The sequence below is a fragment of the Halomonas sp. YLGW01 genome, assembly GCF_014840935.1.
Taxonomy (GTDB): domain Bacteria; phylum Pseudomonadota; class Gammaproteobacteria; order Pseudomonadales; family Halomonadaceae; genus Onishia.
Map to the genome: position 1 here is coordinate 2,318,599 of NZ_CP062005.1, position 56,591 is coordinate 2,375,189.

Annotated in this window: 53 protein-coding genes (2 of these 53 only partly in view); 11 read left to right on the forward strand and 42 right to left on the reverse strand. The window is 66.7% G+C overall.

The window, feature by feature from the left end; all coding sequences use genetic code 11:
- The 12 genes from IEJ03_RS10705 to nrdR all read right to left on the reverse strand — a co-directional run.
- On the reverse strand, positions 1-670 hold the 5' portion of the coding sequence (locus tag IEJ03_RS10705; protein ID WP_192034847.1) for an ATP-binding cassette domain-containing protein. It extends 17 nt beyond the left edge of the window; only the first 670 of its 687 coding nucleotides appear in the window; the start codon lies at positions 668-670; the stop codon falls past the left edge of the window.
- Positions 670-2,388: a thiamine/thiamine pyrophosphate ABC transporter permease gene (gene thiP / locus IEJ03_RS10710; protein WP_192034848.1), complete on the reverse strand. Its 1,719-nt coding sequence runs from the start codon at positions 2,386-2,388 to the stop codon at positions 670-672. Before thiP ends, IEJ03_RS10705 begins: the two co-directional genes overlap by 1 nt.
- 42 nt (positions 2,389-2,430) lie before the next feature.
- The gene (thiB, locus tag IEJ03_RS10715) at positions 2,431-3,456 is read right to left on the reverse strand and encodes a thiamine ABC transporter substrate binding subunit (RefSeq protein WP_192034849.1); all 1,026 of its coding nucleotides are present in this window, start codon (positions 3,454-3,456) and stop codon (positions 2,431-2,433) included.
- 101 nt (positions 3,457-3,557) lie between these two features.
- The gene (gene lon, locus IEJ03_RS10720; protein WP_192034850.1) at positions 3,558-5,990 is read right to left on the reverse strand and encodes an endopeptidase La; all 2,433 of its coding nucleotides are present in this window, start codon (positions 5,988-5,990) and stop codon (positions 3,558-3,560) included.
- A 184-nt stretch (positions 5,991-6,174) separates the two neighbouring features.
- Positions 6,175-7,440 carry a DUF945 family protein gene (locus tag IEJ03_RS10725; protein ID WP_192034851.1) on the reverse strand — a complete coding sequence of 422 codons (1,266 nt, stop codon included), beginning with the start codon at positions 7,438-7,440 and terminating at the stop codon, positions 6,175-6,177.
- A gap of 106 nt (positions 7,441-7,546) precedes the next feature.
- Positions 7,547-8,020 (reverse strand): phosphatidylglycerophosphatase A, encoded by a 474-nt coding sequence (locus IEJ03_RS10730; RefSeq protein ID WP_192034852.1) that lies wholly within the window; start codon positions 8,018-8,020, stop codon positions 7,547-7,549.
- On the reverse strand, positions 8,017-8,946 hold the full coding sequence (thiL, locus tag IEJ03_RS10735; RefSeq protein WP_242458114.1) for a thiamine-phosphate kinase: 930 nt from the start codon (positions 8,944-8,946) through the stop codon (positions 8,017-8,019). Before thiL ends, IEJ03_RS10730 begins: the two co-directional genes overlap by 4 nt.
- Before the next feature lie 67 nt (positions 8,947-9,013).
- Entirely contained in the window at positions 9,014-9,523 is a 510-nt protein-coding gene (nusB, locus tag IEJ03_RS10740; protein WP_192034854.1) for a transcription antitermination factor NusB, read from the reverse strand.
- The gene (gene ribE, locus IEJ03_RS10745) at positions 9,520-10,002 is read right to left on the reverse strand and encodes a 6,7-dimethyl-8-ribityllumazine synthase (protein WP_192034855.1); all 483 of its coding nucleotides are present in this window, start codon (positions 10,000-10,002) and stop codon (positions 9,520-9,522) included. The genes nusB and ribE overlap by 4 nt, the downstream gene beginning before the upstream one ends.
- Positions 10,003-10,112: 110 nt before the next feature.
- Complete coding sequence (gene ribBA / locus IEJ03_RS10750; RefSeq protein WP_192034856.1) at positions 10,113-11,318, reverse strand: bifunctional 3,4-dihydroxy-2-butanone-4-phosphate synthase/GTP cyclohydrolase II; 1,206 nt, start codon at positions 11,316-11,318, stop codon at positions 10,113-10,115.
- Positions 11,319-11,530: 212 nt separating this feature from the next.
- Positions 11,531-12,664 carry a bifunctional diaminohydroxyphosphoribosylaminopyrimidine deaminase/5-amino-6-(5-phosphoribosylamino)uracil reductase RibD gene (ribD, locus tag IEJ03_RS10755; RefSeq protein WP_192034857.1) on the reverse strand — a complete coding sequence of 378 codons (1,134 nt, stop codon included), beginning with the start codon at positions 12,662-12,664 and terminating at the stop codon, positions 11,531-11,533.
- A 29-nt stretch (positions 12,665-12,693) separates the two neighbouring features.
- A complete protein-coding gene (nrdR, locus tag IEJ03_RS10760; RefSeq protein ID WP_192034858.1) occupies positions 12,694-13,173 on the reverse strand; it encodes a transcriptional regulator NrdR in 480 nt (159 codons plus the stop codon).
- A 162-nt stretch (positions 13,174-13,335) separates the two neighbouring features.
- Between nrdR and IEJ03_RS10765 the strand changes: the two genes are divergently transcribed.
- Positions 13,336-15,135 carry a sugar phosphorylase gene (locus IEJ03_RS10765; protein ID WP_192034859.1) on the forward strand — a complete coding sequence of 600 codons (1,800 nt, stop codon included), beginning with the start codon at positions 13,336-13,338 and terminating at the stop codon, positions 15,133-15,135.
- A gap of 66 nt (positions 15,136-15,201) precedes the next feature.
- On the opposite strand, the gene IEJ03_RS10770 is transcribed toward IEJ03_RS10765, so the two are convergent.
- From IEJ03_RS10770 to IEJ03_RS10795, 6 genes are all read right to left on the reverse strand, one after another.
- Positions 15,202-15,621, reverse strand: a complete 420-nt coding sequence (locus IEJ03_RS10770; protein ID WP_192034860.1) for a DUF6691 family protein — start codon at positions 15,619-15,621, stop codon at positions 15,202-15,204.
- Positions 15,618-16,076: a YeeE/YedE family protein gene (locus tag IEJ03_RS10775; protein WP_192034861.1), complete on the reverse strand. Its 459-nt coding sequence runs from the start codon at positions 16,074-16,076 to the stop codon at positions 15,618-15,620. Before IEJ03_RS10775 ends, IEJ03_RS10770 begins: the two co-directional genes overlap by 4 nt.
- A gap of 53 nt (positions 16,077-16,129) precedes the next feature.
- The gene (locus IEJ03_RS10780) at positions 16,130-16,996 is read right to left on the reverse strand and encodes an MBL fold metallo-hydrolase (protein ID WP_192034862.1); all 867 of its coding nucleotides are present in this window, start codon (positions 16,994-16,996) and stop codon (positions 16,130-16,132) included.
- Positions 16,997-17,156: 160 nt separating this feature from the next.
- Positions 17,157-18,599: an MBL fold metallo-hydrolase gene (locus IEJ03_RS10785; RefSeq protein ID WP_192034863.1), complete on the reverse strand. Its 1,443-nt coding sequence runs from the start codon at positions 18,597-18,599 to the stop codon at positions 17,157-17,159.
- A gap of 54 nt (positions 18,600-18,653) precedes the next feature.
- Complete coding sequence (locus IEJ03_RS10790) at positions 18,654-19,874, reverse strand: glycosyl transferase (RefSeq protein WP_192034864.1); 1,221 nt, start codon at positions 19,872-19,874, stop codon at positions 18,654-18,656.
- Positions 19,871-20,743, reverse strand: a complete 873-nt coding sequence (locus tag IEJ03_RS10795) for an HAD-IIB family hydrolase (RefSeq protein WP_192034865.1) — start codon at positions 20,741-20,743, stop codon at positions 19,871-19,873. The genes IEJ03_RS10790 and IEJ03_RS10795 overlap by 4 nt, the downstream gene beginning before the upstream one ends.
- A 385-nt stretch (positions 20,744-21,128) precedes the next feature.
- Between IEJ03_RS10795 and IEJ03_RS10800 the strand changes: the two genes are divergently transcribed.
- Entirely contained in the window at positions 21,129-21,656 is a 528-nt protein-coding gene (locus IEJ03_RS10800; RefSeq protein WP_192034866.1) for a gluconokinase, read from the forward strand.
- A 308-nt stretch (positions 21,657-21,964) separates the two neighbouring features.
- On the opposite strand, the gene IEJ03_RS10805 is transcribed toward IEJ03_RS10800, so the two are convergent.
- From IEJ03_RS10805 to IEJ03_RS10840, 8 genes are all read right to left on the reverse strand, one after another.
- Positions 21,965-23,266, reverse strand: coding sequence for a TRAP transporter large permease subunit (locus IEJ03_RS10805; protein WP_192034867.1), 1,302 nt, complete (start codon positions 23,264-23,266; stop codon positions 21,965-21,967).
- Positions 23,266-23,871 carry a TRAP transporter small permease subunit gene (locus tag IEJ03_RS10810; protein ID WP_192034868.1) on the reverse strand — a complete coding sequence of 202 codons (606 nt, stop codon included), beginning with the start codon at positions 23,869-23,871 and terminating at the stop codon, positions 23,266-23,268. Before IEJ03_RS10810 ends, IEJ03_RS10805 begins: the two co-directional genes overlap by 1 nt.
- Before the next feature lie 100 nt (positions 23,872-23,971).
- A complete protein-coding gene (locus IEJ03_RS10815; protein ID WP_192034869.1) occupies positions 23,972-25,021 on the reverse strand; it encodes a TRAP transporter substrate-binding protein in 1,050 nt (349 codons plus the stop codon).
- A gap of 80 nt (positions 25,022-25,101) precedes the next feature.
- Complete coding sequence (locus tag IEJ03_RS10820; protein WP_192034870.1) at positions 25,102-25,890, reverse strand: FadR/GntR family transcriptional regulator; 789 nt, start codon at positions 25,888-25,890, stop codon at positions 25,102-25,104.
- A gap of 265 nt (positions 25,891-26,155) precedes the next feature.
- Positions 26,156-27,421, reverse strand: a complete 1,266-nt coding sequence (gene glyA / locus IEJ03_RS10825; RefSeq protein WP_192034871.1) for a serine hydroxymethyltransferase — start codon at positions 27,419-27,421, stop codon at positions 26,156-26,158.
- Between the two features lie 190 nt (positions 27,422-27,611).
- A complete protein-coding gene (locus tag IEJ03_RS10830; protein ID WP_192034872.1) occupies positions 27,612-29,051 on the reverse strand; it encodes a polyphosphate:AMP phosphotransferase in 1,440 nt (479 codons plus the stop codon).
- 79 nt (positions 29,052-29,130) lie between these two features.
- On the reverse strand, positions 29,131-31,722 hold the full coding sequence (locus IEJ03_RS10835; protein WP_242457941.1) for an FtsX-like permease family protein: 2,592 nt from the start codon (positions 31,720-31,722) through the stop codon (positions 29,131-29,133).
- Positions 31,719-32,447 (reverse strand): ATP-binding cassette domain-containing protein, encoded by a 729-nt coding sequence (locus tag IEJ03_RS10840; protein WP_192034873.1) that lies wholly within the window; start codon positions 32,445-32,447, stop codon positions 31,719-31,721. The genes IEJ03_RS10835 and IEJ03_RS10840 overlap by 4 nt, the downstream gene beginning before the upstream one ends.
- 100 nt (positions 32,448-32,547) lie before the next feature.
- On the opposite strand from IEJ03_RS10840, the gene IEJ03_RS10845 reads away from it, so the two are divergent.
- Entirely contained in the window at positions 32,548-33,246 is a 699-nt protein-coding gene (locus tag IEJ03_RS10845) for an arylesterase (RefSeq protein ID WP_242458115.1), read from the forward strand.
- On the opposite strand, the gene IEJ03_RS10850 is transcribed toward IEJ03_RS10845, so the two are convergent.
- Together IEJ03_RS10850 and IEJ03_RS10855 are read right to left on the reverse strand one after the other, a co-directional pair.
- Positions 33,237-34,127: a DMT family transporter gene (locus tag IEJ03_RS10850; RefSeq protein WP_192034875.1), complete on the reverse strand. Its 891-nt coding sequence runs from the start codon at positions 34,125-34,127 to the stop codon at positions 33,237-33,239. The two genes, IEJ03_RS10845 and IEJ03_RS10850, sit on opposite strands and share 10 nt — an antisense overlap.
- Positions 34,128-34,270: 143 nt before the next feature.
- A complete protein-coding gene (locus IEJ03_RS10855; protein WP_192034876.1) occupies positions 34,271-34,540 on the reverse strand; it encodes a SelT/SelW/SelH family protein in 270 nt (89 codons plus the stop codon).
- An 83-nt stretch (positions 34,541-34,623) separates the two neighbouring features.
- On the opposite strand from IEJ03_RS10855, the gene IEJ03_RS10860 reads away from it, so the two are divergent.
- From IEJ03_RS10860 to IEJ03_RS10880, 5 genes are all read left to right on the forward strand, one after another.
- Positions 34,624-35,940 (forward strand): MFS transporter, encoded by a 1,317-nt coding sequence (locus tag IEJ03_RS10860; RefSeq protein WP_192034877.1) that lies wholly within the window; start codon positions 34,624-34,626, stop codon positions 35,938-35,940.
- A gap of 106 nt (positions 35,941-36,046) precedes the next feature.
- Positions 36,047-36,478: a PAS domain S-box protein gene (locus IEJ03_RS10865; RefSeq protein WP_192034878.1), complete on the forward strand. Its 432-nt coding sequence runs from the start codon at positions 36,047-36,049 to the stop codon at positions 36,476-36,478.
- A gap of 135 nt (positions 36,479-36,613) precedes the next feature.
- Positions 36,614-36,856, forward strand: a complete 243-nt coding sequence (locus IEJ03_RS10870) for a hypothetical protein (RefSeq protein WP_192034879.1) — start codon at positions 36,614-36,616, stop codon at positions 36,854-36,856.
- A gap of 157 nt (positions 36,857-37,013) precedes the next feature.
- Positions 37,014-38,675: an energy-dependent translational throttle protein EttA gene (gene ettA, locus IEJ03_RS10875; RefSeq protein ID WP_192034880.1), complete on the forward strand. Its 1,662-nt coding sequence runs from the start codon at positions 37,014-37,016 to the stop codon at positions 38,673-38,675.
- Between the two features lie 234 nt (positions 38,676-38,909).
- Positions 38,910-40,301, forward strand: a complete 1,392-nt coding sequence (locus IEJ03_RS10880) for a DUF2254 domain-containing protein (RefSeq protein WP_192034881.1) — start codon at positions 38,910-38,912, stop codon at positions 40,299-40,301.
- Here the strand turns inward: IEJ03_RS10880 and lpxL are convergent.
- The 14 genes from lpxL to gap form a co-directional block, all read right to left on the reverse strand.
- Positions 40,295-41,209, reverse strand: a complete 915-nt coding sequence (lpxL, locus tag IEJ03_RS10885) for an LpxL/LpxP family Kdo(2)-lipid IV(A) lauroyl/palmitoleoyl acyltransferase (protein WP_192034882.1) — start codon at positions 41,207-41,209, stop codon at positions 40,295-40,297. The two genes, IEJ03_RS10880 and lpxL, sit on opposite strands and share 7 nt — an antisense overlap.
- A 24-nt stretch (positions 41,210-41,233) precedes the next feature.
- The gene (gene alr, locus IEJ03_RS10890) at positions 41,234-42,334 is read right to left on the reverse strand and encodes an alanine racemase (protein WP_192034883.1); all 1,101 of its coding nucleotides are present in this window, start codon (positions 42,332-42,334) and stop codon (positions 41,234-41,236) included.
- A gap of 325 nt (positions 42,335-42,659) precedes the next feature.
- Positions 42,660-43,631, reverse strand: a complete 972-nt coding sequence (gene rpoS / locus IEJ03_RS10895) for an RNA polymerase sigma factor RpoS (RefSeq protein WP_192034884.1) — start codon at positions 43,629-43,631, stop codon at positions 42,660-42,662.
- 121 nt (positions 43,632-43,752) lie between these two features.
- Positions 43,753-44,886: a peptidoglycan DD-metalloendopeptidase family protein gene (locus IEJ03_RS10900; protein ID WP_192034885.1), complete on the reverse strand. Its 1,134-nt coding sequence runs from the start codon at positions 44,884-44,886 to the stop codon at positions 43,753-43,755.
- A 41-nt stretch (positions 44,887-44,927) separates the two neighbouring features.
- Positions 44,928-45,836 (reverse strand): DUF368 domain-containing protein, encoded by a 909-nt coding sequence (locus IEJ03_RS10905; protein ID WP_192034886.1) that lies wholly within the window; start codon positions 45,834-45,836, stop codon positions 44,928-44,930.
- Positions 45,833-46,513 carry a protein-L-isoaspartate(D-aspartate) O-methyltransferase gene (locus IEJ03_RS10910; protein WP_192034887.1) on the reverse strand — a complete coding sequence of 227 codons (681 nt, stop codon included), beginning with the start codon at positions 46,511-46,513 and terminating at the stop codon, positions 45,833-45,835. Before IEJ03_RS10910 ends, IEJ03_RS10905 begins: the two co-directional genes overlap by 4 nt.
- Entirely contained in the window at positions 46,500-47,246 is a 747-nt protein-coding gene (gene surE, locus IEJ03_RS10915; protein WP_192034888.1) for a 5'/3'-nucleotidase SurE, read from the reverse strand. Before surE ends, IEJ03_RS10910 begins: the two co-directional genes overlap by 14 nt.
- A gap of 86 nt (positions 47,247-47,332) precedes the next feature.
- Positions 47,333-48,400 (reverse strand): tRNA pseudouridine(13) synthase TruD, encoded by a 1,068-nt coding sequence (locus IEJ03_RS10920; protein WP_192034889.1) that lies wholly within the window; start codon positions 48,398-48,400, stop codon positions 47,333-47,335.
- Positions 48,390-48,890, reverse strand: coding sequence for a 2-C-methyl-D-erythritol 2,4-cyclodiphosphate synthase (gene ispF / locus IEJ03_RS10925; RefSeq protein WP_277950353.1), 501 nt, complete (start codon positions 48,888-48,890; stop codon positions 48,390-48,392). The genes IEJ03_RS10920 and ispF overlap by 11 nt, the downstream gene beginning before the upstream one ends.
- A 12-nt stretch (positions 48,891-48,902) precedes the next feature.
- Positions 48,903-49,616 carry a 2-C-methyl-D-erythritol 4-phosphate cytidylyltransferase gene (ispD, locus tag IEJ03_RS10930; protein WP_192034891.1) on the reverse strand — a complete coding sequence of 238 codons (714 nt, stop codon included), beginning with the start codon at positions 49,614-49,616 and terminating at the stop codon, positions 48,903-48,905.
- Positions 49,613-49,909, reverse strand: coding sequence for a cell division protein FtsB (ftsB, locus tag IEJ03_RS10935; RefSeq protein ID WP_192034892.1), 297 nt, complete (start codon positions 49,907-49,909; stop codon positions 49,613-49,615). The genes ispD and ftsB overlap by 4 nt, the downstream gene beginning before the upstream one ends.
- 85 nt (positions 49,910-49,994) lie before the next feature.
- On the reverse strand, positions 49,995-51,152 hold the full coding sequence (locus IEJ03_RS10940) for a GNAT family N-acetyltransferase (protein WP_192034893.1): 1,158 nt from the start codon (positions 51,150-51,152) through the stop codon (positions 49,995-49,997).
- Positions 51,153-51,227: 75 nt separating this feature from the next.
- On the reverse strand, positions 51,228-51,677 hold the full coding sequence (locus IEJ03_RS10945; protein WP_192034894.1) for a hypothetical protein: 450 nt from the start codon (positions 51,675-51,677) through the stop codon (positions 51,228-51,230).
- Positions 51,678-51,911: 234 nt separating this feature from the next.
- On the reverse strand, positions 51,912-52,913 hold the full coding sequence (gene gap / locus IEJ03_RS10950) for a type I glyceraldehyde-3-phosphate dehydrogenase (RefSeq protein ID WP_192034895.1): 1,002 nt from the start codon (positions 52,911-52,913) through the stop codon (positions 51,912-51,914).
- A 224-nt stretch (positions 52,914-53,137) separates the two neighbouring features.
- On the opposite strand from gap, the gene edd reads away from it, so the two are divergent.
- The 3 genes from edd to IEJ03_RS10965 form a co-directional block, all read left to right on the forward strand.
- The gene (gene edd / locus IEJ03_RS10955; protein WP_192034896.1) at positions 53,138-55,024 is read left to right on the forward strand and encodes a phosphogluconate dehydratase; all 1,887 of its coding nucleotides are present in this window, start codon (positions 53,138-53,140) and stop codon (positions 55,022-55,024) included.
- Positions 55,025-55,245: 221 nt separating this feature from the next.
- Positions 55,246-56,214: a glucokinase gene (glk, locus tag IEJ03_RS10960; protein ID WP_192034897.1), complete on the forward strand. Its 969-nt coding sequence runs from the start codon at positions 55,246-55,248 to the stop codon at positions 56,212-56,214.
- A protein-coding gene (locus IEJ03_RS10965) for a D-hexose-6-phosphate mutarotase (protein ID WP_192034898.1) crosses the window boundary here: on the forward strand, positions 56,211-56,591 show its 5' portion. Its footprint extends 609 nt past the window's final position; the window shows 381 of its 990 coding nt (coding positions 1-381); its start codon is at positions 56,211-56,213; the stop codon falls past the right edge of the window. The genes glk and IEJ03_RS10965 overlap by 4 nt, the downstream gene beginning before the upstream one ends.

Sequence of the window (56,591 nt, forward strand, 5' to 3'; positions counted from 1 at the left end):
GGCCATCCAATAGCTGCAGTCGGCGCTGAGCCAGGGCCTCGACATCCTCCGGGTCGTGGCTGACCAGCAGCACTGCCACGCCCGCGGCCTGCTGACGGCGCACCAGGGCCCAGAGTGCCTCGCGATTACCGCGGTCGAGCCCGCTGAAAGGCTCATCGAGCAACAGCACCCGGGTCTCGCGCAAGAGCGAGCGCAGCAGCGCCACCCGCTGCTGCTGGCCGCCTGACAGCTCGCCGGGCAGCCGGTCATGGAGACCGCCCAGGCCGACCTCGGCGAGGCCATCGAGAATCTGCGCGCGCTGCGCCCCGGAGAGCCTCAGGTCCGGTGCCAGTCCGAGGCCGACATTGATCCATACCGGCAGGTGCTCGAAGAGGTTGTGGTCCTGGAAGACCGTGGTCATGCCCCGGGCCCAGGGCGGCCGCTCGGCCAGGTCCTCGCCCCTCTCTTCACTCAGCCCCTTATCCAGTCCCTCGCCTCGCCAGATGAGCCGGCCGTCGCTGGGCGTCAGGAAGCCCGCCAGCAGATTCAGCAGGGTGCTCTTGCCCGCCCCGGAGGGCCCCGACACCGCCAGGCACTCCCCCGGCGCCAGGCGGAAGGTGAAGGCGAAGTCCGGGGTCTCGCCCGGGTCACAGCGCGTGTAGTGAAAGCTCAGGTGGTCGGCGACAAGCATCAGGGCTCCGGGCGGTCGGTCGCGTGGGGCTGAGGGCGCAGCGGATCATGCAGCGGATCGCGTAATGGATAGCGCGGCAGGCGCCGCGTCAGCCAGCCAAGCAGCATGAAGAGCGCGCCCACCGTGGCCAGCAGCACCAGGGCGGTAGCCGCGGCGGTCTGCCAGCGGTAGCTGCCGAGCTGCTGGTAGAGCAGCATCGGCAGCGTCGGGGCCGACGGGCTGCCGAACAGGGCGATGACGCTGAAGTCCCCCAGCGACAGGGTCATGGCATAGGCCAGGGCCAATGCCGCCGGGCGCCGAAGACGCGGCCACAACAGCCAGCGAAAGCGCGCCATGCCCTGGATATCGAGCTGGTCGGCGAGGCGCCGCTGAGCCAGTGGCAGGCCGAGCAGCGCTCCGCGCAGTACCTGCATGACGAACGGCAGGGCCATGAAGCCATTGACCAGCACCACCAGGCCATAGCCCTGCCAGCCGCCGCCGAGCCGCGGGCGCAGCAACAGAAAGAGCCCGGTGCCGAGTACCAGCGCCGGCAGCACCAGAATCAACTGGCCGCTGCCCTCCATCAGCCCCGCCGCCAGACGCCGCCCGCGAGCCGCCAACCAGCCCCGGCCCGCGAGTAGCGAAAGCCCCAGTGCCAGGGCCAGGCTGCCCGCCCCGGCGGCCATGACGAGGCTGCGCATGAGCGCCGGCCACAGGCTCGCCTGGCCGGCGAGATCGGCCACCCCACCAAGCCCCGCCACCACCACCGCCGCCAGGGGCGGCAGCAGCAGCAGCGCCAGGGCCACGAGCCAGAGGCCATCCGTGAGTCGCGAGGCGCCCAAGGCATCGCGCCGCTGCCAGCGCCCGTGAAGCGGCGCCGGACCGTCGCCTGCCACCAGCGACGGCGCCCCGCCCTGGCTCAGCGCCAGGGCCCAGAGCCCCAGGCAGATCGTCAGCTGGGTCAGCGCCAAGAGCGCTGCCAGCGCCAGGTCGTTGTCGAACTTGAGGGCCTGATAGAGGGCGACTTCGAGCGTCGTCGAGGAAGGCCCCCCACCGAGCGTCATGACGATGGCGAAGCTGGTGAAGCACAGGGTGAAGATCAGCGCGGCGAGTCGCGGCAAGAGCCGCCGGATGGCCGGCCATTCGAGGGTGCGCCAGATGGCTCGGGGCCCGAGGCCGAGCTGGGCCGCCAGCCGCCAGTGGGCGGCGGGGGCGCGCTCCAGCTCCTGCAGCAGCAGTCGCGCGGCCAGCGGCAGGTTGTAGAAGACATGGGCCAGCACGATACCGGAAAGCCCGTACAGGTAGCCTGCCGGCGTCCCGGTCAGCGCCTCCCACAGCGGCGCCGCCCAGCCCTGGCGGCCATGCACCGCCACCAGGCCGAACAGAGCGATCAGGCTGGGAATCACCAGCGACAGCTCCATGACCCGCAGCAGCAGGCGACGCCCGACAAAGCGTGGCCGCCGGGCCAGGGCCACGGCGACCGGTATCGCCAGGCCCAGCGAGGCCAGGGTAGAGAGACTCGCCTGCCAGAGGCTGAAGCGCAGCACGCCGGCCAGATACGGCTCCTGCCAGAGGCTCGACGGCGAGATGCCGGGCGCCTGGAGAAGCAGCGCACCGAGGCTGCCCAGCCCCAGCCCGACCAGCGCCGTCAGGGCCGCGAGCCCCGCCCACAGCGGCAGGCGGGTCAGCCGACGACGGCGCGGCGGCGCTTCGCTCGCCGTTACCGCCTCAGACGCCATGGCGCAGGGCCAAGACCTGAAGGTGCATTGACTTCACCCGCATCATCGGGTGCTGGCGTTGAGCCATTCGCGAATCCACTCGCGGCGATGCTCCTGCACCTCGTCGGGGGTGAAGGTGAAGCTCTCCGGCTCGATCAGCCGGTCGAAGACCGCGGGGCGCTCCTCGCCGAGATCGATGGCCGGGTACATGACGTTGCCCAGCGGAATGTGGCGCTGGAAATCCGGGGTCAGCACGAAATCGAGAAACTCCCTCGCGAGCGCAGGGTGCTCGCTTCCCTTCAGCATCGCCGCGGTCTCCACCTGCAGGTAGTGGCCCTCGGCGAACTCGGCGGCCTGATAGCGGTCGGTGCCCTCGACGGCCATGTGGTAGGCGGGTGAGGTGCTGTAGGAGAGCACCATCGGCGCCTCGCCGTTCATGAACAGCGAGAAGTAGGCCTGGCTCCAGCCGCCGGTGACGGTCAGCACGTGATCGTTGAGCTTCTCCCAGGCGGCAGGGGCCTCGTCGCCGTAGACCCGCTTCATCCACAGCAGGAGCCCGAGCCCGGTGACGCTGGTGCGCGGATCCTGGATGATCACCTTGAGATCCTCCGGTGCCTCGAGCAGCTCAGCGAAGCTCTTTGGCGGTTCGGGCAGGGCCTCGCTGTCATAGACGAAGGCGAAGCGCCCCCAGTCATAGGGCAGGAAGACGGGATCGTCCCAGGCGATGGGCAACTCGAGGCGCGACAGATCCGCCTGGTGCGGCGCCAACAGATCCAGATCGCGGGCCTCGGCCATCAGGTTCATGTCGAGGCCGAGCACCAGATCGGCGGCACTGCCCTCGCCTTCCAGGCGCAGCCGCTGCAGCAGGTCGACCCCACCCGAGAGCGCCACGAACTCGAGCCGGCAGTCGCCGCAGCGCGCCTCGAAGGCTTCCTTGATGCCGGGGCCCGGGCCCCATTCGGCGACGAAGGAATCGTAGGTGTAGACCGTCAGGGTGCGCGGCTCGTCGGCCACTGCGGAGGCAGCGGCCAGCCCTGCCATAAGGCCTGCCGTGACCCCCAGGGCCGCGCGTGTCGCCTTGGCGTTCATGATTGTGTTGTCCCCTCATGCGCAGGGCCCCGAGATCGGGGCCCTGCCGTGCTGAAAGCGTGACCGGCGCCTGACTCAGACACCGACAAGGAAGCCGATCTCTAGAAGACCACCTTGGCCACGTCCTTGTACTGCTTGGCGAAGTGCACCGTCATGCCCTCGCGCAGGTAGTCCGGCAGCTCGTCGTAGTCACGACGATTGGCCTCGGGCAGGATCACCTCGAAGAGGTCGCTGCGCCGGGCGGCGATGATCTTCTCGCGGATGCCGCCCACCGGCAACACCTGGCCGGTCAGGGTCAGCTCGCCGGTCATGGCCAGCGGGCGATCGATGGCCTGGTGACGGGCCAGCGAGAGCAGCGCCGTGGTCATGGTCACCCCCGCCGAGGGACCATCCTTGGGGGTCGCGCCCTCCGGCACGTGCAGATGGATGAAGGCGTCGTTGAAGAAGTCGGCATCGGCGCCGAATTCGCCCAGATGGCCCTGCACATAGCTGTAGGCGATGTTGGCGGACTCCTTCATCACGTCGCCGAGCTGGCCGGTGAGCTTGAAGCCGCGATCCAGGGCATGCACCTTGCCGGCCTCCACCGGCAGGGTCGCCCCGCCCATGGACGTCCAGGCGAGCCCGGTGACCACGCCCTCGCCCCTCAGCACCTGCTCCTTGCGGAAGGGCGGTGCTCCAAGGAACTCCTCGAGGTTGTTGACCGAGACCTTGACCGTCTGCTGGTCGTGCTCGAGCAGCTTGACCGCCGCCTTGCGCACGATGCGGTGCAACTGTTTCTCGAGCTGGCGCACCCCCGCTTCCCGGGCATAGCCCTCGATCACCTGGCGCAGCGCCGCATCGGTCAGGTTGATGCGCTTCTTGGGGATCTTGTCGCGCTTCAGAAGTTTGGGCCACAGGTGGTGCTTGGCGATGACCACCTTTTCCTCGGCGATGTAGCCGGACAGGCGAATCTGCTCCATGCGATCGAGCAGCGGCCCGGGAATCGAGTCGAGGGTGTTGGCGGTGCACACGAAGAGCACCTTCGACAGGTCCAGCCGTACGTCCAGGTAGTGGTCGAGGAAATCGACGTTCTGCTCCGGGTCGAGTACCTCGAGCAGCGCCGAGGCCGGGTCGCCCTGGAAGGACTGACCGAGCTTGTCGATCTCGTCGAGCATGATCACCGGGTTCTCGACTTCCACTTCCTTGAGGGCCTGGACCAGCTTGCCCGGCATGGCGCCGACATAGGTACGCCGGTGGCCCTTGATCTCGGCCTCATCGCGCATGCCACCCACCGAGAAGCGGTAGAACTCGCGCCCCAGGGCCTCGGCGATAGAGCGCCCCACCGAGGTCTTGCCGACCCCGGGCGGGCCCACCAGCAACAGGATCGAGCCGCCCACGTCACCCTTGAAGGTACCCTCGGCGAGGAACTCGATGATGCGCTCCTTCACGTCGGCGAGCCCGTCGTGGTCGCGATCCAGCACGGTGCGCGCGTGCTTGAGGTCGAGCTGATCCTGACTGGTGATACCCCAGGGCAGCGAGGTCAGCCAGTCGAGATAGTTGCGGGTGGTCCCGTACTCCGGCGAGCCGGTCTCGAGCACCGAGAGCTTGTCGAGCTCGTCATCGATACGGCTCATCACCCGCTCGGGCACCTCGAGCTCGGTCAGGCGTTTCCTGAAGGTATCGACATCATTCTCGCGATCGTCCTTGGAGATGCCCAGTTCACGCTGGATGACCTTCAACTGCTCGCGCAGGAAGAACTCCCGCTGGCGATCCTGCATCTGGGCGTTGACCTGATCGCTGATCTCGCTCTGCAGCTGGGCGACCTCGATCTCCTTGCGCAAGAGCGGCAGCACCTTCTGCATGCGCTCCATCACCGGCCAGGTCTCGAGAATGGCCTGAAGCTCCGGCCCCTTGGCGGAGGTCATGGCGGCGGCGAAGTCGGTCAGCGGACCCGGCTCATGGGGACTGAAGCGGTTGAGGTAGTGCTTGAGCTCCTCGCCGTAGAGCGGGTTGATCGGCAGCAGTTCCTTGATGCCGTTGATCATCGCCATGGCGTAGGCGCGGGTCTCGTCCTCGTCGGCGTCGACCGGCTCCTTGGGGTAGCTGACCTCGACCAGGTAGGGCGGCGTCTTCGACAGCCAGCGCTGGATGCGAAAGCGCCGCATGCCCTGGGCGATGAACTGAATCTGATCGTCCTCGCCCTGCACCTTGTGCATGCGCACGGCGGTGCCGGTGACCGGGAAGTGGCCATAATCCAGCTCATCGATCTCGGTATCGCCCACATAGGCCAGGCCGACCGTGTGATGCGGCGTGTTGCCGACCCGCTTGATGGTCTCTTCCCAGCGCGGGCGGTGAATCACCAGCGGCTGCACCTGAGCCGGGAAGAAGGGACGGTTATGAATCGGCAGCAGGTAGATGCGCTCGGGGAGATAGTCCCGCGTCGGCACCACCGCGCCACTCTCGATGTGCGCAGTTTCATCCGGCGCCTCCTCGTCGGAGGCGCGGTCATCGCGTTCGTAAAAGACTTGCTCGAGATCGTCGTCGCGCTCGCTCATGATCCATCCTGTGATCCAGTTGGTCTTCAGACCCTAGGCCTTGGAATGCGGGCGGCGGCGGCGAACTTCAAGTCACGCCCCATGGATGAAGTCCGGAGCGAGGGGCCTGGGCTCACTCTTAGCTCAGCCCTGGCTCACTCCTAGTTCAGCCTGTGGCTCAGCCCTCGCGCCAGGCCAGGGCCCATCAGAGCAGCGGCAACAGCGGCCGACCGTTGATGCTGGGTCGGCCCTTTTCGACGACGATAGCCAGCCGCTCGGTGGTCATCGGCAAGCCCAACTGCATCAGCACCAGCGGCGGCACGCCCTGCCAATCGAAGCGACCATCGAGGCGATTAAGCCAGTGCCGTTGCTGGTTGGGCCGATCGAGACGGGCAATCGACAGCGATTCGGCCCCTGCACCTTCGAAGGTCAGCTCGCCGCTGAGGCGGGTATCCATGGCGAACATCTCGCTGGTCAGAGCCAGGCGGTGAAGCGTCAGCCGGGGCGAGTCGGCGAGCAGCGCCAGTAGCTTGGGCTGGAGGCGTTCGAGAAGCGCGGCGAGCTCGGCGTCGTTGCGGGCGTCGAGAGCGGCGTCGACGGAATGGCCGCGCGCCGCCTCGGCATCCAGGGCGGCCTCGAGCGCGCGCACGGCCTCGGCATCGATGCGGGCCAGGGAGAAGTCGAGCTCCCCCGAGAGCAGCGGCTCGCCGCCGAGGCGGGCCTCGCCGAGGGCGAGGGTGCCGCCCAGCTGCAGCTCCTCGGCGCCAAGCGTCAGATCGCCCTGGTAGCTCAAGGCCTCGAGCTCGATGGCGGGGCTGGCCTTGCGCGCCAGCATCAGGCGATCCAGGGCGAGACGCCCCTGCTGATCACGCTGCCGACCCGCCTCGTCCTGGCGATAGCGGGCCGTGATGCTCAGGCGCCCCACCCGGAGACGCTCCTTGCCGTGGAGGACTTCCCAGGGGGCGAGCTCGCCTGCCAGGCGCAGGTCCCCGGGCTCGCCGTCGAGGGTCAGGTGACCGCCTCGCATGGAAAGCCTGGCGCCCGCGTGCTCCGCCTCGAAGGCGGCGAGATCGAGCCGGCCGGCGACCGCCCCGCTCAGGGTTTCAAACTCGGCACTCCAGCGCGGGGGCGCCGCCTCGAGGCGCTCGGCGAAGAGCCGCTGCCCCTGCTCGTCGAGCAGCAGCTCGAGCTCCCCGGAGAGCCGGGTGCTGGCGAGGCCGTGGCGTGCGGTATAGGGCAGGTGAAGGGTCCAGCCGTCATCGAGCCGAGGGCTGATGACGAGCTCGCCCTGGGAGGTGAACCAGCCCCGCTCGCTTGTCCGACGCTCGACCATGACCTCGCCGCGGGCCTCGATGGCCTCGAGGCCATCCGTCAGCTCGGCCTCGAATCGTTCGCTTGAGTAGGCCTGGGCGGCGAGATAGCCGCCCCCCAGCAGTGCGACCGCCATGGCGGCCATGAGTCCCTTGCGCATCGTGCTCCCTCACAGGCAGCGTCATCGCCTGGCGATGACGGTTGGACATGTCGGCGGCCTCAACGGTGACCCGCCCTGGTCACCGTCAACGCGGGCTGAGCTGAGTCTAGTGCAACCACAGCCAGAGGTGGATGGTACTCCAGGCATAGATGCCGGCCAGGACATCATCGATCATGATGCCGAAGCCGCCGGCCACCCGTCGGTCGGCCCAGCGAATCGGCCAGGGCTTGTAGATATCGAAGACGCGGAAAATGGCGAAGCCCCATAGCGCCGCCTCCCAGGAGAATGGCACCGCCGCCATGGTGATCCAGTAGCCGACGAACTCGTCCCAGACGATGCCCGAGTGGTCATGGACCCCGAGGTCCCGAGAGGTGCGGTCACACAGCCAGATCCCCAGGAAATAGGCCACCACCACCACGCCCAGGTACCAAGCCAGCGGCAGATCGGTCATCAGCCAATAAAAAGGAATGGCGGCCAGGGTCCCGAAGGTGCCGGGGGCGAAGGGGACCACGCCGCTCCCCAGGCCGAAAGCCAGGAAATGGCTGGGGCGTCGCCAGACGCTGCCCGGTGCACGATTCATGACGTTGCTCCTGAAAAGTGTTGCCAGCCGCCGGGGCCGGCCGCTTCCGCCCCGCGGATACCCGGGGTGGCACAGAAGCGCCCGATGACCGTCAGCGGCAGGCCGAGGGCATCCAGCGCCTCGCGGGCCGAGTCGAGTGCCGCCGCCGGCAGCCCGACCAGCAGTTCGTAGTCATCGCCCCCGGTGAGCGCCGCCTGACGGGCGCCCTCCTCGCCCAGCCGCGGGACCAGGCCCTCGGCCAGCGGCAGCGAGGCGAGATCCAGCTCCACACCGAGGCCCGAGGCATCACACAGATGCCCAAGGTCGGCGAGCAGACCGTCGGAGACATCGATCGCCGCGCTGGCGAGCCCGCGCAGCGCCTGACCGGCGGAGAGGCGCGGCTCGGGTAGGAGGTAGGCGGCCAGCAGAGGGTCGGCAAGCGAACGCTCGCCAGCCTGCCAGGCCGCCAGGCCGCCGGCGCCACCGCCCAGGCTGCCGGTGACGGCCAGCAGGTCGCCGTCGCGGGCGCCGTGGCGGGTCAGGGCCTCGCCGGGCGGTACCTCGCCGTGCACGGTAACGCTCACCGCCAGGCCGCCGCGGGTCACGTCGCCGCCCACCAGGTCGACCCTGGCCCGGGCACAGAGGGTATCAAAGCCCTCTGCGAAGGGCGCAAGCCAGGCCTCGTCGGCTTGATCGAGGGTCAGGGCCATCAGACACCAGCGGGGGGTGGCGCCCATCGCCGCCAGGTCGCTGAGGCTGACCGCCAGCGCCCGGTGACCGATGGCCGCGGCGGGCGCCTCGCGGGGGAAGTGGACGTCGGCCACCGAGGTATCAACGCTGACCGCCAGCTGATGCCCCGGCGTGGGGGTCAACAGGGTACAGTCGTCTCCCACGCCCAGCGCCACTCCGGCGCCCCGGGCGGGGCGGGTGAAGTGGCGGGCGATCATCTCGAACTCGCTCGGCGAGGCGCCCGTGCTCGGGCGTGGCGTCGGCTTGTGCATCGCGAGAGACATCTCAGCGGCGGGCGCTGACCTCGGCATAACGCAGACGCGCCGCGAGCTTGTCCAGCAGGCCGTTGATGTACTTGTGACCGTCGGTGGCGCCGAAGGACTTGGCGAGCTCCACGCCCTCGTTGATCACCGCGCGATACGGGACCTCGAGGCGGCGAGACAGCTCATAGGTGCCCAGGCGCAGGATGGCCAGCTCGATGCTGTCGAGATCCTCGAGACGGCGATCGAGCAGCGGTGCCAGCGACGCATCCAGGTCGCTCTGGAAGCGCACCACGTTGTGCACCAGCTCATGGAACAGCGCCAGGTCGGCGATCTCCATGACCTTGTGCCAGTTCTCGTGATCCTCCAGGTCGTCATCGGCGATCTGGCTGCGGAACTCGGCCTCGATGGTGCTGACCGGCTTGCCGGTCATCTGCCAGGTGTAGATGGCCTGCACCGCCAGCTCACGGGCGGCATGGCGAGCCAGCTGGCTCTTCGACGGCGCCCGACGCGCGCTGTCCGAGGAACGGCTCATGCCTCACCTCCGAACTGCTTGAGCAGGGAGACCATCTCCATGGCGGCCATGGCGGCCTCGGCGCCCTTGTTGCCGGCCTTGGTGCCGGCCCGTTCGATGGCCTGCTCGATGGAGTTGACCGTCAGCACGCCGTTGGCGATCGGGGTATCGAACTGCAGCTGCAGGGTGCCGAGCGCATTGTTGCAGCTGCCGGCGACATGCTCGAAGTGCGGTGTGCCGCCGCGGATCACCGCACCGAGGGCGATCACCGCATCCGGGCTCGCCACCTGAAGGGCACGCTTGACCGCCAGCGGCAGCTCCCAGGCCCCCGGCACATGGACGATATCGATATGTTCGGCGTCCACGCCATGGCGCACCAGGCTGTCCACGGCACCTTCGACCAGACTGTCGACCACATGGTGGTTGAAGCGGCCCACCACGATCACGTAGCGGCCATCGACGTCGGTGAAGCTACCTTCGACTTGGGAGATCGGTTGCATGCTTGTCATCCTGCTTGAATCTTCACGGCGCCCCGCGGGGCGTCTGGGTGTTGCGATCAACGCCCGGGCGCTCGTGATGAGCACTGGCCCGGGCGGTACGAAATCGGGGATCAGGGGCTCAAGCGCTCGACCACTTCCAGATCGAAGCCGGAGAGGGCCGAGAACTTCCAGGGCGAGCTCAGCAGCCGCATCTTACCCACGCCCAGGTGGCGCAGGATCTGCGAGCCGGTGCCGATGGTCAGGTAATTCCCGGCGCCATCGGAATCGCTGGAGCGCGGTGCGCGCTTGCGTTCGAGCAGCACATCGAGCTGATCCTTGAGGTCGGTGTCCTGGCGCGCATCGTCGAGCAGGACGAAGACGCCGCTATCGGCGTCGGCGATCTCGGCCAACGCCTTCTGGGCGGTCCAGCTCTGGCTGCCCGGGCGGGTCAGGGTCAGGATGTCGCGCAGGGTATCGGCCAGGTGCACACGCACCGTGGTCGGCTCCTCGGCGCGGGGCGTGCCCTTGACCAGTGCCAGGTGGTGGGCGCCCTGGATGCTGTCGCGGAAGACATGCAGGGTCAGCTCGCCGTATGCGGTCTCCACCGGCGAGGCCTCGAGATGATCCACGGTCTGCTCGGTATGAATGCGGTAGTGGATCAGATCGGCGATGGTGCCCATCTTCAGGCCATGCTCGGCGGCGAAGCGCTCGAGCTCCGGGCGACGCGCCATGCTGCCGTCGTCGTTCATTACCTCGCAGATCACGCCACTGGGATCGAACCCGGCCATCGCCGCGAGATCGCAGGCCGCCTCGGTGTGACCGGCGCGACGCAACACGCCGCCCGGTTCGGCCATCAGCGGGAAGATATGGCCCGGCTGGACGATATCGCTCGCCTTGGCATCGCGAGCCGAGGCGGCACGCACGGTGCGGGCGCGATCGGCGGCGGAGATGCCGGTGGAGACGCCTTCGGCGGCCTCGATGGACAGGGTGAACTTGGTGCCGAAGCCGGAGCCGTTGTCGTGCACCATCAGCGGCAACTTGAGTCGCTCGCAGCGCTCGCGGGTCATCGGCAGGCAGATCAGGCCGCGGGCATGGCGAGCCATGAAGTTGATATGCTCGGCCTCGACCTTCTCGGCGGCCATGATGATATCGCCTTCGTTCTCGCGATCCTCATCGTCCATGAGGATGACCATCTTGCCCTGTCGGATGTCCTCGACCAGGTCCTCGATACGCGCCAGGTCGCCGGCGCCAGGGGCCGGTGCACTTGCGTCGCTGGCGGCCTGGGAAGCTCCGGCCTGGGAAGAAGGGTCCTGAGACAGGTCCTTGGAAAGCGCCATGAGGTCTCCGAATTACTGTGCGTGCTGGCGTCAACGGAAGGCGCCGCAAACCGGGGCGCCGCTGGAAACAGCGGATGCAGCTGGCGCCGACGGGCTGCCGGCGGAATGCCGCCGACAGCGAAATCGGCGCTCAGGGTACCTTGGCAAGCCGCGCGGCGCCAGCATTCGACCGCCGCCGAATCGCCCTCACCGTCACGGTCTCATGCTCACGCTCAGGGCGACTGGCGCTGGGGGCGCGCAATGATCCGCCAGTCGCGGCCCACGGCGCGGATATCGAGAACATCCAGCGGCCGCTGCTGCGCCATGCGCTCGAGCCCGGGCAGGGCCACCAGGGGGCGAGCCTCGCCGCCGAGCAGGGTCGGTGCCACGTAAAGCTGCATCTCGTCGACCAGCTGGGCATCGAGCATGCCGCCGGCGAGCGTCGCCCCGGTCTCCAGCAGCACCTCGTTGGCCTGCTCTTCCCGGGCCAGGTGCTCGAGCAGCGCGGCCAGATCGACCCGGCCATCGGTCCCCGACGGCAGCTGTAGCACCTCGGCCCCGGCGGCCTCGAGCCGTGCCTGACGCTCGGCATCCCGAGTGCAGGTCGCGACCAGGGTGCGGCCGGGCTCGCTCAGGCAGGCCGCGGCCAGCGGCAGGCGCAGCCGGGAGTCGACGATCACCCTCAGCGGCTGGCGGCGGGCGATCGCCTCACCGTCCTCGAGGTCGAGCTGGGAGGCCCGCACGGTGAGCCGCGAGTTGTCGAAGATGATCGAATCCACGCCGCTGATCACCGCACTGGAGCGGGCACGCAGGCGCTGCACCTCGGTGCGCGCCCGGGGGCCGGTGATCCATTGAGACTCCCCGGAGCGCATCGCCGTGCGCCCGTCGAGGCTCATCGCCATCTTCATGCGCACGAAGGGGCGACCCCGGGTCATGCGGGAGATAAACCCCGGGTTCAGCGCCCGGGCCTCTTCCTCGAGCAGCCCGCATTCCACCTCGATGCCGGCCTCGCGCAGCATGGCGAAGCCCTGCCCCGCCACCGCCGCGTGGGGGTCCTGCATCGCGGCCACCACCTTCTTTACGCCGGCCTCGATCAGCGCCTGGGCGCAGGGGCCGGTGCGGCCGTGATGCGCACAGGGTTCCAGGGTCACATAGGCGGTGGCACCGCGGGCCTCGTCGCCGGCATCCCGCAGGGCATGGATCTCGGCATGGGGCTCGCCGGCACGCTCGTGATAGCCCTCGCCGACGATCTGGCGGCGCTTGACCAGCACGCAGCCGACCCGGGGGTTGGGGTCGGTGGTATAGAGGCCGCGGCGGGCCAGGGTCAGGGCACGGGCCATGAAGGCTTCCGGAGTCGCAGTGGCCATGGGCATCCTATGCAGGTGGAAGGACAGACTCAGTGATCGTCCTGGGGAGAGAAGCTCGGCTCCTGGGCCAGGCGGTCGATCTCGGCCCGGAACTCGTCGATGTCCTGGAAGCGCCGATAGACCGAGGCGAAGCGGATATAGGCGACCTGATCGAGACGCTTCAGGGCATCCATCACCTCCTGACCGACCTCGATGGCCTTGACCTCCCGCTCGCCCCGCGCGCGCAGGCGCTGGCGGATGCGCTCGACGGCGGCCTCGATCGACTCGGCGCTCACCGGACGTTTCTCCAGCGCCCGGAGCATGCCGGCGCGTAGCTTGGCCTCGTCGAACGTCTCCCGCGATCCGTCCGCCTTGACGACTCGCGGCATCACAAGCTCGGCGGTCTCGTAGGTCGTGAAGCGTTCACCGCAGGCGGCACACTGACGACGGCGACGCACCTGATCGCCCTCGACGACCAGGCGCGAGTCGGTGACCTTGGTGTCATGGGTACCGCAGAAAGGACAATGCATCGGCTGGATTCCGGCCTGTTCGACACAACAACTCTTGAACTATTGTAACGATTTGGCCGCATGGCGCCCAGTCAGCCGTCACCTTTGGCACGTCCCCTGCATGAGGCCAAGGATTCCCCTATTGCCCGCCAGGCGCGTGTTCCGGCCTTCAAGGAGTCGTCCATGAGCTCATCCCTGCCCCCTACGCCCCCCCGTCAGCTGGACGAAACCGGGTTCGTCGAGGCCGCCCGCGCGCGGCTGGAGGAGGTCTATGGCCCGCGTAGCGATGCGATCCTGCGCCGCCTGGTCACGCTGATCTCGCACCAGCGTGGTGCCATCGACGCTAGCCCCCGTCCATTGTGGAGCGAGCGGGATCAATGGCTGATCAGCTATGGCGACAGCCTGCTCGACGGCGATCGGGCACCCCTCGACGTGCTCAAGCGCTTCCTCGATGAACGCCTGGAGGACACCTTCAGCGGCGTGCATGTGCTGCCCTTCTTTCCGTGGAGCAGCGATGACGGCTTCTCGGTGGTGCACTACAAGGAGGTCAACCCGGAGCTCGGTGACTGGCCACAGGTTCGTGCACTGGCCGAGAACCGGGACCTGATGGTCGACCTGGTGATCAACCATGTGTCGCGAGACTCGCTGTGGTTCGTCGATTACCTGGCCGACAGCCAGCCCGGGCGCGACTACTTCATCGAGATGGACCCGGCCACCGACCTGTCCCAGGTCACGCGGCCGCGCAACTCGCCGCTGCTGGTGCCGGTCAGCACCCGCCGCGGGACGCGCCACCTGTGGGCGACCTTCTCCGACGACCAGATCGATCTCAACTTCGACAACCCGGACGTACTGATCGAGTTCGTCGGCATCCTGCTCTTCTACCTCCAGCAGGGCGCCCGCACCATTCGCCTGGATGCCATCGCCTACCTGTGGAAGGAGGTCGGCACCTCCTGCATCCATCTGCCCCAGACGCATGCCATCGTGCGCCTGCTGCGTGCAGTGGTCGATTACGTGGCACCGGGCACCCGGCTGATCACCGAGACCAACGTGCCGCATCGCGAGAACCTGAGCTACCTGGGACTCGAGCGCGCCACCAGGGAAGGCACGCCACCAGACGAGGCGCACCTGATCTATCAGTTCACCCTGCCCCCGCTATTGGTTCACACCCTGACCAGTGGCGATGCCTCGGCGCTGGCGCAATGGGCGAACAGCCTGCCGGCCCTGCCGTCGGGCTGCAGCTATTTCAACTTCACGGCCAGTCACGACGGCATCGGCGTGCGTGCCCTGGAAGGACTGCTGCCGCCGCATGAGGTCGAGACCCTGCTGGATCTCATGCACCGCTTCGGGGGCTTCGTCAGCATGAAGACCGACCCGGACGGCAAGGATACTCCCTACGAGATCAACATCGCCTACTTCGACGCCATGAAGGGCACCCGGCGCGGCGCCGATGCCTGGCAGGTCGAGCGCTTCCTGCTGAGCCAGAACCTGCTGCTGGCCCTGCAGGGCATTCCCGGTATCTACCTGCATTCCCTGACCGCGACCCTCAACGACCATGAGGGGGTCGAACGCCGGGGGCAGTTGCGTGCCATCAACCGCCGCCGCTGGCAGCTTTCCGAACTCAATGAGCTGATCGACAGCCGCAGCACTCCGACCCGCGAGGCCTTCGGCTCGCTCAAGCAGCGCCTCAGGCTTCGCGCCGCCGAGCCTTGCTTTCATCCCGAGGCACCCCAACGGGTGCTCGACACCGCGCCGGGCCTGTTCGCCATCGAGCGGGGCCCCCTGCCGGATGGCCGCCGGCTGCTGGCGATCTACAACATCAGCGACCAGCGCCAGCCCCTCGACCTGGCGGAGCTCGCCCAGGACCCCTGGCTCGACGTGCTCGCCGACTATGCCCCCTGGTCGCCGCAAGAGCGCGATGTGCTGCGGCCCTACCGCAGCCTATGGCTGGTGCAGCCGGGCCTCGACCAGGCGGAGCCGGCATGATCCAGAACGGACGGAACGTACCAAGACCAAACTGAGCCGGACCGAAGCGAGCCAGCCTGGCGCTCATCACCCCAGGCGCCGGGCCAGCCACCAACCCGCCACCATCGCGGCGAGCATCGCCACGAGCGGCAGGCTCACGCCCGAGAGCGAGGCGACCGCCGGGCCCGGACAGTAGCCGGACAGCCCCCAGCCGATGCCGAACAGGGCCGCGCCGCCGAGCAGCTTCGCGTCCAGGTCGCGGCGGGTCGGCAGCTGGAAGGCGCCGGCAAACAGCGGCGCGGTGCGGCGCAGCACCCACCGGTAACCGATAAAGGTGGTGACCACGGCGCCGCCGAGCACGAACATCAGTGTCGGGTCCCAGGCGCCGGCCAGATCGAGGAACCCGATCACGCGACCCGGGTCGGTCATGCCGCCCAGCGCCAACCCCAGGCCAAACAGCAGGCCGGCGAGATAACCCGCGACGGGTTTCAACATCGCTGTCTTCATGCCCCACCTCCCAGCAGATGCCGCACCACATAGACGGTCACGATGCCGGTGACCAGAAAGGTCAGGGTCGCCGCCATCGAGCGCGGCGAGAGCCGCGACAGGCCGCAGACGCCATGACCGCTGGTGCAGCCGCTGCCGATGCCGGTACCGACCCCCACCAGCAAGCCGGCAATCAGCATCAGCCCCACGCCGCCGGCGGGGGCGCCGATCACCACTCCCGGCTCCCCGGCGACGTTGCCCAGCCCGCCGAGCGCCATCAAGAGCATCGGCCCGCTGATCAACCCCAGCAGGAAGGTCAGGCGCCAAGCGGTGTCGCCCTTGGGTCGCTCCAGCACCAGCGCCGAGAGGATCCCGCTGATGCCGGCGATGCGACCGAGCGTCGCCATCAGCCACACCGCCGACAGGCCGATCAATACGCCGCCGGCCAGGCCATAGAGGCTCGAACTCCAATCCAAGGTTGTCTCCTTCGTGATTCAGGTGGTGGGAGGGCGGTTACTGCCCTCGTGAGTCAGAACAGGTCGATCGGCACCTTGAGATAGACCTGGCCGTTGGCCTCGGCCGCCGGCATCGCGCCGGCGCGCATATTGACCTGCACCGAGGGCAGGATCAGTCGCGGCATGCCAAGGGTCGCATCACGCTCGGTACGCAGCTTGACGAAGTCCTCCTCGCTCACGCCCTCGTGGGCGTGAATATTGTGCAGGCGCTGCTCGGTCACCGAGATCTGGTGCTGACGGGTATCGCGGTCGGGGCCCGGATAATCGTGACACAGGAATAACCGCGTCTCCCCGGGCAAGGCCAGCACCTTCTGAATCGAGCGATAGAGCGTGCGGGCGTTGCCGCCGGGGAAATCGCAGCGGGCAGAACCGTAATCGGGCATGAAGAGGGTGTCGCCGACGAAGGCGGCATCCCCGATCACATAGGTCAGGCAGGCCGGCGTGTGTCCCGGGGTATGCAGCACACGCCCCTCAAGCTCACCGATGGCGAAGGTATCGCCTTCCTCGAAGAGGCGGTCGAACTGGCTGCCGTCCCTTGCGAAGTCACTGCCGGCATTGAAGGCCTTGCCGAAGACCTCCTGCACCTCGGTGATCCGGGCGCCGATGCCGGTCTTCCCGCCCAGGACCTCCTGCAGATAGGGGGCGGCCGAGAGATGGTCGGCGTGGACATGGGTCTCGAGGATCCACGCCACCTCCAGGTCGCGCTCGCGAATGAAGGCGACGATGGCGTCGGCGCTCTTCACGTCGGTGCGCCCGGCGGCGTAATCGAAATCCAGCACCGAATCGAGAATCGCGCAGGCGCGGCTGGCCGGGTCCTGGACCACGTAGCTGAAGGTGTGGGTGGGCTCGTCAAAGAAGGCGGTGACGATCGGGTCTGTCATGGCAAAGACCTCCAACACCGGAGATGGCTGGCATGCATGGCCTGCACCAGCATAACGAAAAAACATTCTAAAGTTAGATGATTATTATCTATAGAAAAACAGGCCGCGAGTCGACTCTGGCCTAGGCTGCCGAGCATCGGAACACGGCGGAACCGGCACGCTAGAGTTCGATGCACTGCTGGTAGACGGGAATCTCGGCATCGATGCCGGTGGTGGCCAGGGCCTGCTGCAAGGCCTTCTGGGCCGTGGGCTCGCCGTGTACCAGGTAGAACCGCGGGTGATCGCGAAAGGCGCCGGCCCAGGCGATCAGCTGAGTCTGCCCGGCATGCGCCGAGAAGCCACCGATGGTATGGATGTGCGCCCTCACCTTCAGGTCCTTGCCCAGCACCCTGAGGTGGTCGGCGCCATCGACCAACCGCCTGCCATTGGTGCCCGCGGCCTGGAAGCCGACGATGACGACCCGCGTACTGGCATGCTCGATGTTGTAGCGAAAGTGATGAAGGATGCGGCCGCCGTTGCACATCCCGGCACCGGCGATGATGATCGCCCCGCCCCGGATGCGGTTGATGGCCATGGATTCCTCGACGTTGCGGGTCAGACGCAGCCCGGGCAGATACTGCTCGGGATCGCCGTGCGCCGCCACGTTGAGCGCGTGCAGGTCCTCGGGATCGAGAGTCGAACGACGGCGTTCGTAGAGTTCGGTGACTCGGATCGCCATCGGGCTATCGAGGAAGATGCGCTGCTGGCGTAGCCGGCCCTGGTGATAGAGCATGCTCAGGTGATAGAGAATCTCCTGGGTTCGGCCGATGGCGAAGGCGGGAATCAGCACGTTGCCGCCATCCTCGAAGGCCGCCTCGAGGACCTGGGCAAACTCCTCGATGGTCTCCTTGAGCGGCCGGTGATCGCGGTCGCCATAGGTGCTTTCCATCAACACCAGGTCGGCATCACGCTGGGTCTCCGGATCCTTCATCAGCGCCGAGTCGGGATTGCCGAGATCCCCGGAAAACACCAGGCGCCGGGTGCGTCCTCCCGAGGGAATCGCCAGCTCGACGATGGCCGAACCGAGGATATGGCCGGCATCGTGATAGACCAGCTCGACGCCGCCGGCGAGCGTTGCCGGCTGGCCGAAGTGATGGGTCTGGCACAGCTTGAGGGTGCGCTCGACGTCGTCGATGTCATAGAGCGGCTCGAGGAGCGGCTTGCCGGCCCGATGCCGCCAGCGGTTCTCCCACTCGACATCCTTGGCCATGATGAAGGCGGAGTCGGCCAGGGTGATCTCGAGCAGCGCCTTGGTGCCCGGTGTACAGTGAATGGGGCCCCGGTAGCCCTCGCGCACCAGCTTGGGCAGGAGCCCGCAGTGATCCAGGTGGCCGTGTGAGATCACGACTTCATCGAGGGTCTCGGCCAGGTGGCCGAAGGGCTCGGCATTGACGCGTTCAGCATCCTCACCTCCCTGATGTATGCCGCACTCGAGCAGCAGACGACAGGCAGCCGAGCCCTCGCCTGGCCCGTCGCCACTGCCTTCCTCATGTCCATCTACTTCGATCAGATAGCGCGAGCCGGTCACCTCACCGACCGCACCCAGAAACGTCAGTGTCGACATCAGGCCTGCCTCCGACTGCTGGGATCATGCCTTCAGCATAGTCGGAGGTTGCCGCTAAACCTTGCCCTGATTGTCGAGCTCCACCGCCGCGTGCATGCGCTCGAGCAGGTCGGGAATCGCCGCCTGTACCCGGTTCCAGCTGGGGATGAAGGGCTTGTCACGGGGGTTGTCGAGGAAGGCCGCGCCGGCCTCCATGATGTTGGCGGCGAACAGTTCCACCGCCTGCTCCTCGCTGTGCCGGTCGAGCTTCAGGCCATTCATGGTGGCATCGTTGTCGTAGGCCTCGATCAGGTCCAGTGCGATGCGGTAGTAGGTCGCCTTGATGGTACGGAAGGTCTCGGCGTGGATCTCGATACCCAGGGTCGCCAGCTTGCGATACAGCGCCTTGGCGATATCCAGGCTCATGCGGTTGAGCCCTGTCGAGGCATCCTCGGCAGAGACCGTCTGATGCTTATGGTCGTAGACATCGGCGATGTCCACCTGGCAGAGCTGCTTGGTGGAGTAGTTGCGATGTACCTCGGAGAGCACGCCGATCTCCAGCCCCCAGTCGCTGGGGATGCGGATGCCGTCGAGCACGTCGGTGCGCATCGAGAACTCCCCGGACAGCGGATAGCGGTAGCTGTCGAGGTAGTCGAGATAGGGCAAGGGGCCATAGATCTTCTTGAGCGCCCGGATCAAGGGTGTGACCATCAGCCGCGAGACCCGGCCATTGAGCTTGCCCTCGGCGATGCGGGAGTAGTAGCCCTTGCAGAACTCGTAGTTGAACTGCGGGTGCGCCACCGGATAGATCAAGCGCGCCAGGAGGCCGCGATCATAGGTGACGATGTCACAGTCGTGCAGGGCGATCGCCTCGGTGCGGCGCGAGGCCTGGACATAGCCGCCGCAGAACCAGACGTTGCGCCCCTTGCCGAGCTCCTGGGGCGAGATGCCCTCCTCGGCCAGCTCCGCATCCAGTGCCTTGAGCCTGGGGCCATCGTTCCACAGGATACGATGGTGCTGGGGCAGCTTGGCGAAGAACTCTCGAGCATGCAGGAACTGCTCCCGGTCGGCCCGGTCCAGCCCGATCACGATCTCGGAAAGATAGGGCACCTTGGCCAGTTCATCGACGATATGGGAGAGCGCCGGGCCTTCGAGCTCGGAATAGAGCGAAGGCAGGATCAGCCCCATCGGGCGACGCCGGGAGAAACGCACCAGGTCGGCCTCCAGGGCCTCCACCGGGCGCCGCATCAGGTTATGGAAGTTGGTGATGATGCCGTTCTGGTAGAAGTCGCTCATCCGCGGCTCTCCTCATCGTTGCTCAGGGTGGGGAGCTCGTCTCCCCACCAATGGTCGATCCCCTCCGCCCAGCCCGAGGGACCGGCTCGAAGCGCCAGGTATTGATGAGGGTTGGTCAGGCTGATGGTGTGGCCATGATGGCCCGGGATCAGCACGGCGCGATCCACGGCCTCGAGCAGCGGCACATCATTGGGGCCATCGCCAAGCCCCAGCGTCTCGGGCAGACGGCCGCGCAGTGCCCGATAGCGCTCCACTAGCCAGCGCACCCCGTCCCCCTTGTCGAGCCGCCCCATGGCATGCCAGAAGCGACCGCCCCTCATCAGGCACAGGCCGTCCGCCTCCAGGGCCTGACGAAAATCCGCCAGCGCCGCCTCGCTGTCGTCCCAGATCAGGGGTTCGCAGCCCTCCCGCACCCGCGCCAGCCGCGCCCGATGCTCCGAAAGGCCGGTCAGGGCAATGATGTCATCGATGGGCATCTCACCCATGCCACGAAACCGCACGCCCAGCCGATCACGCAGCACCCCCAGGCGCGTGCGCAGGAAGCCGATATCGATGCCTGGCGTCTTGATCGCCAGGCCATCGACATGGGTCGGATCGCGATCCAGACGCGCATGCTGCCAGGCCTGTGGCAGACCAATGACCGCACCATTCTCGGCTATGAAGGGGGTATCTCGAAGCCCCAGTTCCTGACGCAGCGGCATCAGCTCGGCGCGGGTCTTGCTGGTGACCGGGATCACCGTCACGCCGACATGGCGCAGACGCTCGAGCCAGGGCGCGGCCGGCTGCCACTCGTAGCTGTCATGATCGAGCAGGGTGCCATCGAGATCGGTAAAGACCAGGCGGGGCGGTGAGGACGGGACGGAGGACATGGACGATACCTGCTGAAGGGCATGATCTTGCCGATATACAAGACCCTAGCACGCGGCGTGCCAGACGACCGCATCCGGCATGGTCTCTGGTCGCGCAGCGGGCGACGGCGATACAGGCGCCCGCTTCAGGCACCAAGATGAGGCACTCATGCCAGGGCGTGACGACGCCTTGCACCATCATGTTTCATCGCCCACCGATGCGTCGCCAAGTACCAGAAAAGGAAGGCGTCTGCGATGATAAAAATCCGATCATCACGGCATCAACAAGACCGTCAATAAGCCCATCACAAAGAGCAGGGATGCGCCATATTACCGCTGGCCACTGCCCGCTTATTTTCGCTATCATTCGGTATCGTCAACCGCCTTCACTGTCGAGAAATAGCGAATGAAAAACTCGTCACTTACTCTGCTTGTCATGGGCGTCTCCGGGTCGGGAAAATCTCATATCGGCTGCCGTCTTGCCGAGGCAATACATGCCGAATTCATCGATGCGGATGATCATCACAGTGAGGCCAGCATCGCCAAGATGGCCAAGGGCGAGCCGCTGACCGACAGCGACCGGCAGGACTGGCTGCTGACGCTTGCCGACCTGTACCGCGACTACCAGCAACAAGGCAAGGATGTGGTGATCGGCTGCTCGGCGCTCAAGCACCGCTATCGCGATGTCCTGCGACAGGGTGCGCCCGAACTGAAGATCCTCTATCTCGACGGTTCCCGAGAGGTCTTGCTTGAGCGTCTGGGCGGACGCACTGGCCACTTCTTCGCCGGCGAGCACATGCTGGACAGCCAGTTGGCTGATCTTGAAGTACCGGAAGATACGGAAGCCATCCGACTGAATATTCGTCAGTCACCCGATATCATCGTGGATAAATTCCTGAAGAAAATCGGCATTAAAGCCGACAAACATCAGTAGGGAATTCCTGAGAATGCGCCAACATATGGCGCATACCCTCCCTCCCCCACAACCCCTTATCACTTATCATCACGCCTTTCAGTTTCCTTTCCATCTCAGCGCCATGGCCGCCTCATATGCCGTCAATGAGTCGAATAATTCCCAGAGAGCTACTGAGCACTTCGTTACCCTACCTGGCTCCCTCAAGGGGTGTGCCATTCCTTCCATTACATACGAGACCCGCCTCGACTCGGTGCGCCTGAACGACAAACGCCCCGACCACCAGGTGGCCGGGGCATCCGCTCAGGCAGAGCCCATCCTGTCATGCATCAGACCAGCCACATGGCCAGGTCGGGGAAGAACAGCAAGGCGAACAGCACGCAGAGCTGAATGGCAATGAACGGCAGCAGCGACACGAAGATGTCCTTGAGGCTGATACCGGCCGGCGCCACCCCCTTCAGGTAGAAGGCGGCCGGCCCGAACGGCGGTGACAGGAAGGAGACCTGCATGTTGACCGCGAACAGGATACCGAACCAGATCGGGCTGTAGCCCAGTTGCACGACGATCGGCACGAAGATCGGCAGGGCCAGCATCGCGACCCCGATCCAGTCGAGGAACATGCCCAGTACCAGCAGGATCGCCATCATCACCAGCAGAATCACGATCGGCTCCACCTCCATGCCGAGGATCATCTGCGAGATGAAGCGGTTGCCGCCCATCAGGTTGTAGACCCCGACCAGTGCCGCGGCGCCGATCCCGATCCAGATGATCATGCCGCAGGTGGTCATGGTCTGACCGAGGCTTGCGTGCAGCGTCTTGAAGGAGAACTCGCCGCGCAGCACGATCGCCAGCAGCACCCCGAACACCCCCATCGCCGCGGCTTCGGTCACCGAGGCCACGCCGCCGTAGATGGTGCCCAGCACCATGAAGGCGATCAGCCCCGGCACCATGATGGCCCTGAGCGCCTGCCAGCGGGAGGAAAAGCCGTCTTCACGATCGGCATCGGTCATCGGTGGGCCCATACTCGGATTGCGCAGGCAGCGCACCAGCACATAGGCGATATAGGAGCCCATCAGGATCACCGCCGGCGTGATGGCCGCGGTGAACAGGTCGGCGATCGACACGCTGGCGATCAGGCCATAGATGATCAGCACGATCGAAGGCGGCATCATGGTGCCCAGCGCCCCGCCGGCGCAGACCACACCGATCGACAGATGCTTGTCATAGCCCAGACGCAGCATCTGCGGCAAGGCCAGGATGCCCAGCAGCACGATCTCGCCGCCGATGATGCCGGACAGCGCGGCCAGGAAGAAGGCCACCACGATGGTCTGCACGGCGACCCCGCCGGGCAGCCGGCCGGCGAAGACCCGCATGGCGTTGAACAGATCCTTGGCAATGCCGGATCGATCCAGCAACGAGGCCATCAGCACGAACATCGGCACCGCCACCAGCGAATATTCGGTGACGAAGCCAAATACCCGACTGGTGACCAGCGGCAAGGCATTGCCCCCGAACCAGCCGAAGGTGAAGACCAACGCCACCAGGCCGGTGATGAAGGCCAGCGGCAGGCCGGTCACCAGCAGCGCGAAGATGGCTCCGACCAGCAAGAGTGTTCCGTCGGCGATATCCATTACCGGCTCCCCTCGGTGTGTGTGGTCGGCTTGGCGCGCAGCGACTGGACGCTATGAATCAGCGCCTGGACGCTCATCACCATCAGCGAGGCCATGATGATGCCCTTGACCAGGGCCGGAAACGGCGGATTCCAGGACGTACCCGAGCGCTCCAGTGACCAGTCGCCGAGTGGATTATGAGAGGCATCCCAGAACATCACGAAGGCGGCATAGCTCATCGCCAGGCAGAAGCCCAGGGTCACCAGGTCATTGAAACGGTCCAGCCACAGCCTGAGGCGCGGCCCGGCGCTGTCGTAGAGCACCCGCACGCGGATGTGCTGATTGCCGGCCAGCGCCGCAGGACCGCCGAGGGCAAAGCTCACGGCCACCAGCATGACCACGGTCTCGTGCACCCAGGAGGTCGGCGAGTCGAAGCCATAGCGCATGATGACCTCGAAGACACTGATGCCCATGGCGATGAACACCAGCCAGGCCGCACCCCGGGACACCCAGGCCACGCTCCGGTCGAAGAGGCTACGCGCCGGATCACTCGGCTCGGGCTCCCCCGCGGTAGCGGCGACGAGCGCGTCGTCGGGCGCCTCATGGCGACGGGTTGGTCGAGACATGATGGTTCCTCTCACATGAAAAAGGGGCGACAGCCGCCACCGGGCACACGGTGACGGCAGGTCGAGGCGAGGCCGGGGTAGGGGCCCCGGCCGGGGCGAATCACATCAGGTTGTGATCCTGCAGGTAGGTGACCACGGAGTCGTAGAACTTCTGGGTGATGGCGTTCTTCTCGGCCCAGACCGCCCACTCTTCCTTGGCGATATTGCGGAACTTGGCGCGCTCCTCGGCGGACATATCGATGATCTCGATATCCGGATTCTGGTTGACCTGCTTCACCGCTTCGAGGTCCCGCGTCTTGAGCATGGACACCATCTCGTAGGACATGCTGTCGACAGACGTCTCTAGGATGGCCTTCAGGTCGGCCGGCAGGCCATCCCAGATGCCCTTGTTGAGCGAGACCGCAACCATCGGCAGCGAGTGGAAGCCCGGGTAGTTCGGATAGGGCGCGAACTCGTAGAGCCCCTGGTCGTAGTTGGTGGCAAAGACCGTGTAGTCGGCGGCGTCGATCACGCCCTTCTCGAGGGCGGTGTAGACCTCGGAGCCCGGCAGGTTGACCGGAGTGGCACCGGCCTTCTCGAAGATGTTGTAGACCATCCCCTGGGGAGCACGCAGCTTGAGGCCCTTGAGGTCCTCGACGGTGCGGATCGGGCGCGTGGAGGGCAACGCCTCGAGACCGGTGGCGGCCGCGCCGATCAGGTGCACGCCATAGGGCTCGGCCAGCTCGTTGTAGATTTCTTCACCGCCGGCGTAGTTCATGTAGTCCAGGAACTCCACCGGGTCCCCCCAGGCACCGACCAGATTGCCCATCATGCCGAAGGCCGGATCCTGACCGGAAAAGTAGCTCGGATCGGTCAGATGCCCCTGCAGGATGTTGGCGCTCACCGCCTGCAGGGTCTCGGTCGCCCCGACCACCGCGTTGACCGGCAGGATCTCGATCTCGATGCGACCGCCGGACATGACATTGACGTTCTCGGCCCAGGCCTTCTTGAGCTCGAACTGGGGCTCCCCGGAGGTCTCCGAGGTCTGGAAGGTCCATTCGTACTCCGCCGCCTGGGCGCCGAAGGCCAGCGAACCGAGCACGGCCACCGTCAGGGCCTTGAGCGCGAACGGCTTGAGGGCGACGGACTTGAGAGGCGTGACATTTTTCATGGTGCGATTCCTCGTCATCGGTTGAGAGTGAGGTTGTTGTTATCGGTACACGAAGGCACCGCGGTCGGCCGCGCGCGTCGTCATGACGCGGGCGGCAATGCACCCGGCAGGCGCAAGTGAGAAAGCGGCGTGGTGAAGATGCTCTCGATGCCCAGATCCAGTCCGGTGCGCTCGAGCACGCGTAGCGCGGCCTGCTCGGCCTCGTCCGGACGACGCAGGCGAATGGCCTCCATCAGCAGGCGATGGCGCTCCATGCTGTCCTCGAGCTCGTCGGCGCTGTGATTCGAGGTTTCGACCAACAACGCGATCGCCGGCTTGAGCACATGGCTGATCTGCGACCACAGCAGGTTGTGGGTGGCCGAGAAGATGGCCTCGTGGAAGGCCACATCGTGATCGTCATGACAGATGCCCTGATAGCAATGATCGGGCGACTCGAGTGCCCGGATCATGCCCAGATACGCAGTCTCGATCTCATGAAGGTCGGCGGCAGTGGCATGCTCGGCCGCCAGACGGGCCACGAAAGGCTCCACCGCCACCCGGAAGGCGAAGATTTCCCGGCGGATACGCGGGTTCGGCTGGGCGAACCGGGCCATCCAGTCGCTGACCCGAGGGTCGAGCAGGTGCCACTGCGCCAATTCCTGAACGCGGCTACCCTGTCCTGAGATGCGCTTGATCATCCCCGCGGCCACCAGCGACTGAAGAGCGCTGCGCACGGTGCTGCGACTCACGCCGAAGGTCGCGCAGAGATCGAGCTCCTTGGGAACGAAGTCACCCGGCGCATAGACGCCCGCGAAGATGGCCTCGGCCAGCTGTTCGGCGATGTCCGGACGTGAGGCGCGCCCGCTTGAGGTGGAAGGTGCTTGGCCCATGGGAACCTGCCCGCATGTATGTTTGTCGAATCACTATGTCCGACATAGGATCGATCAAAAACGGACATAACGCCTTTAGACCATGGTCGCGACTCGGCATCGGCCGCTTTTCACGCCCGCACACGCCGACCGCACGCGCGCCCAGAGCTCCCGACCAGAGCTCCCGACCAGAGCTCCCGACCAGGGCGCAGGCACAAAAAAACGCCCCGGCCAGTGGCCGGGGCGCTTCATGTACCGCCTGTAGGTTAGGCTGTCGAGCAAAGGCTCAGTCGCGGTAGACCGGGAAGCGGGCGCAGACCGCCTCGACCTTGGCCTGGACCTCGGCCTCGACGGCGCTGGAATCGCCGTTGGCCATGGCCTCGAGGATGTCGCAGATCCAGGTGGCCAGATCGTGGCACTCGGTCTCGCCGAAGCCGCGGGTGGTCACCGCCGGGGTGCCGATGCGCAGGCCGGAGGTGACGAACGGGCTCTGCGGGTCACCCGGCACGGCGTTCTTGTTGACGGTGATGTGGGCGCGGCCCAGGGCCGCGTCCGCGTCCTTGCCGGTCAGGCCCTGCTTGATCAGCGACAGCAGGAAGAGGTGATCCTCGGTGCCGCCGGAGACGATGTCGAAACCGCGCTCGATGAAGACCTTCGCCATGACCTGGGCGTTCTTGACCACCTGCTGCTGGTAGGCCTTGAAGCCCGGCTCCATGGCCTCCTTGAAGCAGATCGCCTTGGCGGCGATGACATGCTCCAGCGGGCCGCCCTGGCCACCCGGGAAGACCGCGGACTGCAGCTTCTTCTCGATGTCGGCGTTGCCTTCGGCAGACAGGATCAGGCCGCCGCGCGGACCGCGCAGGGTCTTGTGAGTGGTGGTGGTGACCACATGGGCGTGGGGCAGCGGCGTCGGGTAGACACCCGCGGCGACCAGGCCGGCCACGTGAGCCATGTCGACCAGCAGGTAGGCACCCACTTCGTCGGCGATCTCGCGGAACTTGGCCCAGTCGATGATCTGGGAGTAGGCGGAGAAGCCGGCGATGATCATCTTCGGCATATGCTCGCGAGCCAGGCGCGCGACCTCCTCGTAATCGATCAGGCCTTTGTCGTCGAGGCCGTACTGGATGGCGTCGTAGTGCTTGCCGGAGAAGTTCGGCTTGGCGCCGTGGGTCAGGTGACCGCCGGCGTCGAGGCTCATGCCGAGAATGGTATCGCCCGGCTTGACCAGCGCCTGGAAGACCGCACCATTGGCCTGGGAACCGGAGTGCGGCTGCACATTGGCATAGCTCGCGCCGAACAGCTCCTTGGCATAGTCGATGGCCAGCTGCTCGACGATATCGACATACTCGCAGCCACCGTAGTAGCGCTTGCCGGGGTAGCCTTCCGCGTACTTGTTGGTCAGCTGCGAGCCCTGGGCTTCCATCACCCGCGGGCTGGCGTAGTTCTCGGAGGCGATCAGTTCGATATGCGCTTCCTGGCGAGCAGTCTCCTTCTGCATCGCCTCGAGCAGGGCATCATCGAATCCGGCAATCTGCATGTCACGGCTGAACATCGTCGGTGGTCCTCGAGCTAGGGGGGAAAACAATGGCGCCATAATACCGCAGCCACGGGCGCCTTTCACATGAAAGCCGATCATCACGGGCTCGATAATTTCTCACCTTGGCTTTAGTCACGCTAAAACCAGACGCCTGTTTTCGCGATGACTCTGACCTGCACCCCGACCGGCGCTGACCTGGCGACGATCACAGTTCGCCGTCGAGGCGTCGTTCCAGCAGCGCATTGATCTGCTCGATCACCTCGAGGCGCGCCTGGCGCTTGTCGTCGCAGGCGATCAGCGACCAGGGCGCGTGGGGCCGATGGGTCTGGGTGAACATGTCATCGATCGCCCCCTGATAGTCCTCCCAGCGGGCGCGGTTGCGCCAGTCCTCCTCGGTCAGCTTGTGCTGCTTGTGCGGCGTCCTGGCTCGGGCCTCGAAGCGCCTGAGCTGCTCGTCCTTGCTGATCGACAGGAAGAACTTGCCGAGCACGGTGCCGTGCTCGAGCAGGCGCTGTTCGAAGTGGCGAATCTCGCCATAGGCGCGCCGCCATTGAGCCGGAGTGGCGAAGCCTTCGACCCGCTCGACCAGCACCCGCCCGTACCAGGAACGGTCGAAGAGCGCGAAGCGCCCATCCGCCGGCAGCCGCCGCCAGAAACGCCACGCCCACGGGTGAGCACGCTCCTCGTCGCTGGGGGCGGCGATGCTGTGTACCCGATAGCGGCGCGCCTCCAGCGCCGAGGTGACCCGGTGAATGCTGCCGCCCTTACCGGCGGCATCATGACCCTCGAAGACCAGCACCACCGGTATACCGCGCCTTGCCGCCTCGCGGCTGTTGCGCGACAGCCGCGCCTGCTGCTCGACCAGCCGCCGATGATAGTCCGCCTTGTCCGGGGACGCGGTTGGGGCCTGCTCGGGGCCAGGCGCGCGTACCGAAGGCGCCTCCCCGACCGCCGGCAGCGGCTGACTGCTCGCCCAGGGCGCCTCGGGGTCCACCGATGGCCGGGACATGGCCTCGAGCAGTCGCTCGGCTACCTGATGCATCAGCTCATCCGGCTCCTTTCCCGTGAGACAGAACCAGGGCGCCCAATCGGCCTGGGTGGTCTCGCGAAGCGAGGCGCCGAGGCTCTCGATCAGCGGATGCTGGAGGTGACGCTGCCAGTCGCTGGGATCGAGCTGCCAGGCGCGGGCCGGGTCCTCGAGCATGGCCGCCAGACGCTCACCTTGAGCCTCGCGATCGATGTCCAGCCAGATCTTGACCAGTACCACGTTCTCGGCGGCGAGCTCGGCCTCGAAGTCGCGGATTCGTTCGAGGTGATCCTCGAAGGCACCCGCGCCGATGCGCCGCTCGGCCCGGGCGAAGAGCGCATCGCCATACCAGCCGTGGACGAAGATGCCGGTGGTACCGCGGGCCGGAATACGACGCCAGTAGCGCCACAGCGCCGGCCGCCTGGCCTCCTCGCTGCTGTGCTCCAGGGCATGCACCTCGGTACGACGGTTCTCGAGCCACTGATTGAGCAGGTTCAACAGGGGCTGCATGTAACTCGCCGTCTGACCACCCAGCAGTAGCACCAGGGCGCGATCCTCCCGCCTGGCCATCTCGAGTTGCGCCGCCAGCAGACGATAGCGCAGGGTGTCTTTCTTCATCCATGCTCCCTGAAAGGTGGCGTCTTCATCCTTTATCCTTTCTTTCCTTGCCGGGGCATCCCCTGTCGGGGCACGCCTCTCACGTCTCGCCCAGAAGGCCAAGGCTCGCCATCGGCGTCTGCCGGCGCAGGCTGCGCGACAGACCATGGCCGATCAGCCCCACCAGCAGGGCGCCTCCCAATGGCAGCCCCAGCCACAGCCAGAGGTGAAGGCGAGGAGCGAGATCCAGCCAGCCGGCGTAGATGCCCGCCGCGGCAAGCTCGGCGAGCAACGCGCCCATCAGGCCGCTCGCCAGGCCCAGGATGGCGAACTCGGCGCCCTGCACCCGGGAAATCAACCGATCGCCGGCACCGAACACCCGCAGCAGACCGCTCTCGTGGGCCCGCAGCGGTCGGCTCGCGATCAGCGCCGCATAGAGCACACTGATGCCGGCCAGCAGCACGAAACCGAGCACCAGCTCCACCGAGCGGGTGACCTGAGTCAGCAGTTCGCGCACCTGGCCGAGGATGGCCTCGACGTTGAGCAGTGACACCGCCGGGAAGTCCTCGACGATCCGTCCGGGCAGCGGGCTCTCGGCATCGTCCAGATGAAAGGCGGTGATGTAGGTGTGACCGAAGCGCTCGAGCACCCCCGGGGGGAAGATCACATAGAAGTTGGGCCGGAAGCTGTCCCAGTCGAGATCACGCAGGCTGGTGATGCGGCCGGTGACGGTGGCGGCGCCGATGGTGAAGCTCATGGTGTCACCCAGCGCCAGGCCGAGACGACCGGCCAGGTCGTCTTCCAGGGAGATCGGCACCGTCCCGTCGGACGCATCGGCGTCCTGGTTCGCCGCCCCGAACCACTGCCCCGCCACCAGGCGGTTGCCCTCGGGCAGGGCATCGCGCCAGGTCAGGTTGAGCTCACGGCGCAGGGCGTTGTCGCCCCGGCCGCTCTCGGGCACCGCGTCCATCGGTGGTTCGCCGTTCAGCGCGGTGATGCGACCGCGCACCATCGGGTAGAGCGCGCTGCGTTCATCGACGCTCCCGGCCAGGGTCTCGACGAAGTCGTCGCGCTCCTGGGGCTGGATATTGATGGCGAAGTAGTTGGGCGTGTCCTCGGGCAGCTGATCCTGCCAGGCGGTGAGCAGGTCGCCGCGTACCAGGGCGATCATCGCCATCGCCGCGAAGGTCACCGCGAAGGCCAGCAGCTGACCGAGGCTCGCCTGGCGACGACGGCCAAGCTGGCGGGCGCCGAGCCGCAGCGCCCGGGTCGGTGAGGCGGCATGCGTGCCCTGGGGCAGCATTGCGGCCAGGCGCAGTACCGCACTCAGCAGCAACGCGCCTACCCCACCCAGGATCACCAGCATCATCAGGCCCCCGACGAGCAGCGCCACGGACAGCCAGAGATCGCCGGAGTACAGCCACATCAGGCCGCCGAACACCAGACTCGCCATGGCCACCACCAGCCAGGCCGAGGCCGGCAGCGGGTCGAGTTCACGCCGCAGCACCTTGAGGGCGCTGACGCGTTTGAGGCGCAGGAGCGTCGGGCCGGCGAAGCCGACCAGCACGGCAAGCGCCGTAAGCACCCCGAGCGCCAGAGGCAGCGGCCCCGGCGGCGGCAGCTCCAGTGGCAGAAAGGCGGTCAGCAGCGCCAGCAGCCCCGCCTGACCGGCCAGGCCCAGCAGGGCTCCGCACGCGGAGGCGGCCAGCGCCAGCCAGCCCAGCTGCAGGGCGAACAGCCGGGTCAGCTGTTGCTGGGAGGCGCCGAAGCAGCGCAGCAACGCGGCGGTATCGAGGTGGCGATCCACATAGCGCCGGGTGGCCATGGCCACGGCCACCCCCGCCAGCAGCACCGCGGCGAGACCGGCCAGCGCCAGGTACTTCTCGGCACGCTCCAGGGCACGCCCGAGGCCCGGCCGGTCGACCCGCACATCCCGCACCTCGACGCCGTCACGCTTGAGTGCTTCGAGGCGGGCATCGAGGCTCGACACCGCCTCCGGCGGCCCGGCGGCCAGGATCTCGTACTCGACCCGCGAGCCCGGCTGCACCAGGCCGGTGGCGTCCAGGTCATCGACATGCATCATCAGCCGCGGATTGAAGCTCGAGAAGCCCCCGGACTGGTCGGCCTCGCGCTCGATGATGCCGGTCACGGTCAGGGTGGTGCGCCCCACCCGCACCTCGTCACCGAGCTCCAGGTCGATCAGCGACTCGAGCCTCGGGTCGACCCAGGCCTCGCCTGGCGCGGGACCGCGAGCCAGGGCCTCGACGCCGTTGCCGACATCGACCCGGGAGGCGCCATACAGTGGATAGGCGCTATCGACCAGCTTGAGGCTGGCCGGCTGGAACCGCTCGCCGCGGCTGATCATCGACACCAGATCGACCTGATCCGAGAGCGTCATGCCGGCCTCGCGCAGCGTCCTTTTCAGCTCGCTGGAGAAGGGCTCGCCCTGCTCGAGCACCAGATCTCCACCGAGCATCTGCCCGGCCTGACGGGTCAGGCCGCGTTCGAGACGATCGAGGAAGAAGCCGATCATGGTCGAGGCCGCCACCGCCAGCGCCAGCGCCACGAACAGCGCCCGCACGTCGGCGGCGCGCAGATCACGCTTGAGGCCACGGGCCGCGAGACCCAGCCAGTGGAGGCCATTGGGAGAGGCGCGACGGAGCCCGCGCCGGGTGTCACCGCTCGCCATCATGCGCTCACCTCCTCACGGGTCATGTCCACCAGCTGGCCGTCGGAGAGTCGCAGGCAGCGGTCGCAGCGCCGGGCCAGGGCATGGTCGTGGGTGACCAGGATCAGGGTAGTGCCGGCTTCACGGTTGAGGGCGAACAATCGCTCGATGATGCGCTCCCCGGTGGCCGGATCCAGGTTGCCGGTCGGCTCGTCGGCGAACACGAGCTCGGCCCCGGTGACGAAGGCGCGAGCCAGGGCCACCCGCTGCTGCTCGCCACCGGAGAGCTGCTTGGGCAGGTGATCGAGACGCTCGCCGAGCCCTACCCGGGTCAGCCAGTCCCGGGCCCGGGCGTCGTTATCGGCGGCGGGCGAAAGCTCCAGGGGCAGCAGCACGTTCTCGAGCGCGGTGAGGGTCGGCAGCAGCTGGAAGTTCTGGAACACGAATCCCACCCGGCCGGCCCGCAGCTGGGCGCGTCCGTCCTCGTCAAGCGCCGCGAGGGACTCGCCGAACAGGCTGAGCTCTCCGCTGCTCGGCGCATCGAGCCCGGCCAGCAATCCGAGCAGAGTGGATTTGCCGGCACCACTCTCGCCGAGGATGGCCAAGGTCTCTCCGGGGAACACCGTGAGCGAAAGATCACTCAGAATGGTCAATGAGCGATCGCCACTCCTGACCTGCTTGCCGAGTCGGCGAGCCTGTAGGATGGGCGCAAGATCATGATTCGAGGAGGTGGACGCAGTGGTGGACATAGTGACTGGATTCCCTGTTGGCCTGACTGTGTCGAGGGTCAATGCAATGAAGCGGCTGCAATGGCTGTATCGAGCGGCGAGCCTGGCGCTCGGCCTGACGATGAGTGTGAGCCTGCTCGGCCTGGCGCCATCGGTGCTGGCCGCCGGTGACGACCGCCCCACCCTGCTGATGATGGGCGACAGCCTGAGCGCCGCCTATGGTCTGGAGCGCCAGGAGGATGGCTGGGTCAGCCTGTTGGCCGAGCGACTCGAGGGCGAGGCGCGGGTCGTCAATGCCAGCATCAGCGGCGAAACCACCGCCGGAGGCGCCACGCGCCTGCCCGAACTGTTACGACAGCATGCGCCCGAGATCGTGCTATTGGAACTGGGCGCCAACGATGGCCTGCGCGGCCTGGCGCCGCGTCAGATGCGCAAAAACCTCGAGGCGATGATCGAGGCAAGCCAGGCTAGCGGCGCCCGGGTGGTGCTGCTCGGCATCGACATTCCCCCCAACTACGGCGATGCCTATCGGGACGCCTTCACCGGCATCTTCGAAGAGCTGGCCGCCCGCTTTGAGCTGCCGCTGGTGCCCTTCCTGCTCGAGGGCGTCGCCCTGGAAGATGGCCTGATGCAAGACGACGGCCTGCATCCCACCGCCCAGGCGCAGCCCGCGATCCTCGAGAATGTCTGGCCGACCCTGGCGCCGCTGCTCGAGACCATGACGGCCGAATCGGCCGATGGCATAGGCCAGACGCCAGGCGATCGGGTCGGGGCGGCTGCCCCCGCCATGCTGGCTCCCTCGACTTCCGCTCAGGGCTGAGGCGCCGGCACCGCGGCCTTCTGCCATTGCTGAAGGCCGAGCCCTCCGAGGATCAGCACCAGGCCGACCAGGGTCGAGTCAAGGATCGGCTCGCCGATCACCAGGTGCAGCAGCAGCAGGGAGATCGGCGGCGACAGGAAGATCAGGTTGGCGATTCGGGCCGTGCGGGAGATGCCGCGCACCGCCAGCTGCCAGAGCACGAAGGCGATGCCCATCTCGAAGAGCCCCACATAGACCCCGGCACTCACGCCCTTCCAGCCATACCACTCGAACCCCGGCCCGAGGGCGATCAGTCCGGTGAGCACCGGCAGGCCCACGCTAAAGTTCTGCCACTGGGCGATCAGCGGGGCTCGATCGTCGCGAGCATTGAGCAGCCAGTAGAGTGCCCAGAGCAGGGTCGAGGCCAGTGCCAGCCCCACCCCCAGGGGATCGGCGAAGGCCACATCGAGCACCGCCCCCCGAGTAGCGATGGTCCAGACGCCCGCATAGGCGACCAGGCCGGCCAGGATATCGATGCGGGTCAATCGCTGGCCGAGGATCGGCACGGCGAGGAAGGCCATGGCCAGCGCCCAGGTATAATTCAGCGCCATCGCCTCCTGCCCCGGCAGGCGGTCGTAGGCGGCGAACAGCACCAGGTAGTAGGCCACCGGGTTCATCAGCCCGGCCCACAGGCCGGTGCGCCAGCCCTGGCTCAGCGCCTGGCGCAGCTGGCCCTTGCGCCACACCAGCACGCCCATCAGCGCCCAGGAGACCAGGGCGGCGATCCATATCAGCTCCAAGGGCGACATCTCGCCGAGAGCGACCTTGAAGGCGGTGGCCACCGTGGACCAGAGGCCAACGGCCCCCAGGCCGCACAGCATGGCATGACGTTCCCGTGTCATGTTCTCTCCCTTTTATGATGAGATGCCCCGAGCGGGGCAAGACGCCCGGGGTGAGCCCTGCGCTCTAGAGGCCACCCCCCGCGTCACGTTCCAGATGATCGCTGCGCCGCAGGCCTCCTCGGCCAGTCGCCAGCGACAACGCCTCAGCGATCCAGATGCCCCAGGTCTCGCTCGGGATCGAGGCGGTCACGCACCCGCTGCTTGAGCAGCTTGATGTCCGGGAAACCGCCATCGCGCTTGCGCTCCCAGAGGCACTCGCCGTCGACGGTGATCTCGAAGTGCCCGCCATGACTGGGCATCAGTGCCACCTCCTCAAGCTCCTCGCCGAAGGTCGACAGCAGCTCCTGGGCATACCAGCCGGCGCGCAGCAACCAGTGGCACTGAGTACAGAAGTGGATTCGCACGCTTGCCATGAGACTCTCTCGCGGTTGGACATTTGCCCGGCATCATAACTGAGGCATGATGGCCACAGGAATGCGCGACAAGGAACCGAGTCATGCCAGCCCCCGACATTTCACAGCGCCGCCTCTTCGAGGCGCTGACCGGCGACGACGACAGCCGGATGTGCAAGGACATCTCGGATGATGCCTGTCAGGAGCAGCCCCGCAACTTCTTGCTGCACCTGGCCGCTGCGCTTGGCAACAAGCTGGCCGACGAGCTATCCAGCGCGCGGCTGGTACTGCCCTGGCTGCTGGGGGCGATCGGCGCCCCGCTGTGGATGGTGGGCCTGCTGGTGCCGATTCGCGAGGCCGGCGCCCTGCTGCCCCAGGTCTTCGTGGCCGGCTTCATCCGCCAGAAGGCGCAGCGCAAGTGGACCTGGGTGTCCGGCGCCCTGATCCAGGCCCTGGCCGCCCTGCTGCTCGCCGCCCTGGCACTTCTTGGCGAGGGCGGCATGGGCGGCAGCCTGGTGCTGGTGGTTCTGGTCGCGCTGTCGCTGGCTCGCGGCCTGTCGTCGATCGCCACCAAGGACGTGCTGGGCAAGACCATCGCCAAGCAGCGCCGCGGCACCCTGATGGGCTGGAGCGGCAGCGTGGCCGGCGGTGTGACCCTGGCCGCCGGTGCCGTGCTGATGCTCTTCGATGACCGCCCCGGCGAGCTGGCTTTGGCGGTGCTACTGGGCGTGGCGGCGCTGGGGTGGGGACTCAACGCCCTCTGTGCGGCCCGCATCCAGGAAACCCCGGGCGCTGTCGAGGGCGGCGAGAATGCCTGGGACAGCGTGCGTCAGGGCCTGCACCTGCTGCGCGAAGACCCGGCCTTCCTGCGCTTCAACCTGGCGCGTGCCCTGCTGCTCTCCAGTGCCCTGGCCCTGCCCTACATCGCCCTGCTCGCCCAGCAGCGCAGCGACGCGGCCCTCGGCGACCTGGGCCTTCTGATCGTCGTCTCGGGACTCGCCGGCATGCTGGCAAGCCCCCTGTGGGGCAAGCGGGCCGATGCCTCGAGCCGGCGAGTGATGCGCGATGCCGGCCTCGCCGCGGCGGCCTGCTGCGCCCTGGCGGCGCTCGCCGGCGGGCTTCCCTCGGCCTGGACCGCCACGCCCTGGCCCTATGCGCTGCTCTACGGGCTCTTGGTGATCGCCCATGCGGGCGTACGACTGGGACGCAAGACCTATGTGGTGGATCTCGCCGGCAGCGACCGGCGCGCCCTCTATGTGGCGCTGTCCAATACGCTGACCGGCGTGCTGATGCTACTGGTCGGCGGTCTGGTCGGCGCCCTCGCCCAGTGGTTCGGCAGCGCCATCCTGCTCGGGGTGCTCGCGGCCTGCGCGCTGGCCGCCGCGCTCACTGCCCAGGGGCTGCCCGAGGTCGAGGAGTGAATGCAACACATTGAAATCTGGCGACCGCCTAGCCATGATAGAGCGATATACACGGTGGGCAGGATGTCTGCCTACGCCCCCTAGGGTCGCGACAGGAACGCCTCGCATGAAAAGACCGCCCATGATCAGCCCCGAGCTTCTGGAACGCATCATCGACGCCTCGGAAGACGGGATCGTCGTTGCCGAACGTGAGGGCGACGAGCACATCCTGATCTACGTCAACCAGGGCTTCGAACGGCTGACCGGCTACAGCACCGACGAGATCCTCTACCGGGACTGCCGCTTCCTGCAGAACGATGATCACGATCAGCCCGGGCTCGCCCGCATTCGCCAGGCCCTGCTCGAAGGCCGCCCCTGCCGCGAGATCCTGCGCAACTACAAGAAGGACGGCACCCTCTTCTTTAACGAGCTGTCGATCACGCCGATGTACGACGAGCAGGAGGATATTACCTACTACCTCGGCGTGCAGAAGGACGTCACCGAGCGCGTCGAGGCGATTGCCGAACTCGAGCGCATCAAGGCCGCCCCTCAAGGCTGAGCATTTTTCCCTCCTCCCCTCTTGCCCTCCCCCATGACTGGCGTTATATAGCGAGCAACGCCCCCGCGTTATGCGATGCTCGCCCCCGGCGAGCATCCGTTGCCATCTGCCATTGGGGTCATGGGAGGACATCGCATGAGCCAAGAACACCAAGTACACGGCACGTCCGACGATGCCGCCGATGATGTGACGTATGATGGGGATGTGGACGCGTTCATGGACGCCGTGAACGACAGTCACTACACCCCTAGCCGCTCTTCTCGTGCAGAGACCCTGCAGGCCCGGCGTCGACTCGAGCAGCGGCTGGAAGAGCGCCGCCTCAGACAGGTCATCGACGACGACTGGCATCTCGACGTCGAGGAGGAAGAGGAAGAGTAAGACCCGATAAGGAACGCGGGCCTCGCCGCCCGCGTTGCCTTCGGCATTGACCTTTCCCTGGGCTGCCGTGGCTGCCTTGACGATCACCGTCCGGCGCTGGCCTTTCGCGGGTGCGGCCACTATCATCGTGCCGAAACCCTCAACCCAATGGATTTCCATGGCGCAATACGTCTACACCATGAACCGGGTGGGCAAGATCGTCCCTCCCAAGCGTCAGATCCTCAAGGATATTTCGCTTTCCTTCTTTCCGGGCGCCAAGATCGGCGTGCTCGGCCTGAACGGCGCCGGCAAGTCCACGCTGCTGCGCATCATGGCCGGCGTCGATACCGAGTTCGAAGGCGAAGCGCGCCCCATGCCGGGCATCAACGTCGGCTACCTGCCCCAGGAGCCGGAGCTCGACGACGACAAGAGCGTGCGTGAAACCGTCGAGGAAGCGCTGTCCGGCATCAAGGACGCGCAGGAGCAGCTCGAGGCCGTCTATGTCGCCTACGCCGAGCCCGACGCCGACTTCGACGCCCTGGCAACCGAGCAGGCCCGTCTCGAGAACATCATCGAGGCCGCCGACGCCCACAACCTCGAGCGCAAGCTGGAAGTGGCCGCCGAAGCGCTGCGCCTGCCGGCCTGGGAGGCACGCGTCGGTCACCTCTCCGGTGGCGAGCGCCGCCGCGTCGCGCTGTGCCGCCTGCTGCTGTCGAGCCCGGACATGCTGCTGCTCGACGAGCCCACCAACCACCTGGACGCCGAGTCCGTGGCCTGGCTCGAGCGCTTCCTGCACGACTACAACGGCACCGTAGTGGCGATCACTCACGACCGCTATTTCCTCGATAACGTGGCCGGCTGGATCCTCGAGCTCGACCGCGGCCAGGGTATCCCCTTTGAAGGCAACTACTCCGGCTGGCTGGAGGCCAAGGAGCAGCGTCTCGAGCGGGAAGCCAAGCAGGAAGCCTCGAAGAACAAGGCCATCAAGCAGGAACTCGAGTGGGTGCGCAGCAATGCCAAGGGCCGTCAGGCCAAGAGCAAGGCGCGCCTCAACCGCTTCGAGGAGATGCAGTCCGGCGACTTCCAGAAGCGTAACGAGACCAACGAGATCTACATTCCGCCCGGTCCGCGTCTGGGCGACAAGGTCATCGAGTTCCATGACGTGGCCAAGGCCTTCGACGGCCGCCTGCTCTACGAGGACCTGTCCTTCAGCGTGCCCAAGGGCGCGATCGTCGGCATCGTCGGCGGCAACGGCGCCGGCAAGTCGACGCTGTTCAAGCTGATCACCGGCAAGGAACAGGCCGACGCGGGCGAGGTCGTGCTCGGCGATACCGTCGAGGTCGCCTACGTGGAACAGCTGCGTGATGCCCTCGACGACAAGCAGACGGTGTGGGAAGCGGTGTCCGACGGTCAGGACATGCTCAACATCAACGGCTACGAGGTGTCCTCGCGGGCCTACGTGGGTCGCTTCAACTTCAAGGGCAACGACCAGCAGAAGCGTCTCTCGGAGCTCTCCGGCGGTGAACGTGGCCGTCTGCAGCTGGCGCAGACCCTGAAGCAGGGTGCCAACGTGCTGCTGCTCGATGAGCCGTCCAACGACCTGGACATCGAGACCCTGCGCGCCCTGGAAGATGCCCTGCTGGCCTTCCCCGGCTGCGCCATGGTGATCTCTCACGATCGCTGGTTCCTCGACCGTATCGCCACCCACATCCTCGCCTATGAGGGCGATTCCAAGGTGGTGTTCTTCGAAGGCAACTACACCGAGTACGAGGCCGATCACAAGAAGCGTGTCGGCAACGACACCCCGCATCGCATGAAGTACAAGCGCATCGACGCCTGAGGCGGATGCCATATTCGCGGTGACCCGACGGGCGGTGGCGACACCGCCCGTTTCTTATGGCCGCTATAGCGTTTCCCTGCTCACCCACGTTTCCCTGAACCTCTCTCTGCACTTCTCCCTGAACGCCTCCCTGCCCTCTCCGTCATCTCTCCCGCACCGCTCTTCGTATCGCCCGCCTTGCAAGACGCGCCCACACGAGTGATAAAGCCAGCATGATCATCACAGGATGTGCCCATGAAACGCCCCCTTCGTTGGCTACTACACCATGTCCTGCGCTTTCGCCAGAGCATTGCCTTCCTCCCGAGCCTGCTGGCGCTGCTCTACCTGATGCTTGGGCTATTGGCGGTGCTGCCGCTGGGTGAACGGGTGCCGCTGACGGAGTTCCTGGCGGGTGTCCGTTTCACCGAGGCACAGACGCCGCGGACCCTGCTGTCGACGCTGATCGCCGGAATGATCTCGCTTGCCGTGTTCAGCTTCTCGATCGTGATGTCGGTACTGACCCAGGCCGGCGGCAACTTTTCTCACAAGCTGGTCTTCGGCCTGATCAGCGAACGTCACCATCAGTGGGTACTGGGCCACTACCTGGGCACCATCCTTTACATCCTGATGCTGCTGATGGTCCCGGTGAGCGGCGAGGTGCCGAGCATCTGGCGCTCGCTGAGCACCTACCTGGGCGTGGCCATGGTCATTCACTGCCTGGCGCTGTTCGTCTACTTCATTCATAACGCCTCCCAGTCGGTGCAGATCAATGCCGTGAACCGTGGCCTGCATCAGGCGACCTGCAAGTCGCTTGCGAGGCTCGAGACGCGACAACAACGACCGGGCTGGTGCCGTCGGCCTCCCCCCTCATTTGCCGCACATTGGCCACGGATCCGGGCGCGTCGCAGCGGCTATATCCAGAACGCCGACATCGAGGCACTGGGGCGATTGGCCATCGAGGCCGATGTGATCATTCACCTGAACTTCACCTTCGGCGACTACACGGTGGAAGGCTTCCCGTTGTTCATCATCGAGGCCTCAGAGGCGCCGACCGAGAGCGTCTGTGCCGAGGCGCTGGGGCTGCTGGTCTATGTGGAGGGGGAAGTCGCGGAGGATCTCTATCTCAACGGCATGACGCAGCTGATGGAGGTCGCCGTCAAGGCGCTGTCGCCGGGCATCAACGACCCGGGCACCGCACGCCTGTGTCTGCACCAGTTGACCGAGTTGCTGTGCCGACGCCTCCAGTTTCACCCCTGCAACACCTTCGCCGACGGCGAGGGGCAAGGGCGCGTAACCTGGCAGACCGAACCCTTCGACAGCCTACTGTACCGGCTGGTCAATCCCATCCTGCACTACGGCAAGGAGGATGTAAGCATCGGGCTCGCGCTGCTCAAGGCGCTGAAGACCCTGTCGCTGTTCGCCGAGCCTAAGGATCTCGCCTCGATCCAGCGCCACGCCGAGCGGGTCATCGAGACCCTCGCCCGGCGAGACACGCATCCGCTGGATCGAGAGTTCATCGGCGCGCGGCTGGCCGGCGGCTCGCATCGCCTGACGCTGCCCGCCGAGCTGCCCTCTTCTCTTTCCTCAACCCCGCCGTCGGCGGGTCGCCAGGCGGGCCCGTCTCACGGAGACGGCAACGCTCAGTAGAAGCCCGGCTCGCCCTTGGGGCGGGTCTTGAATCGGCGATGCAGCCACAGGTACTGCTCGGGATGGCGACGGATCGCCTCCTCGATGACCGCATTGATACGGGTGGCATCCGCGACCTCGTCGCCGCTGGGAAAGGCCTCGAGCGCCGGCAGGTACTCGAGGGTATAGGTGCGATCGTCCGGGTTGCGATGGAAGATCAGTGGCATGACGGGGGCGCCGGTCAGGCGGGCGATCTTGGCGGTCAGCTTGACGGTCGCCGCATTGATGCCGAAGAAGGGGGCGAAGACGCTGGCATCACGACCGAAGTCCTGATCCGGGGAGTACCAGACGTTATGCCCGGCCTTGAGCTGCCGCACCACGCCACGCAGGTCGTAGCGGTCGATGGTGGTGCCGAAGCTGCGCGCCCGGGCCCGCCCCATGAAACGGTCGAACAGCGGATTGTCATGGGGCCGATAGACGGCATCGGCGGGGAAGAACAGCGAATGCAGCGCGCCGCCCAGGTCGAGGGTCGAGAAGTGCACGCCAATGATCAGCACGCCCTTGCCCTCGGCCTGGGCACGCGCCATGTGCTCCCGGCCCTTGAAGGTCACGCGATGGCGAAGGTGCTCCGGGTCCCGGCACCAGCCGGTGGCGGTCTCGACCAGCCCGAGCCCGTTGGCGATGAAGGCGTCGCGCACCAGGCGCGCCTGCGCCCTTTCATCCAGCTCGGGGAAGCACAGCCGGATGTTGGTCTCGGTGATGTGCCGGCGGCGCTTGGCGAAGCGCCAGGCCAAGAGGCCAATCAGGCGACCGATGCCGAGCTTGAGGCGCCAGGGCAGCCAGGCGATCAGGCGCATCAGGCCGATCGCCAGCCAGGTCGGCCAGTAGCGGGGATGGGCGAAGGAGGTCTTGGCGTCGTCCTGTGACATGCGTTTCTCTAGTTCAGGGTCGGATCAGCCGCCATGATACCGCCTCGGCGCCCGCGGCAGCACCCCGGTCAACAGGGTATAGCTGATGGTGTCGCAGTAACGGGCCACCTCGTCCACCGACAGCACCTCGCCATTGGCGGCCTGGCCCCACAGCACCACCTCGCTGCCGATATCGGCAGACGGCAGGTCGGTGATGTCCACCGTCAGCATATCCATCGAGACCTTGCCGGCCAGCCCCGCCCGCTGACCATCCACCAGCAGCGGCGTGCCATCCACTGCATGACGGTCGTAACCATCGCCATAGCCGCAGGCCACGACACCGATGCGACTCGGTCGCGGCGCCCTGAAGCGACCGCCGTAGCCCACCGGCTCGCCCGCGGCGATCTCGCGCACGGCGATGATCTCGGAGCGCAGCGTCATCACCGGTGCCAGGGTGCGGCTCGCGTCATTGGCGCCTTCCAGGGGATCGCTGCCATAGAGCATCACCCCGGGGCGGTTCCAAGCCCCATGCGCCTCGGGCCAGGCCAGGGTGGCCGGCGAGTTGGCGAGGCAGGTCGGCGCCTCGAGGGTCTCGGCCAGCTGCTGGACCACGTCAAGCTGACGACGAAAGTAGTCGGCGTCCAGGGCATCGGCAGTGGCGAAGTGGCTCATCAAGTGCAGGTCGGTGACGCGCTCGGGGGCCGCCTGGAGGCGCGCCCAGACGGCGGCAACCTGCGCCGGCGCAAAGCCCAGGCGGTGCATGCCGGAATCGACCTTAAGCCAGGCGGTAATCGGCTGGCGGGGCGAGAAGGCCAGCAGCGCCTCGACCTGCCACTCGCTGTGCACCGCGACCCACAGGCCCAGTGCCTCCACTCGCTCCAGCTCGGCGGCCTCGAAGACCCCCTCCAGCAGCACGATCGGCACCTCAATGCCCGCCGCCCGCAGCGCCTCTGCTTCCTCGAGACAGGCCACCGCGAAGGCCGGCGCCAGATCGGCCAGCGCCTTGGCACAGGCCACGGCGCCATGCCCGTAAGCATCGGCCTTGAGCACAGCCACGGATTGGCTGTGGGGGGCCAGGTCCCGTGCCAGGCGGTAGTTGTGACGCAGGGCGTTGAGGTCGATGTCGGCGATCAGGGGGCGAGCCATGGGGGTCTCCGGCCGGGTAAGAAGACAAAATCAAGCGTAAGATTATTTATCATCTGAACGGCTTTTTCATGCATAAAAACACTGAATTAATAAAAATCAATAGAGATAAAAACCATAAAATTACATTAATTCAGATATTACAACCATGAAAAGCATCATGACCCGAAAGCGGGCCGCTACCTGCGAGGGGCGCGAGGCTGAGGGCAAGGAAAGGCGCAAGGCGAGGCGTCAAAGGGAAGGGACTGGCGAATACGAGAACGCCGCGATGCAGACATCGCGGCGTCAGGTAGGGCTTTCTCGAAGCAAGACTTTCTCGAAGAAAGGCTTACTCGAAGATGGCGTCCAGGGACAGGCCCTGCTTCTCGAGGACGCGCCGCAACTTCTTTAGCGCTTCCACCTGAATCTGGCGGACTCGCTCTCGAGTCAACCCGATCTCCTCGCCGACCTCCTCGAGGGTAGCCGCCTCATGACCCCGCAGGCCAAAGCGCCTGACCACCACCTCCATCTGCTTGTCGGTGAGTTCGGCCAGCCAGTCGTCGACATGCTGCTTGACGTCGCCATCGACCAGCGAGGACTCCGGCCCATGGTCGTTGTCATCGGCCAGGGTCTCGATCAGTGGCTTGTCGCTTTCGCCGCCCATCGGGTAATCCACCGAGGAAACCCGCTCGTTGAGTCCCATCATCTTCTTGACCGTGGCCACCGGCTTGTCCAGGAAGTCGGCGATTTCCTCGGCGGTGGCCTCATGGTCGAGCTTCTGGGTCAGCTCGCGGGCCGCGCGCAGATAGATGTTCAGTTCCTTGACCACATGAATCGGTAGACGAATGGTGCGAGTCTGGTTCATCAGCGCCCGCTCGATGGTCTGACGGATCCACCAGGTGGCGTAGGTGGAGAAACGGAACCCGCGCTCGGGGTCGAACTTCTCCACGGCGCGAATCAGCCCGAGATTGCCCTCCTCGATCAGATCGAGCAGCGACAGGCCGCGGTTCAGATATCGCCTGGCGATCTTGACCACCAGGCGCAGGTTGGACTCGATCATCCGCGAACGCCCGGCGGGATCGCCCGCCTGAGCGAGGCGCCCGAAGTGCACTTCTTCCTCCGGGCTCAGCAGCGGCGAGAAACCGATCTCGTTGAGGTAGATCTGTGTGGCATCGAGGCTGTGATGATAGGTGTTCTCCTCCCGGCTGAGCGCCTTCTCGAAGGCCCGCTCATCCTTCTCGTGCACCTCTTCGACCTCATCGTCCGCCGTCTCGGCGTCGTCTATCTCGACATCCTGAATGTCCCGTTCAAGCATGCTCATCTCGCTACCCCACTCTCTGCTTAGCCTTGGCCAGGTCACCCTAGCGCTTATACTGCGATAGCGAAGACCAGGCCATTAGGCTTCTGTCGTATACATTTGCTTACGTCAGAAGCCGGAGGGGTCAACGCTTGGGCAGAAACGTCAGGGGATCCTGGGGTTGCCCTTCCTTGCGCACCTCGAAGTGCAGTTTGACGGCCTCGGCATCGGTGTCGCCCATGGTGGCAATCACCTCACCGGCCTCGACCACATCGTTTTCCTTGACCTGCAGGCTGTCGTTATGGGCATAGGCACTCAGGAACTGGTTGTTGTGCTTGAGCAGGATCAGGTTACCGTATCCTCGTACACCATCTCCCGCATAGACCACGATTCCCGGGCCAGCCGCCTTGACAGATTGACCCTTTTGACCTCCGATATCAATGCCCGCGGTGATGCTCGAACCCTCGCCGAAGCCGTTGATCACCTCGCCTTCGGCGGGCCATTGCCAGGGCACCTCGTCGACCGGCTGGTAGGTGCGCCGCTCGGCTGGCGCCGAGGCGCTATCCCCCGCCACCGCCGCCCCGGCATCGGCCGCCGGTGCGGCGGACGCATCACCCGAGCCTGACGCCGTCTCCCGAGACGCGGTCTCGCCCTCTTGTGAGGCCTCCGCCTGCTGCTGCCTGGCCTCGGCCTGTTCGAGGGCCTCCCGCTCGGCACGATCGGTGGCGCTAAGCTGGCCATCGGCACCAGGACTATCGTAGTTGTAGACCGGCCCCGGGCCCTGACTGTCATTGCCAGCGGCCAGCGCGGCGGCGCCCTGTCCCTCGGCGCCCTGTTCCTCGGCAGACGGGGAAAGCGGTGCGGAGGTCAGGCGACGGTTGCGCTCGATGGCCTCCGTATCGGGAGTCAGCCAGTCCGGGCTCTCCCCGCTGCTCGTGTTCTCGGCGCCGGCCACGCTCGCCTGAGCAGAAGACGCACCCGCGCCGCCCCCCTCAGCCGCCCCCTGGCGGCTGCCTACCAGGCGCAGCTGCTGGCCCGGCTGGATGCGATAGGGCGGCGTGATGCCATTTAGCTGCGCCAGATCACGAAAATCCATCTCGTAACGCCAGGCGATGCCGTAGAGCGTATCGCCTCGTTCGACGGTGTAGGTGCCGGTGGTGGCGCGTTCCCGGGTCAGCGAGAGATCCTGAACCTGGATGCCGCTCGCCCCTTCCGGGGGCTGAGCCGCACAGGCGGCCAGGGACAACGTCACGGCAGAGGCCAACAGAGCCTTGCGCATCACAAACTTCCTCCTTGTCGGTGGCTATCGGCCGGCGAGGCTTAACGCCCCGCCGCCAGCACCAGCATCAGGCCGACCAGCATCAGGGCCAGGGCCGGCAGCAGGGCCGACGGGTCGCCGGTCAACTGAGCATAATCATGGGGGAGCAGATACCGATACTCCAGCGGGATCATCTGCTCATCGGGTCCCAGCCGGTAGCTGACCAGCTCGCGCCAGGGCCACAGCAATGGTAGAGAGCCGAGAATGAAGCCGATCAGCAGCTGCAGGGTGCCGGTATGGAAACGCGCCAGCAGCCAGGATAGCAGCCGCGAGAAGGTCATCAGCCCGACCAGGCAGCCGAGGCCAAACTGCGACATCAACACCAGATCGAAGGCCTTTATGCCCTCCATCACGCTGCCGTAGAGCCCCATGGTCAGCAACAGGAAGCTGCCCGAGATACCCGGCAGCAGCATGGCACTGATGGCAATCGCCCCGGCCACGCCGAGCATCAACCCCTCGCTACCCAGACCACTGACCAGCGGCATCAGCGCCGGCAGGCCATCTGCCAGCAGCAGGCCACCGGCCAGCGGCAACACATGCCAGAGGCGCCAGTCCCCCAGCCGACGGCTGACCAGCCAGGCCGAGGCGGCGACCAGGCCGAAGAAGAAGGCATCGAGCAGCACCCGCTGACTCTCGAGCAAGTAGGTGACCAGATGCGCCACGCTCACCAGGCTGACGCCGACCCCCAGAACCAGCGGGATCACGAAGGCGAGGTTGAGGTGCACCGCCAGGCCCTTGAGGCCGCCGCGTCGCCAGGCGCCCCAGGCGCTGGGGCCGAAGCGCTTGATGGAATTGATCAGTTCCTCGTAGATGCCGGTGATGAAGGCGATGGTGCCACCGGAGACGCCGGGCACCGCATCCGCGGCGCCCATGCCGGCCCCCTTGAGAAACACTGAATATGACCGCTTCAACGGATGACTCCCTGTAGGAGCGGCACGAAGCGCACGGGCTCCAGCCGCTGATAATCGAAATGCCGTCCCTGTCGGCGCACCCGCGTCAGCCACTGCTGGCCGACATCATCTTCGAGGGGAGTGATCAGTACGCCCCCATCCGCCAGCTGGTCGAGCAGCGCCGCCGGCAGTTCACTGGCACAGGCCGTGAGCAGAATCACGTCGAAGGGCGCAGCCTCGCGCCAGCCGTGACCGCCATCCGCCAGGTGCAGGGTGACGTTCTCTGCCGCCAGACGACGCAGCCGCCGGGCAGCGCGGGCCTGAAGCGCGGCGATCCGCTCGAGGGAAAAGACCCGCGGCACCAGCCGCGACAGGATCAGGGTCTGGTAACCGGAACCGGTGCCGATCTCGAGTACCCGCTCGGGCGCCTCGGCCAGGACCAGTTCGGTCATTCGCGCCACCATCCAGGGTTGAGACAGCGTCTGGCCATGGCCGATCGGCAGGGCACTATCCTCGTAGGCGCGGTGCGAGAGCGCCTCGTCGAGAAACAGGTGGCGGGGTTCCCGGCGCAGGGTCTCGAGGACCCGCGCATCGTTGATGCCGGCGTCCGTCAGGCGTCCGACCAGACGGTCCCGGGTACGCTGGGAGGTCATGCCGACACCGATCAGCGCCGGGTCCTTCATCTCATGCAAAGGCATCCAGCCACCCTCGTACGTCGTCCAGGGCGTCATGGCGGGTCAGGTCGATCTGCAGCGGCGTGATCGACACGAACCCGGCTTCCACGGCGGCGAAGTCGGTGTCCGGGCCATCATCGGCGTTCTCGCCCACGGCGGCGATCCAGTAGCGTTCGCGACCGCGCGGGTCGCGCACCTTCATCGGGCTGGCGGCCGGCCCACGATAGCCAAGCCTCGTGACTCGGAAGCCGCGAATCTCGTCCCAGGGCAGATCGGGCACGTTGACATTGAGCAGGCTGCGCGGCGGCAGCGACAGGGACGCGGCGGCGCCGACGAGGCTCGCCGCCACCCGGCCGGCGGTCTCGAAGTGATGCTTGCCCACCAGCGACATGGCAATCGCGGACATGCCCAGATTGCGCCCTTCCATGGCCGCCGCCACGGTGCCGGAATAGAGCACGTCATCGCCCAGGTTGGCGCCATGATTGATGCCCGAGATGACCAGATCCGGGCGCTCCTCCCAGACCCCGTTCACCCCCAGATAGACGCAGTCCGCCGGCGTGCCGTCGACGCTGTAGAAGCCGTTATCCAGCGCCGAGAGCATCAACGGCCGGCTCAGGGTCAGGGAGTTGCTGGCCCCACTCTTGTCACGGTCGGGCGCCACCACCCGCAGGCGGGCATGATCGCTCAGGGCATCATGCAGGGCCCTCAGGCCTGGGGCATGTACGCCATCATCATTGGACAGCAGCAAACGGTGCATCCGATCTCCTTGCCTTTCCATCGTCCGAACGGCGAACGCCGACGAGAGGACAGCCTTCCGGGCCGCTGCCCTCCTCCTGTTCCGCCCTAGAGGGTCGGGTTTGTCATCAACTCGCGCAACACCGCGGTGGCGAACGCCCCCCGCGGCAAGCCGAAGGCCAGGTGAAGCGCTCCCGCCTCGCGCCTCAGGCGTGGTGCGTCGAGACACAGACGCAGCGGGCGGCGCGCCATGCGCACCTCGGCCGCCTCGAGTCCGGCGGCGAGCTCGGGCTCGGTGGCGATCACCGTCCGCTCCCGCTCGGCCGCCTGGCCCTGACTGGCCAGGCGGCCGCTGCCCCAGAGCACACCGCTGGGATGCACATCCAGGCGCGCCGCACGCTCCCGCAGGACATCATCCATGTCGTCGGCCAGGAACTGGCTGGCGCTGCCCTCGAGCATGACCAGCTCACCCGGCAAGGGGGTGGCCCAGCTGCCGTCGGCGATGCGCGCGGCCAGAAGCTGATTAAACAGATAGCTACGCGCCGCCGACAGCAACATGCCCTGGCGGTCGTCCCGCTTGCGCCAGCCCCTGACCAGCAGGGCACGCGCCCGAGCCAGGTTGCGCCCCTCGGGGCCGAAGCGCTGCGGGCCGAAGTAGTTGGGCACGCCCTGCTCGACGAGACGCCGCCAGCGAGCCTCGAGGGACGGGTCCTCGACGACGTCACCGGTCAGGCGCAGCAGGAAGCGATTGCCGCGATGCACGCCCCGCTTGAGCTTGCGTGGGTGACGCGCCTGATCGAGCAGGCACACGACACGCGCTTCATCCGTGCCGAGCCGGGCCTCGAGGGCGGCCTGGAGGTTCTCCGGCGCCTCGCGGCCGGGCAGATGCACCGAGAGCCACTGGCGGGTCACCGCTTGGCGATCCTTCATGCCCGCATAGCCGATGTCGCGCTCGCGCACACCGCACGCTTGAGCCAGCATCCGGGCAAGCTCGTGAGTCGTCAGCGTCCGCTTCTCGACCCACAGCCAGAGGTGCTCGCCCTCGCCTTCGGGGCTGAAGCCCAGACACTCCTCGACTACGAAGTCCTCGGGCACGGCCCGGTAGTCACCGGCCGGCAGCGACTCATCGTGGCTGCGCGGCCATGCCGGGGGCCAGCGTGTCGCCTCAGTCGTCATGCCGGGCTCCAGCCTGAGGGCACGCCTCGAGCAGCACCACCGCCTCGGCGGCGATGCCCTCGCCGCGGCCGGTGAAGCCAAGCTTTTCGGTGGTGGTAGCCTTGACGTTGACGGCGCCGGGCGCCACCGCGAGATCGGAGGCCAGGTGGTCGATCATGCCCGGCAGATGAGGGGCCATCTTCGGCGCCTGGGCGATGACGGTGACATCCAGGTTGCCGACCCGAAAGCCCGCGCCCTGCACCAGGCTCATCACGTGGCGCAGCAGATTACGGCTGTCGGCTCCGGCCCAGGCGGCGTCGGTGTCGGGGAAGTGGCGGCCGATGTCGCCCAGGGCACAGGCCCCGAGCAGGGCATCGCAGACGGCATGCAGCAGCACGTCGCCGTCGGAGTGGGCGACGAAGCCCCGAGCGAAGGGGATGCGCACCCCGCCGAGCATCAGGTGGTCGCCCTCGCCGAAGCGATGGACGTCGAAGCCATGGCCGATTCGCAGCGTCATCGGGTGCTATTCCTTGCCAGCTTGAGAAGACGCGGCCTGAGCGGCCAGCACATGGGCCGCCAGCGCCAGGTCTTCGGGATGAGTGATCTTGAGGTTGTCGCGGCGCCCCGCCACCAGGCGCGGCGCGAGCCCGAGCGCCTCGACGGCGGAGGCCTCGTCGGTGACGGTCACGCCCCGGGCCTTGGCCGCCTTGAGGGCCTCGCGCAGGAGGCCGACACGGAACCCCTGAGGGGTCTGTGCGTGCCATAGGCCGCTGCGCGGTTCGGTGGCGGCGACCCGGTCGGCACCATCGGCGCGCTTCATGGTGTCGGCCACCGGCGTCGCCAGCAAGGCGCCCACCGGGTCCGTGTCGAGAGCCGCGCGCAGCCGTGCCAGGTCGTCAAGGGCGACACAGGGACGCGCCACGTCGTGTACCAGTACCAGGTCGTCGTCGCCGGCCTCATCGCCGAGCGCCGCCAAGGCGCGGATCACGGTATCGACCCGCTCCGCGCCGCCGGGACTGCGCCGCCAGTCGGCGAAGGGCACCCAGGCCGGGTCGAACCAGCGATCACCCTCGTCCAGGCACAGGCAGAGGCCGGCCTCGGGAAAGGCCTGATGCAGGCGCGACAGGGTATGCTCGAGCACCGGTCGGCCGCCGAGCTCCAGGTACTGCTTGGGACGGTCGGCCCCCATGCGGCGCCCCTGGCCGGCCGCCGGCACGATCAGCCACAGTCGGCTCATGAGCCCTCCCCCGCGACATCGACGTCCGGCACCCAGTAGAACTGCTCGTCGCGACGCACCATGCCGATGTCGCTACGCGCCCGTTCCTCGATGGCATCCAGGCCGTTCTTCAGATCCACCACCTCGGCGGCGAGCCGCTCGTTGCGCGCGCGCATGGGCTGATTCTCGGCTTCCACGGCATCGGCACGGGCGCGAATCTGCGTATATTCCCTGAGACCGCCCTCGCCGAACCAAAGCCGATACTGCAGCAGCGCGATCAGGGCGAGCAGCACGATGGCCAACCACTTGAGCATGAAGGGTCCTGTCAGGCGAATTCGATGGCCGCATTATGCCATCATCTCGCGACCAGCGGCGAGCGGTGGCGGCGGCCCGAAAGGCTCAGCGCTTGAACGGCAGGGAGGCTTCGGCCCGACGGCAGTAGGCATCGACCTGGCCCCCCTCCTCACGACAGAAGCGGGTCACGGCGTCATGCAGGCGCGGGTCGGCGATATGGTGCAGCGAGCGCAGCCGCCGAGGCGCGAAGCCCCGGCTGAGCTTGTGCTCGCCCTGGGTGCCGGGATCGAAACGCCTAAGGCCTCTCTCCAGGCAATGCTCGATGCCCTGGTAATAGCAGGCCTCGAAGTGCAGGCAGTCGGCCATCACCTCGCTGCCCCAGTAGCGCCCATAGAGGGTATGACGCCCCTGCAGGCACAGCGCCGCCGCCACCGGCTTGCCTTGCACTCGGGCCTGGATCAGCACCAGGGCCTCGGGCAGGGTCTCCCGCAGGCGCCTGAAGAAGTCGAAGTTGAGATAGCCCTGGCGGCCACGCTCCAGGTAGGTGATCTGATAGCAGCGATAGAAGTGCTCGAGAGCCTCTGCATCGATGGCCTCCCCCTCGAGGCGGTGAAGGCTCAGGCCCTGATCGGCGACGATGCGCCGCTCGCGGCGAATCTCCTTGCGCCGGCGAGCGGTCATCGCCGCCAGGAAGCCCTCGAAATCCCCATAGCCCGCATCCTGCCACTGAAACTGCACGCCTTGCCGCGCGATCAGCGCCGGACGGACCGCGCACCAGTCATCGACCTCGGCCTCCTCGGCGAACAGTAGGTGCCAGCTGAGAAGGTCGCGTCCTTCCCAACTGCCCGCGAGCAGATGCATCGCCGCCCGCCGATCCTCCCCCGGCGCCAGCGCCAGCCGCGGGCCGGGCGCCGGCGTGAAGGGAATCGCCGACAGCGCCTTGGGGTAATAGGCGCCGCCGGCGCGCTCCCAGGCATCCGCCCAGGCCCAGTCGAAGACATACTCTCCGTAGGAGTGCACCTTGTCGTAACAGGGCAGCACCCCGGCCAGCGCCCCCCCTCGCCAGAGCGTCAGGTGCCGGGGCGTCCAGCCGGCGTCCGGCGACACCGCACCGCTGGCTTCCAGCGCATGCAGAAACTCGTGACGCAGGAAGGGATGATCCTCCCCCACCAGGGCATTCCAGGCTGCGCGAGGGATAGCGGCGACGGCATCGACACAGGAAAGCGACAGACCCGTCTCGTCGGGCCGGACAGGAGCCGTCATCGTGACCTCAGGCAGCAGACGCTATGACAGAAGGATGTCATGGAAGGCTCTGGGCTCACACTCGGCAGGACGGGCTCAGCGCCGGCCATCGCTGCCCGTGGCCAGGGGACGGTAGTCATCGACGTCACCGGACCGACCGGGAGCGGTCGCGACATCGTCGACCGGACGACCCGTGGACCGAGCGGGGGCGCGAGCATGGGCAGGCTGCTCGCTGCGACGTGCGGCGCTCGAGCGGGCCCGAGAGGACGCGTCATCGGAAGAGCGGGAGTCTGGGTGGGCGGGCGAGGCGACGGCATTGTCGCCGCGGGCGCGGCGATCATGGGCGAGGCTCGCCTCCACCAGCCCGGACAGGTCCGCGGCCGTCAGCGGTACCCGCTCGACGCCCGACTCGCTCCAGTTTACCAGCAGCGCCGGGGTCTCGCGGCTCTGATCGATGCCCACGATACACCCCTGACGGCCGCTGTCCGGGTCACGCAGTCGCGAGCCCAGAAGGCAATGAGTGTCTGTAACCGCCTTATCCATCATGGCTGGCTTCCGAAATCCGAGGAAGATGACTGACCGGTATCAAGTGAAAGCTTAGCAGCTAAGCCCTCCGGGTGAGAGCCCATCGGCGAGAACTTATTCAGAAAAGCAACAAAAAAAGGGTGCCTGTCGGCACCCTCTACTGCAAGTAGGACATCCCGTCGGCCTGCGAGCACGAGCGGAGCCGTGAGATCGCCGGAACCGCAGGACGACGCGATGTCCGTACCTAGTGCCGCCTCAGGAGGCGGCGTGCATGGCAAGCGCAGTGTCCAGCATGCGGTTGGAGAAGCCCCACTCGTTGTCGTACCAGGCCATCACCTTGACCAGGCGACCGTTGACCCGGGTGTGGTTGGCATCGAAGGTGGAGGAATTCGCGTCATGATTGAAGTCGATCGACACCAGCGGCTGGGCGTTGACCGCCAGCACCTTGGAGCCCTCCGCCGCCTTGGCGACGATCTCGTTGATCTCTTCCTTGCTGGTATCGCGGCCGGCCGTGAACACCAGGTCCACCAGCGAGACGTTGATCACCGGCACCCGCACCGCCAGGCCATCGAACTTGCCCGCAAGCTCCGGCAGCACCAGGCCCACCGCCGCGGCGGCACCGGTCTTGGTCGGGATCATCGAATGGGTCGCGCTACGCGCCCGGTACGGGTCCTTGTGGTAGACGTCGGACAGGTTCTGGTCGTTGGTGTAGGCGTGCACGGTGGTCATCAGGCCATTCTCGATACCCACGGCATCGTTCAGGGCCTTGGCCACCGGCGCCAGGCAGTTGGTGGTGCAGGAGGCGTTGGACACGATCTTGTGCTCGGCGGTCAGCACGTCGTCGTTGACGCCGTAGACCACGGTGGCGTCGGCATCCGGGCTCGGCGCGGAGATCAGCACGCGTCCGGCGCCGGCGTCGAGGTGCTTGCCGGCATCGGCCTTCTTGACGAACAGGCCGGTGCATTCCATCACCAGATCGATGTTCAGGGATTTCCACGGCAGCTGGGCCGGATCCCGCTGAGCATAGATGCTGATGCGCTGGCCGTCGATGCTGATGCTTTCATCGTCGTGCTCGACCCGATGCGGGAAGTGCCCATGCACGGTATCGTGCTTGAGCAGGTGGGCGTTGAGCGACGGATCACCCAGATCGTTGATGGCCACGACCTCGATGCGGTCGCTGTAACCGTTTTCGTAGAGTGCACGCAGCACATTGCGGCCGATTCGGCCGAACCCATTGATGGCAACTCGTAACGTCATGACGGCATCCTCACACTGAATCTGCTGGCGTCTGCTTGAATCGGGAGCCTTGAGCAAGGACATTGCCGTCTCGACACTCGGTCGGGCACACGACATCGCCCCGGCTCCCGGTGGAACTATCTTACATTTGCGGCCCAATTTGGCCCAAAGCATGACGACATTCAAGGCAATTTTTTGCTAAATTTACAAACATCGCCACTCACCACCCCTTAACGAGGTTGCCCATGGCCACTCAAGACACCCCCCTCAATGACGTCATCCGCCAGGTCACCGACCGCATTCGTGAACGCTCTCAGGAGCGTCGGGCGCTCTATGAACGCCGCATGGCCGACCAGCACGGGCGCGGCGTGCACCGGGGTGAGCTGTCCTGCGGCAACCTGGCTCACGGCTTCGCCGCCTGCGGCGAGACCGACAAGGGCCGGCTCAAGCTGATGAACAGCGCCAACCTCGGCATCATTTCGTCATATAACGACATGCTGTCCGCCCACCAGCCGCTGGAGACCTTCCCGGAAACCATCAAGGACGCGGCCCGTGCGATGGGGTCCACCGCCCAGTTTGCCGGCGGCGTGCCGGCCATGTGCGACGGTGTCACCCAGGGCCAGCCGGGCATGGAGCTGTCGCTCTACTCCCGCGAGGTGATCGCCATGGCCGCCGCCGTGGGGCTCTCGCACAACATGTTCGACGGCACCATCTTCCTCGGGGTATGTGACAAGATCGTCCCGGGTCTGTTCATCAGCGCCGCCCGCTTCGGCCACCTGCCGGCCACCTTCGTCCCGGCCGGCCCGATGACCAGCGGCCTGCCCAACAAGGAAAAGGCGCGCATCCGTCAGCTGTACGCCGAGGGCAAGGTCGGCCGCGACGAACTCCTCCAGGCCGAGTCCGACTCCTACCATGGCCCGGGTACCTGCACCTTCTACGGCACCGCCAACTCCAACCAGCTGATGATGGAGATCATGGGCCTGCACCTGCCCGGCGCCTCCTTCGTCAACCCGGGCACCCCGCTGCGCGAGGCGCTTACCCGCTACGCGGCCGAACAGACGATCCGCAACACCGAGGCCGGTGGCGACTACCGTCCCTTCTACAAGCAAGTCGACGAGAAGGCGATTGTCAACGCCATGGTGGGCCTGCTGGCCTCCGGCGGCTCCACCAACCACACCCTGCACCTGGTGGCCATGGCCGCCGCGGCGGGCCTGACCATCACCTGGGACGACTTCACCGCCCTCTCCGCGGTGGTGCCGAGCATGACCCGCATCTACCCCAACGGTCAGGCCGACGTGAACCACTTCCAGGCCGCCGGCGGCATGAGCCTGCTGATTCGCGAACTGCTCGGTGCCGGCCTGATCCACCAGGACGTCGCCACCGTCTTCGGCACCGACATGAGCGCCTACACCCAGGAGCCCTTCCTCGAGGACGGCAAGCTGGTGTGGCGCGAAGGCCCCACCGAGAGCCTCGACCGTGACGTGCTGCGCCCGGTGGCCGAGGCCTTCGCCCCGACCGGCGGCCTGACCGTGCTCGACGGCAACCTCGGTCGCGGCGTGATCAAGGTCTCCGCCGTGGAGGCCGCGCATCGAGTGGTGGAAGCGCCGGTGCGCATCTTCGACGACCAGAACCAGCTCAAGGCCGCCTTCGAGGCCGGCGAGCTGGACCGTGACGTGGTGGTCGTGGTGCGCTTCCAGGGCCCCAAGGCCAACGGCATGCCGGAACTGCACAAGCTCACCCCTTTCCTCGGGGTGCTGCAGGATCGCGGCTTCAAGGTGGCACTCGTCACCGACGGCCGCATGTCCGGCGCCTCAGGCAAGGTGCCTGCGGCCATCCACATGACCCCGGAAGCCATCGACGGCGGCCCGCTGGCCAAGCTCAAGGAAGGCGACGTGGTGCGTCTGGACGCCAACAGTGGCGAACTCAGGGTGCTGGTCGAGGCCGATGAGTGGGCCCATCGCTCCCTGGCCGATGCCAACCTGGAGCACTACCACTCCGGCCTCGGCCGCGAACTCTTCGCCGGCTTCCGCCACCTGGCGATGGGCGCCGAAGAGGGGGCCGGCGTGTTCGGCGGCTTCGAGGCCGACGACCTGGCGCGCCAGCAACAGCAGATCCAGGAAGAGGACGCCTAGTGACACGCCCTGCGCTGATTGGTGCCGCCCTTGCGAGCGGCGGCACCCGCTCCCGGACACCGGAGGCCCACCCATGACCAGACCCGCGCTGATAGGGGCCGTTATCGAGAGTGGCGGCACCCTATGCCGCATACCGGAGGCCCGCTCATGACCAGACCTGCTCTGATCGGGGCCGTCATCGAGAGCGGCGGCACCCGCTCCCGGACACCGGAGGCCCGCTCATGACCAGACCCGCTCTGATCGGGGATATCGGCGGCACCAACGCCCGCTTCGCGCTGGTATCGCCGGGTAGCTTCGAGCCCCACGATATCCTGAGCTTACCCTGCGCCGACTACCCGAACCTGGTGGAGGCGATCGAGGATTACCTCGCAAGGGTCGGCCACGAGGGCGAACGCGCCCCTCGAGAGGCCTGCCTGGCCTTCGCCTGCCCGGTGCATGATGACTGGGTCAAGATGACCAACAACGCCTGGGCCTTCTCGAAGGCCGAGGTGAAACAGGCGCTCGGCCTCGAGCTGTTCAAGGTCATCAACGACTTCACCGCTCAGGCCCTGGGCGTGCCCCACGTCGCCGCTGAGGATCTCGTCTCGGTCGGCGGAGGCTCAGCCCAGCCGCACAGCATTCGCCTGGTGATCGGCCCCGGCACGGGACTCGGCGTGGCCGGCGTCTTCCCGGGTCAGCACGCCTGGATCCCGCTGCCCACCGAGGGCGGCCACGTGACCTTCGCGCCCACCGACGAGCGCGAGCAGAACCTGCTGCGCTATTTCCATACCCGCTATGGACGCGTCTCGGTGGAACGCATCCTCTGCGGCCAGGGGCTCCTGGATCTCTATTGCGCCCATGCCTCGCTGAAGGGCGCCAACCCGCGCTACCAGAGCCCCGCCGAGGTCACGGCCGCCGCGGCCGACGGCGATGCCATCGCCGTCGACACCCTCAAGCGCTTCCTCAAGATCCTCGGCGACGTCTGCGGCGATGCGGCCCTGACCATCGGTGCCCGCGGCGGTGTCTATCTGTGCGGCGGCATCCTGCCGCGGCTGCTCGACTGGCTGCCCGAAAGCCGCTTGCGCGAGGCCTTTGCCGACAAGGGGCGGATGAGCGCCTACAATGCCGACATTCCGATCTGGGTGGTGACCGCGCCCTGGACAGGGCTGCTAGGTGCCGCCGAGGCATTGCACAACGAGGAGGTCGAATGATTCCAAGGTCGCTGCGCGAACTGCTGGACGCCACCGATGGACAGCGCCAGGTCGAGTGGGCCGGTCGCACCCTGTGGCTGGCCCGCGAGGCCTGGGGGGAGCTTGTGGTATCGCTGCAGGGCGCCCAGGTGCTGCACTATTTACCTTTCGCCCCCGAAACCGGGCGAGCCGCTGGCGCTCAACCCGCGCCGCTCTCTAACGCGTCCGACGCCACGCGCAAAGAAGCTGAATCCGCGCCCGACGGCGAGGAATCCCTGGTCCCCGGCGGCTGGCTGTGGGTGACGCCGACGCCCCAGGCCCTGCCGGGCGCGATCCGCGGCGGCATCCCGCTGTGCTGGCCCTGGTTCGCCGACGAGCACACCGCCGACGAGTCGCCG

Coding starts and splice junctions, on each gene's coding strand:
- thiP (WP_192034848.1), bottom strand. CDS start 2,388: ATGGCGTCTGAGGCGGTAACGGCGAGCGAAGCGCCGCCGCGCCGTCGT.
- thiB (WP_192034849.1), bottom strand. CDS start 3,456: ATGAACGCCAAGGCGACACGCGCGGCCCTGGGGGTCACGGCAGGCCTT.
- lon (WP_192034850.1), bottom strand. CDS start 5,990: ATGAGCGAGCGCGACGACGATCTCGAGCAAGTCTTTTACGAACGCGAT.
- IEJ03_RS10725 (WP_192034851.1), bottom strand. CDS start 7,440: ATGCGCAAGGGACTCATGGCCGCCATGGCGGTCGCACTGCTGGGGGGC.
- IEJ03_RS10730 (WP_192034852.1), bottom strand. CDS start 8,020: ATGAATCGTGCACCGGGCAGCGTCTGGCGACGCCCCAGCCATTTCCTG.
- thiL (WP_242458114.1), bottom strand. CDS start 8,946: ATGATCGCCCGCCACTTCACCCGCCCCGCCCGGGGCGCCGGAGTGGCG.
- nusB (WP_192034854.1), bottom strand. CDS start 9,523: ATGAGCCGTTCCTCGGACAGCGCGCGTCGGGCGCCGTCGAAGAGCCAG.
- ribE (WP_192034855.1), bottom strand. CDS start 10,002: ATGCAACCGATCTCCCAAGTCGAAGGTAGCTTCACCGACGTCGATGGC.
- ribBA (WP_192034856.1), bottom strand. CDS start 11,318: ATGGCGCTTTCCAAGGACCTGTCTCAGGACCCTTCTTCCCAGGCCGGA.
- ribD (WP_192034857.1), bottom strand. CDS start 12,664: ATGGCCACTGCGACTCCGGAAGCCTTCATGGCCCGTGCCCTGACCCTG.
- nrdR (WP_192034858.1), bottom strand. CDS start 13,173: ATGCATTGTCCTTTCTGCGGTACCCATGACACCAAGGTCACCGACTCG.
- IEJ03_RS10765 (WP_192034859.1), top strand. CDS start 13,336: ATGAGCTCATCCCTGCCCCCTACGCCCCCCCGTCAGCTGGACGAAACC.
- IEJ03_RS10770 (WP_192034860.1), bottom strand. CDS start 15,621: ATGAAGACAGCGATGTTGAAACCCGTCGCGGGTTATCTCGCCGGCCTG.
- IEJ03_RS10780 (WP_192034862.1), bottom strand. CDS start 16,996: ATGACAGACCCGATCGTCACCGCCTTCTTTGACGAGCCCACCCACACC.
- IEJ03_RS10785 (WP_192034863.1), bottom strand. CDS start 18,599: ATGTCGACACTGACGTTTCTGGGTGCGGTCGGTGAGGTGACCGGCTCG.
- IEJ03_RS10790 (WP_192034864.1), bottom strand. CDS start 19,874: ATGAGCGACTTCTACCAGAACGGCATCATCACCAACTTCCATAACCTG.
- IEJ03_RS10795 (WP_192034865.1), bottom strand. CDS start 20,743: ATGTCCTCCGTCCCGTCCTCACCGCCCCGCCTGGTCTTTACCGATCTC.
- IEJ03_RS10800 (WP_192034866.1), top strand. CDS start 21,129: ATGAAAAACTCGTCACTTACTCTGCTTGTCATGGGCGTCTCCGGGTCG.
- IEJ03_RS10805 (WP_192034867.1), bottom strand. CDS start 23,266: ATGGATATCGCCGACGGAACACTCTTGCTGGTCGGAGCCATCTTCGCG.
- IEJ03_RS10810 (WP_192034868.1), bottom strand. CDS start 23,871: ATGTCTCGACCAACCCGTCGCCATGAGGCGCCCGACGACGCGCTCGTC.
- IEJ03_RS10815 (WP_192034869.1), bottom strand. CDS start 25,021: ATGAAAAATGTCACGCCTCTCAAGTCCGTCGCCCTCAAGCCGTTCGCG.
- IEJ03_RS10820 (WP_192034870.1), bottom strand. CDS start 25,890: ATGGGCCAAGCACCTTCCACCTCAAGCGGGCGCGCCTCACGTCCGGAC.
- glyA (WP_192034871.1), bottom strand. CDS start 27,421: ATGTTCAGCCGTGACATGCAGATTGCCGGATTCGATGATGCCCTGCTC.
- IEJ03_RS10830 (WP_192034872.1), bottom strand. CDS start 29,051: ATGAAGAAAGACACCCTGCGCTATCGTCTGCTGGCGGCGCAACTCGAG.
- IEJ03_RS10835 (WP_242457941.1), bottom strand. CDS start 31,722: ATGATGGCGAGCGGTGACACCCGGCGCGGGCTCCGTCGCGCCTCTCCC.
- IEJ03_RS10840 (WP_192034873.1), bottom strand. CDS start 32,447: ATGTCCACCACTGCGTCCACCTCCTCGAATCATGATCTTGCGCCCATC.
- IEJ03_RS10845 (WP_242458115.1), top strand. CDS start 32,548: ATGAGTGTGAGCCTGCTCGGCCTGGCGCCATCGGTGCTGGCCGCCGGT.
- IEJ03_RS10850 (WP_192034875.1), bottom strand. CDS start 34,127: ATGACACGGGAACGTCATGCCATGCTGTGCGGCCTGGGGGCCGTTGGC.
- IEJ03_RS10855 (WP_192034876.1), bottom strand. CDS start 34,540: ATGGCAAGCGTGCGAATCCACTTCTGTACTCAGTGCCACTGGTTGCTG.
- IEJ03_RS10860 (WP_192034877.1), top strand. CDS start 34,624: ATGCCAGCCCCCGACATTTCACAGCGCCGCCTCTTCGAGGCGCTGACC.
- IEJ03_RS10865 (WP_192034878.1), top strand. CDS start 36,047: ATGAAAAGACCGCCCATGATCAGCCCCGAGCTTCTGGAACGCATCATC.
- IEJ03_RS10870 (WP_192034879.1), top strand. CDS start 36,614: ATGAGCCAAGAACACCAAGTACACGGCACGTCCGACGATGCCGCCGAT.
- ettA (WP_192034880.1), top strand. CDS start 37,014: ATGGCGCAATACGTCTACACCATGAACCGGGTGGGCAAGATCGTCCCT.
- IEJ03_RS10880 (WP_192034881.1), top strand. CDS start 38,910: ATGAAACGCCCCCTTCGTTGGCTACTACACCATGTCCTGCGCTTTCGC.
- lpxL (WP_192034882.1), bottom strand. CDS start 41,209: ATGTCACAGGACGACGCCAAGACCTCCTTCGCCCATCCCCGCTACTGG.
- alr (WP_192034883.1), bottom strand. CDS start 42,334: ATGGCTCGCCCCCTGATCGCCGACATCGACCTCAACGCCCTGCGTCAC.
- rpoS (WP_192034884.1), bottom strand. CDS start 43,631: ATGAGCATGCTTGAACGGGACATTCAGGATGTCGAGATAGACGACGCC.
- IEJ03_RS10900 (WP_192034885.1), bottom strand. CDS start 44,886: ATGCGCAAGGCTCTGTTGGCCTCTGCCGTGACGTTGTCCCTGGCCGCC.
- IEJ03_RS10910 (WP_192034887.1), bottom strand. CDS start 46,513: ATGCCTTTGCATGAGATGAAGGACCCGGCGCTGATCGGTGTCGGCATG.
- surE (WP_192034888.1), bottom strand. CDS start 47,246: ATGCACCGTTTGCTGCTGTCCAATGATGATGGCGTACATGCCCCAGGC.
- IEJ03_RS10920 (WP_192034889.1), bottom strand. CDS start 48,400: ATGACGACTGAGGCGACACGCTGGCCCCCGGCATGGCCGCGCAGCCAC.
- ispD (WP_192034891.1), bottom strand. CDS start 49,616: ATGAGCCGACTGTGGCTGATCGTGCCGGCGGCCGGCCAGGGGCGCCGC.
- ftsB (WP_192034892.1), bottom strand. CDS start 49,909: ATGCTCAAGTGGTTGGCCATCGTGCTGCTCGCCCTGATCGCGCTGCTG.
- IEJ03_RS10940 (WP_192034893.1), bottom strand. CDS start 51,152: ATGACGGCTCCTGTCCGGCCCGACGAGACGGGTCTGTCGCTTTCCTGT.
- IEJ03_RS10945 (WP_192034894.1), bottom strand. CDS start 51,677: ATGATGGATAAGGCGGTTACAGACACTCATTGCCTTCTGGGCTCGCGA.
- gap (WP_192034895.1), bottom strand. CDS start 52,913: ATGACGTTACGAGTTGCCATCAATGGGTTCGGCCGAATCGGCCGCAAT.
- edd (WP_192034896.1), top strand. CDS start 53,138: ATGGCCACTCAAGACACCCCCCTCAATGACGTCATCCGCCAGGTCACC.
- glk (WP_192034897.1), top strand. CDS start 55,246: ATGACCAGACCCGCTCTGATCGGGGATATCGGCGGCACCAACGCCCGC.